Origin of the sequence: Aeromonas sp. FDAARGOS 1406 (assembly GCF_019048565.1) — a bacterium.
Taxonomy (GTDB): domain Bacteria; phylum Pseudomonadota; class Gammaproteobacteria; order Enterobacterales; family Aeromonadaceae; genus Aeromonas; species Aeromonas caviae.
This window is the reverse complement of record NZ_CP077378.1, coordinates 4,148,139-4,205,809: the sequence shown is the minus strand read 5'-3', so window position 1 is coordinate 4,205,809 and position 57,671 is coordinate 4,148,139. Positions and strand designations below refer to the sequence as shown.

Here is a 57,671-nt window from a genome sequence, read left to right as displayed (position 1 = left end):
GGCCCATCTCTACGGCATTCGCATCAAGGGCGGCAGCCTGATGAAGGCCGATCTGAGCGAAGCGAACCTCCACTGCGCTACCCTCGACGACGTCAACCTGCTCGGCATCCGCTGGAAGAACACCCGCCTCGACAACCTGGAGACGGGCAAGCGGCTGATGCAGGACAGAAAGGGGCGCCGCGAGCGGGACCCGGCGCAGGCCCGCGTCTGGTTCAAGGAGGCGGAGGAGACCTACCGGGATCTGCGCAAGGCCTCGGAGGCCCAGGGCATCTTCACCATGTCCGGTCGCTACATCCAGCAGGAGCTCACCATGCGCCGCCTGCAGATGCCGTTCTGGTCCTACCGCCGCTTCGCCTCCTGGATAGTGGATCTCTTCTGCGGCTACGGCGAGGCCCCCATGCGGGTGGTAATCTTCTCCCTGCTGCTCATTGTCATCTGCAGCATCTTTTACTTCTTCTGCGGCCTCAACTTCGCGGGCACCCACCTCATCTATCGCACGGACGCCCCCCTGGAGCAGAACGCCATCTTCCTGATGGAGTGCCTCTACTACAGCGTGGTGACCTTCACCACGCTGGGGTATGGGGACTTCACCCCGGTGGGGTTGTCGCGGATCTTTGCAGCCTTCGAAGCCTTTACCGGCAGCTTCACGCTGGCACTGTTCGTGGTGGTGTTTGTCAAGAAGATGACCCGCTAGAAACCTGTCCACGATCTTGCTGGGAGGCCACTTCCAAGGCTCATGTGCTGCTCGCTTATGTGTCGCCAGGCGCTCTCATGTATACATATGCACTCAGGCTTCTCTGCTGCGCGTCACCTTGCTGACAGACTCTCGCGACAGATCGTGAACAGATTCCCGAGCCGCTGCGCCAGTCACAGCCCCCGAACTTGCATCCATCGCGGATTCCTAGTCCAATAAGCGACGAACAAAAACGACATGAGCACCCCGAACATGAAGATCATCTCTTTCAATATCAATGGCCTGCGCGCCCGTCTTCATCAGTTGCAAGCCCTTATCGACAAGCACCAGCCGGACGTGATCGGCCTGCAGGAGATCAAGGTGCACGACGAAGCCTTCCCGGTCGCGGACGTGGAGGCCATGGGCTACCACGTGGTCTTCCACGGCCAGAAGGGGCACTACGGGGTCGCCATCATGAGCAAGCAGGCTCCCATCGAGGTGCAAAAGGGCTTCCCCACCGATCCGGAAGATGCCCAGCGCCGCATGATCATGGCCAGCTTCAAGCGAGAAGACGGCTCCGTCATCAAGGTGATGAACGGCTACTTCCCCCAGGGGGAGAGCCAGGATCATGAGACCAAGTTCCCGGCCAAGCAGAAGTTCTATGAGGACCTGCAGCACTACCTCGAGACCCACCACACCCCGGACGACCAGATAGCGCTGATCGGGGATATGAACATCTCCCCCACGGATCTCGACATCGGCATCGGCGAGGCGAACCGCAAGCGCTGGCTGCGGGATGGCAAGTGCTCCTTCCTGCCCATCGAGCGTGAATGGATGGAGCGGCTCAAGGGGTTCGGCCTCACCGACACCTTCCGCGCCGCCAACCCCACCGAGTGCGAGCGCTTCTCCTGGTTCGACTACCGCTCCAGGGGCTTTGACGAGAACCGGGGCCTGCGCATCGACCTCATCATGGCCTCCGACGCCCTCAAGGACAAAGTGACCGAGACCGGCATCGACTACGAGCTGCGCGGCATCGACAAGCCCTCCGATCACGCCCCCATCTGGACCTGCTTCGCCTGATCCCGGCCGTCGGGCTGCCCTGTCACTCCTGACCCTGAGCCCCCGCCACGCGGGGGCTTCTTCGTCTGCCAATCCGGCATTTCTTAATCCATATCAACTCTTTGGCAGATGGTACAGGGCGAACCTTGACCTTCTCCTATAGGTAAGGTTTACATTCATCCCATACGTCACAGGGAACCTGCACCATGTTGTCATCGAGATTGCCCACAGCGCTCATCGCCCAGCTATTGCTGGCGCTGGTGCTCGTCTGCAATCTCACCCTGTGCATCGGCTGGCATGGGGTGGCCACCGCCTTTCCGGGCGACGCATCCGGTCCCATCCTGACCCCGCCACAGCCCTCCCTGTCTCATGGGCTGCACCAGAGCGGGCCGGTACGGCACGCCGCCATGACCCCTGACCAGATCGACACCGCCTCCCTCTCCTGCCATTCGGGCACACTGAATGCGGGGACCCTGCCGGGGGATGAGTGTCAGATGCAGCCCGGCTTATCCGGCGCCGCCAGTGCGCCCCCCCTGCTCGGCATGCTGCTGTCACTGCTGTTGCTGCCCCTGCTGTTGCTCCCCTCTTCGTGGAGTATCGGCCCCCTGCTGGACAACTGGTTGCGGGATCCCTTCCTGCGCCTGCGTGGTACCCATCCCCCTTCCTGGCCCAGACGGCATCTGATGTTGTCCGTGCTGCGCCATTAGAAACCGCTTCTCCCGTTAGCCCGGGCGATGGTACCGCCATCGCCATGCCGTGCACCGGCCGCTTCGTCGGCGGTGCCCCGATTGTCGGCCAACCCCGTCCGCCGAGCGCCAGCACCGCATCCGCTCAAGGCCGGACGACGGCCCGATACGAGAGAAGAAGTACCATGTCATCATCCAAGACATTTGCGCCCCGTGGCGCCCTGCCCTCCCGCACGCGCTGTGTGCAGACTCGCGCCGGAGGCTTGTCATGAACAAGACGTTGTTGATGTCAGCCCTGCTGCTCGCCCTCGGGGCCGGTGGCGGCTACTGGGCCGCCAAACAGACCACAACTGGCACTGCAGCCAAGGAGAAGACGCCCCTCTACTGGGTCAACCCCATGGATCCGCGCGACAAGCGCGACGGCCCCGCCAAGGACAACATGGGGATGGACTTCATTCCCGTCTATGAGGAGCAGAAAAGCGGCTCGCCGGGCACCGTCACCATCAGCCCCGAGATCCAGCAGAACCTGGGGGTGCGGCTCGCGAAAGTCGAGCGACTGCCCATCCACCAGCAGGTCGAGACGGTGGGCTACGTCGGCTATGACGAGGACAGGCTGGAGGCGGTCAACGCCCGCATGGCGGGCTGGATCCGCACCCTCGCCATCAAGAGCGAGGGGCAGCAGGTGAGCAAGGGGAGCCTCATCTACGAGCTCTATGCCCCTGACTTAGTCAACGCCCAGCACGAGTACCTGCTCGCCCTCAACACCACCAACCCGCTGCTGCTGCGCGCCGCCGAGGGCAAGCTGAAATCCCTGCAGGTGCCGGCGGATCAGATAGCGGCCCTCAAGCGCACCCGTCAGGTGCAGGAGACGGTGCGCATCTATGCCCCGAGCAGCGGCTATGTCTCCGAGCTGAAGGTGCGCGAGGGCCAGTATGTGGAACCCGCCGCGGCGCTCTTTAACATCAGCACCCTCAAGCAGGTGTGGGTGAGTGCCGAGGTGTTCGAGCGTCAGGCCGCCCAGCTGAAGGTGGGCGATCCGGTCACCATGACCCTGGACTACGCCCCGGGCCGCCAGTGGCAGGGGCGGGTGGATTACCTCTACCCCACCCTGGATGCCGCTACCCGCACCCTCAAGGTACGGCTGCGCGTCGCCAACCCGGACGAGTTCCTCAAACCCAATATGTTCGCCAAGGTGACGATTCAGACAGGCAAGGGAGAGCCGCAACTGGTGGTGCCGAGCGAAGCAGTGATCCGCACCGGCAGCCAAGACAGGCTGGTGCTGGCGCTGGGGGATGGCAGCTTCAAGTCGGTGGCCGTCACCCTGGGCCCCCAGTTTGGCGACAAGGTGGCCATCAAGGCGGGGGTCGAAGCGGGGGACAGCATCGTCAGCTCGGCCCAGTTCCTGCTCGACTCGGAGTCGGCCATCGACTCGGACTTCCAGCGCATGACGGCGGTGCGCCCCGCCCAGATCTGGACCCAGGGGGAGGTGCAAGGCATCGATCTCGCCGGGCGTACCCTGATGGTCGCCCACCAGCCCATCCCCGAGTGGCAGTGGCCCGCCATGGAGATGGAGTTCACCGTGGCCGAGGGGGTCGACATGAGCAAGCTGACCGAGGGACAGACCCTGCACCTGCAGGTGATGCAGGAGGGGGATGAATATCGCATCACCACCATCCATCAGGAACAAGCGCCAGTAACCGGCGACGCCACCAAGCCAGCAACGGATGAGATGGAGCAAATGGAAGGCATGGACCATGGCCAGCATCAGATGGCGATGCCCGAGATGGAGAAGAAGTCATGATCCCTGCCATCATTCGCTGCCTGACAGGCAACCGCTCTCCGCTCTCTGCACCCAATGAGCAAGGAGCCCAACCATGATCCCCTCGATTATTCGCTGGTCCGTGGGCAACCGCTTCCTGGTGCTGCTATTGACCCTCATGCTCACCGCCTGGGGGCTCTGGTCGGTCAAACAGACCCCGGTGGACGCCCTGCCGGATCTCTCCGACGTCCAGGTGATCATCAAGACCTCCTACCCCGGCCAGGCGCCGCAGGTGGTGGAGGATCAGGTGACCTACCCGCTCACCACCGCCATGCTGGCGGTGCCGGGCGCCACCACGGTGCGCGGCTACTCCTTCTTCGGCGACTCCTTCGTCTATGTGCTGTTTGACGACGACACCGACCTCTACTGGGCCCGTGCCCGGGTGCTGGAGTACCTGAGCCAGGTGGCCCCCAACCTGCCCGCCTCCGCCCGCCCCCAGCTCGGCCCCGATGCCACCGGGGTGGGCTGGGTCTACCAGTACGCCCTGGTGGACAGGACCGGCAAGCATGACCTCAGCGAGCTCACCTCCCTGCAGAACTGGCTGCTCAAGTTCGAGCTGCAGACGGTGGACGGCGTCTCCGAGGTCGCCACCGTGGGCGGCATGGTGCGCCAGTATCAGGTGCGGGTCGACCCGGACAAGCTGCGCGCCTACGGCATCCCGCTCTCCCTCATCGAGACCGCCATCAAGCAGGGTAACCAGGAGACCGGCGCCTCCGTCATCGAGATGGCGGAAGCGGAGTACATGGTGCGCTCCAATGGCTATCTGAAAAGCGTGGAGGATCTGAAGCAGATCCCGCTCGGTACCAATGTGCGCGGCGCCCCCCTGCTGCTGGGGGATGTGGCGGATGTCGTCACCGGCCCCCAGAGCCGGCGCGGTCTGGCCGAGCTCAACGGTGAAGGGGAAGTGGTGGGCGGCATTATCGTCATGCGCTATGGCGAGAATGCCCAGCACACCATAGACGGGGTCAAGGCGCGGCTCGCCCAGCTGAAAAGCAGCCTGCCGGAGGGGGTGGAGGTGGTCACCGTCTACGACCGATCCGACCTTATCCAGCGCGCCATCGACAACCTCTCCGGCAAGCTGGTGGAAGAGTTCGCCGTGGTGGTGCTGGTCTGCCTCGCCTTCCTGTTCCACCTGCGCTCGTCGCTGGTGGTGGTCATCTCCCTCCCTATTGCGATTTTGACCGCCTTTATCGTCATGCACCTGCAGGGGATCAACGCCAACATCATGTCGCTGGGGGGCATCGCCATCGCCATCGGCGCCATGGTGGACGGTGCCATCGTGATGATCGAGAACGTCCACAAACACATGGAGCGGGAGGCGCTCACCGACAAGAACCGCTGGCGCATCATCACCGAGGCGAGCATAGAGGTCGGGCCCGCCATCTTCTTCTCCCTGCTCATCATCACCATCAGCTTCCTGCCGGTGTTCGCGCTGGAGGCGCAGGAGGGGCGGATGTTCCACCCCCTCGCCTACACCAAGACCTACGCCATGGCCGCCGCGGCCGGGCTCGCCATCACGCTGGTGCCGGTGATCATGGGCTACTTCATCCGTGGCAAGGTGCTGGCCGAGCAGGCCAACCCGCTGAACCGCTGGCTGAGCCAGGGCTATGTGCCACTGCTGAAAGCCGTACTGGCCCGTCCGAAAACCACCTTGGCCATCGCCGCCGTGGTCACGGTGGCGGGCTTCTGGCCACTCCAGCATCTGGGCTCCGAGTTCATACCGCCGCTCGACGAGGGGGACATCATGTACATGCCCACCACGGCGACAAACATCTCGGTGGGCAAGGCGCGGGAGATTTTGCAGCAGACCGACAAGCTCATTCGCACCGTGCCCGAGGTGCAGAACGTGTTCGGCAAGGCGGGGCGCGCCGACTCGGCCACCGACCCTGCGGATCTCGTGATGATGGAGACCAGCATCCAGCTCAAGCCCAAGGATCAGTGGCGCCCCGGCATGACCCCGGAGAAGCTCAAGGAGGAGCTCGACTCCCTCATCCGCTTCCCCGGTCTCACCAACGCCTGGGTCCCCCCCATCAAGACCCGCATCGACATGCTGGCCACCGGCATCAAGACCCCGGTCGGCATCAAGATAGCGGGGCCGGATCTCAAGGTGATCCAGCAGCTCGGCCAGCAGCTTGAGCAGATCGTCGGAAAGGTGGAGGGCGCCTCATCGGTCTACGCCGAGCGGGTGGCGGGTGGCCGCTATGTCAAGGTGGACATCGACCGGCTGAAGGCGGCCCGCTACGGCCTCAATATCGCCGACGTGCAGGCGGTGCTCGCCACCGCGGTGGGCGGCATGGAGGTGGGCCAGACCATAGAGGGGCGCGAACGTTACCCCATCAACCTGCGCTACCCCCAGAGCTACCGCGATTCGGTGGCCAGCCTCGAGCTGCTGCCCCTGGTGACCCCCAAGGGGGAACGCATCGCCCTGGCGGACGTGGCGCGGGTCTACATCAGCGACGAGGCGCCCATGCTGCGCAGTGAAAACGCGCGCCTCAACGGCTGGGTCTACGTGGACATTCGCGGCCGCGACATCGGCTCCTTTGTGGCAGAGGCCAAGTCCGAGGTGGGTAGGCAGCTGGTGCTGCCGGCGGGCTACGCCCTCACCTGGTCCGGTCAGTACGAATACATGGAGCGGGCCAAGGCACGCCTCGCCTACGTGGTGCCGCTCACCATCGCCATTATCGTGCTGCTGCTCTATCTGGCGTTTCGCCGCTTCCAGGAGGTGCTGCTCATTCTCACCACCTTGCCGCTGGCGGTGGTGGGCGGGATCTGGACCCTCTGGCTGCTGGACTTCAACCTGTCAGTCGCCGTAGGGGTAGGTTTTATCGCCCTGGCGGGGGTGGCGGTGGAGACCGGCGTCTTGATGCTGGTCTACCTCAACCACGCCTGGGATGACCTGGTGGCGAGCGGCAAGCCGGACAAGGCGGGCCTGCACCGGGCGGTGATCCACGGCGCCGCCCTGCGCCTGCGCCCCAAGATGATGACGGTGGTCACCATCATCGCCGGCCTGTTGCCCATCATGTGGAGCCACGGTACCGGCTCCGAGGTGATGCAGCGCATCGCCGCCCCCATGATCGGCGGCATGGTGAGCGCGCTGGTGCTGACCCTCTTGGTGCTGCCCGCCGCCTACTACCTGTGGCGCAGCCGGCACCTGGGCACGACCGAGCACCACCACGCCGGCTAACCCGGTGGCAGCGCCCTTTTTGAAAACCAAGAATCTGAATCAACGACGAGGAAACACCATGAACTACAAGACGCTGACCCTGACCCTGCTGCTTGGCCTTGCCACCCACACCGGCCTGCAGGCCGAGGAGATGATGAACCATGCCGGCCACGACATGGGCCAGATGAGCCAGATGGAAGGCATGAACGAGATGGGCGAGATGGCGATGACCCAGGGGGTCATCAGCCGCATCGACGCGGCCAACGGCAAGGTCGGCATCAAGCACGAGGCGATCGACAACCTCAAGATGCCCCCCATGACCATGGTCTTTCGGGTGGCTGATCCAGCCCTGCTCAAGGATCTGAAGGTGGGGGATGCGGTGCGCTTTCACGCCGAGAACCCGGCCGGCAAGCTCACCGTGACCGCTATCCAGAAACGGTAACCACTGCCTTGAGCCATAAAAACGGCGGGATTATCCCGCCGTTTTTATTTATGACATCACAAGATGTGGCTCTTTCAGCCACGAATATGCGCGATAAAGGCGTCGATCTGCTCACGACCGCAGGCCGGGTTCATGAAGACCGCCTTCTCCCCGGCGATATAGGAGTACTTGCCGCGCTCGTCGTATTCCGAGTGCGCCACCGCCTCCACCCAGTTGGTGTAGAGCCCTACCTTGCCGCGTCCCTTGAACAGGCTGCGGTGGTAGTCGGTGTTGCGCTGCAGGCGCGCCTTGTAGGCGGGGTCGCTGGAGCGGGCCAGCTCGAAGGCGAACTCCGCCTCGGGGTCCTGCACCCACTCGGGGTTGTAGATCTTGAAGCCGACACTGGGCCCCTGGTTCTCCTGGGCCACCAGCTTGACGTTGCCGAGCTGGCTTAACCGGAAGCGGAAGTAGTTGGCGTTTTGCAGGCAGTGGGCAAGCACGGTGCGATACCCCTCCACCCCCAGGTAGTTGAGGGCCGCATAGGCACCGAACAGGCCGCTCGCCCCGCGGGAGCACTCTATGGTGGATTGCAGGTGGGTCTGACCCTGGATGTCCCGCTCGAAGTAGGAGAAGTTCTCCGGGTCATTCTCCATCGCCTTGAGATCGTCCTGCTCCTTGATCATCACCAGGCTGGAGGTGTAGGGCACATAACCCCACTTCTGGAAGTCCACGGTGAACGAATCGGCATATCTGAGCTCGGCGAAGCGGCTCACGTTGCGCTCGATCCCCGCGAGGGTGGCGCTGTTGATGGCGAGCGGGTTGGCGGCAAAGTCGTAATCCAGGAAGAAGATCATCGACCAGCCGATGGCGGCGTCGACGTGGATGTGGGGCCTGACCGCCACCTCGAAGCGCTCGCACAGCCTGTCCCGCAGCTCGACCACGGGTTTGACCCTATCCACCCCGAAGGTGTCGGTGGTGCCCATGGTGAGCATGATGGTGGGCACCACGTGTTTGAGGGCAAAGCAGGCGGTCAGGGTGCGCTCGAGATCCGCCAGATCGATGTCGTTGTTCTCGCCCACCTGGATGCGGATGGTCTTGTTCTCGATGTCCACCCCGAGCAGGGAGAGGTTGGTGATGTTGGAGTAGTGACCGCCCTGGGAGTTGATGATGCGGTAATCCTGATAGTGACCGAGCCCCTTGTGCTTGGCCTCTGGCAGGCTCTTGCGAATGCCGAGCAGGTAGCCGTAGAGGTTACAGAAGGTCCCCCCCTGGGTGAAGATGCCGGTGGCACGGACCGGATCGTAACCCGCCAGCAGGGCTATCTGGCGCACCACCTTCTTCTCGAGCTCCTCGGCCACCCCGGCGTACTCGGAGTAGACCAGGTTGGGATTGGCCAGAATGCCCATCTGGGCGCCATAGATGGCGGGATCCGCCGACATGGTGATGACGTTCTCGACGCTGGAGGGGTTCTCCCAATCCTTTGACAGGGCGCCGGCAAACAGCAGCTCCGTCATGGGCTCCCCCGGGGTACGCATCTGCGCGGGCACCGGCATGGTCTCGCAGAGATCCGCGAGACGGGCGCGGCCATCTGGCCAGGCATTGAGGCGCGCGTCCGGCGCCAGTCCGCGGGCGCGAAACTCGTTGAGGGTGGCAAAGCCGGGCTCGCGAAACACCGGCCAGAGGTCGGGGTTGCGTGAGAAAAAGTGGGCTTTGACGGTGGCAAAACGGCGGGCGAATTCGGGGGAGACGGCGTTGACGCCCTCATCTTTCAGATAGACCAAGTGATTCATTTTTATACCATTGATACTGCTGAGGTGCGGTTTTTATACTCCAGTGACACCTCTATCAACAGAGACAATAACTAATGGTCTGCCCTACTTTTTGTCATGTTGGCGCCCTGATGGGCGCCGCGCCCCCTCTCCCCTCTTTTCCCCTGTTCATCTTGTGATCCTGGTCATGGGCAAGGTCAGCGCAGGGCGGTCAGCAGCCATGCCGAAAACCCTTCCAGCTCGGAGTTGGCCGAAAACGTCGCCCGCCACTGACGCAGCAACTCGTCGATGGCGTCGGGACGATAGGCCACCCCGGGCAGGCGTGCGGCCAGGTCATCCAGGGGCGCAGGGTCCAGGATGTCACTGAAGATCTGTGCCCGTCCTATCACCCCCTTCTCCACGTCGAAATGAAGCTCGACCCCGCCCCAGGGGAAGCGCTCCTCCAGCAGGTGGCTGAAGGCGGGAGCATGGCCGAAGTTCCACTCCCAGCTGCGTTGGCGGGCGAAGGTCTCGGCAAAGCCCGGCAGATCGGGCATCTGCTCAGGGGAGATGTGCTCGGGCTGCACCACCTCACCGTGATGGGCAAAGAAGGCGTCGCACAGGGCCTGCACCACCTGCTCATGACCCAGGCCAGGCAACAGCTCGCCAAGGTTCGCCACCCGGCTTCTCACCGAGCTGATACCCTTGGCCGCCAGCTTCTTGGGGTCGGGATTGAGGTAGTGGGCGAGGCGGCCGAGGTCAGCGTCCAGCAGCAGGGTACCGTGGTGAAAGCCGCGATCATGGGTCTCCCGGTAGGCCGAACCCGACACCTTGCGATCCCCGTCCGGGGTCGCCACCAGCAGGTCGTTGCGCCCGGAGGCAAAAGCACTCACACCGAGCCTGGCGAGGGCATCAATGACGATGGTGGTGGAGACGCTCTTGTCATAGCCGGGCTTGCCCGCCATGAAAGTGAAACAGCTGTTGCCAAGGTCGTGGAACACGGCGCCGCCCCCGCTGCTGCGCCGGGCCAGGGTCACCCCGTCCTCTTCCATGCGGCGGGTGTTGCACTCCTTCCAGGGGTTCTGGGCCCGGCCTATCACCACCGTATTGTCGTTGCGCCACAGGAACAGCACCCGCTGGGCCGGGTCCATCTGGCGAAAGATGCACTCCTCCACCGCGAGGTTGAACAGGGGATCGTGGGAGTCGGAGAGTAGCAGGCGCAAGGAAGACATGACAGGACCTTCTCGGGAAACAGGAAACGGATGACTACCATACCACCCTGAACGAAGGAAGGCGTCCCCCGACCGCCACAGGTCGACACCCGATACGGACAAGAGCATCAACTTCTGATACGACAGGAGAAGATAAGAGGGAATTGCCGAAAACACGCAGTTTATCATTAACAGGTGAGAAGATAGGCGGCAGCCATCCCTCCTGGAATGACACCTAATGCCCTTTTCACCGGGCCGGTGACGAGTCAACAAGGTTTCAAAATGAGCCGTGACGCCCATTGACGTGATGAATGACACAAAAATGACTTTTAATGCCTCCCGCGCCCCATCTTATTGGGGCTTGCTCCCCTTGCGAATAACAGGAAATTGTTTGACTCTAGCCAGAAGAGCACCTCCCGAGAGAACAGCGGTATGACGGAGTCCGATGCATCTCGCCAGCCTGTACGCTGGCTTCTGCCCTTCTGGGTGATGATTGCCACCCTGACCACGGCTCCCCTCAGGGCGGATGAGCGCGTCATCCTGCAACTTCCCTGGCAGCACCAGTTCCAGTTTGCCGGTTACTACGCCGCCATCGCCAAGGGGTTCTACCAGGAGGTCGGCCTGCAGGTCACCCTGCGGGAGGCGGGGCCGGGCACCGACGTCATCAATGAAGTCACCACGGGTCGTGCCCAGTTCGGCATCCGCGGCAGCGATCTGCTGCTGGCCCGGGCAGCAGGCCGCCCTGTGGTGGTGCTCGCCGCCATGTTGCAGCACTCCCCCCTGATGCTCATCACCCTGGAGCGGCCGGATATCCAGACTCCGGGCGATCTGGCCAACAAGCGGCTGATGCTCGAACCCGGCTCCAACGAGCTGCTCACCTACCTGCATCGCTACACCCGCAGCCGGCAGTGGGATACCCTGCCCTACGAGCGGGGGGTACAGGCACTGCTGAGGGGCCAGGCGGACGCCATCAGCGCCTACAGCACAACCGAGCCCTTCACCCTGCAGCAACAGGGCATTCCCTACCGGGTGTTCAGTCCCCGCGACGTCGGGTACGACTTCTACGGAGACAACCTCTTCACCTCGGAAAATGAAGTCTTCAACCAGCAGGAGCGGGTCCAGCGCTTCTTGCAGGCCAGCCTCAAGGGGTGGCGCTATGCCATGGATCATCCCGAGGAGATGATCAACCTGATCCTGGAGCACTACCCCAGCGGGGCCGGGCGCGAGGCGCTCGCCTTCGAGGCCCGTGAAACCCGGGCCCTGATGCAGCCCGACATCATCGAGCCCGGCTACATGCAGCAGGATCGCTGGCAGCAGATCGCCCGCACCTACCAGGAGGCCGGGATGATCAAGGCGGTGCCCAACCTCACCCCCTTCCTCTACAACAGTACCCAGGCGAGCCTTCGCCAGCAGCGCCAACTGCTCGACAGGAGCGTGGCCATCGCCATGCTGATCTCCTTCTCCCTGCTCGGCGTCTTCCTGCACCTCTATCTGCGTCTGCGGGAAGAGGCCAGTGACCGACAGCGGCTCACCCGGGAACTGGCCCAGCGCGAGCAGCACTACCGTTTCGTGGCGGAGAACAGCGGCGACGTGATCTGGACCATGGACACCGACAGCCTGCGTTTTCGTTACATCAGCCCCGCCATCGCGTCCCTGAGCGGCTATGAGCCCGCCGAACTCTTTGCCCTCTCCCTGCGCCAGCTGCTCCCCGATGAGTCCTGGAAACAGCTTCGCGACGGCATCACCGCCTCCCTCGAGGCCTGGCAACGGGGGGATCATGGGCAGACCCGGTGCGTCATCCACTCCCAGCTGCGCCACAAGCAGGGTCATCTGGTGGCCATCGAGACGGTCACTACCTTGCATGGCAGCGCCAGCACAAGACCCGATGCCATTTTGGGGGTGACCCGGGATGTCACCGAACGTTCGGCCCGGGAGGAGATGATGCGCCGCCTCGCCTTCTATGACCCCCTCACCGGCCTGGCCAACCGCCGCCTGCTGCAACAGCGGCTCAAGGAGACCCTGGAGCAGGCTCCCCAGCAGCCCCTGGCCCTGGTCTTCATCGATCTCGACCACTTCAAGCCCATCAATGACACCTTCGGCCACGAAACCGGCGACCTGCTGCTCAAGCTGGTGGCCGAGCGCATGGGGGAGTGCGTCAGGGAAGAAGATCTGGTGGCACGCCTTGGGGGGGACGAATTCGTCATCATGCTGCCCGATACGGATGCCTCGGCCCTCGCGGTCGCCGACAAGCTGCACCACTGCCTGCATCACCCCTTCCAGCTTGAGCAGCAGGCGCTGCGCATCTCCGGCAGCATAGGGGTCGCCCTCTATCCGGATCACGGCACCGACCCCAAGACCCTGATGCACCACGCCGATCAGGCCATGTATCAAGCCAAGCACCATGGCCGGGGCAGGGTCTGCCTGTTTTCCACCGGGCAGGATCCCCTCCCCGGCACCCTGCAATGGCAGCCCGCCCACGCATGCGGCCACCCCCGCATCGATGCGGACCACCGCCAGCTCTACCTGCTGGCCAACCGCTTGCTCGAGCACATGCAGGATCCCGGCATCCATCCGGATGCCTTGCTGGCAGACATGGCGCAGATATTCGAGATGGCGCGCCAGCACTTCCTCCTCGAAGAGCAAGTCCTCGCGCAATATGGCTATGAGGAGCTGGCGGCCCATCGCCAGGAGCACCAGCATCTGCTGAAAAAAGCCGGTCAGCTGATGGCGGCCGCACAGGCGGGCACCCTTGGCAACGACGCCCTGCTCAACTTCATCATCCAGGAGCTGGTCGTGGGTCACATGAGCCAGGCGGATCGCCGTTATTTCCCCCTGATGAAAACCTGCGATGCCCGCGAGGCGGTGTGATGCCAGAAAACAGGGGGCACGTGCCCCCTGTGTTTACCTCTGACTTCGGCGAACGAGCAGGCTGTAGTAGAGCAGCGGGATCACCATCAGGGTGAGCAAGGTGGAGACCAGGATCCCGAAAATCAGGCTGATGGCCAGCCCGTTGAAGATGGGGTCATCCAGGATGAAAAGCGCCCCTATCATGGCCGCCAGCGCCGTCAGCATGATGGGTTTGGCTCGCACCTGCGCCGCCTCGATCACCGCCTGCTCGAACGCCATGCCACTCGCCCGCTGCTGCTCGATGAAATCCACCAGCAGGATGCTGTTGCGCACGATGATCCCGGCCAGGGCGATCATCCCGATCATCGAGGTGGCGGTGAACTGGGCCCCCAGCAGGGCGTGACCCGGCATCACCCCGATGAGGGTGAGCGGAATGGGGGCCATGATGATGAGCGGCACCAGATAGGAGCGGAACTGGGCCACCACCAGCAGGTAGATGAGGATCATCCCCACCCCGTAGGCCAGCCCCATGTCGCGGAAGGTCTCGTAGGTTATCTTCCACTCCCCGTCCCACAACAGCGCCACCTCCCCCAGCTTGTCGGGCTGATGCACGTAATACTGTGGCAGCGAGATGTCGGCACCGGCGGCAAACATGCCGTAGAGCGGGCTGTCGGCATGGCCGCCCATGTCAGCCACCACCATCACCATGGGCTGCATGTTCTTGTGCATGAGGTAGCTGGGGGCGACCTCGTCACGACGGCTCACCAGCTCGGAGACCCGCACCAGCTGGCCGCTCTGGCTGCGCACCTTGAGAGCCAGGATGCCGGTCAGATCCCGCTTGTCACCGGGGGCGAGCTCGATGCGGATCGGCACCGGATACTTGGCGCCTTGCCCTTGCAGCCAGCTGGCATCCTGATAACCCACGCCCCCGTTGAGGGTCGCCACCAGATCCCCGAGAACGACCCCGAGCAGGGCCGCCTGGGCGCGATCCACCACCAGCCGCCACTTGGGCTGGGGGTCGGCCAGATAGATGTCCACGTCCACCAGATCCGCCGTGGCCACAAAGCGGGCCTCTACGACGCGGGCAGCGGCTTCACGGGCGGCCTGCGTCGGGCCATACACTTCCGCGACAATGGGCGACCAGACAGGCGGTCCCGGGGGCACCTCCACCACCTTGAGGTTGCCCCCTGCCGCACTGGCGATGGCCTGCAAGGGCGCACGCACCGACCGGGCAATCTCGTGACTGCTGCGATCCCGTTCATGCTTGTCCACCAGATTGACCTGGATGTCCCCCACGTTGGCGCCGCTGCGGATGAAGTAGTGGCGCACCAGCCCGTTGAAGTTGATGGGGGCGGCGGTGCCGGCGTAGATCTGGTAATCCTTCACCTCGGGCACCCTGGCGAGCTCCCGACCCACCGCCAGCAGGGTGCGCTCGGTCTGCTCCAGGGTCGCCCCCTCCGGCATGTCGAGCACCAGCTGGAATTCCGACTTGTTGTCAAAGGGGAGCATCTTGAGCACCACCCACTGCACCACGGGCATGGCGGCCGCCCCCGCCACCAGCAGCAGAATGACCAGCCAAAGCTTGTGTCTCGCTCTTTTGGCACCCGTCCCCATCAGAAAGGGGGTCATCAGCCGGTGAAAGAGCCCGGCCTTGGCCTCCCCGTGGGCGACATGCCCCTCGCGCTTGAGCAGGTGATTGGCCAACCAGGGGGAGAAGATGAAGGCCACCAGCAGGGAGATAAGCATCCCCATGCTGGCATTGATGGGGATGGGGCTCATGTAGGGGCCCATCAGGCCGCTGACGAAGGCCATGGGCAGCAGGGCCGCGATGACGGTCAGGGTCGCCAGAATGGTCGGCCCCCCCACCTCGTCCACCGCGCCCGGAATGAGATCCTTGAGGGACCCCTTGCCCAAACCGCGATGACGGTGGATGTTCTCCACCACGACGATGGCGTCATCCACCAGGATGCCGATGGAGAAGATAAGGGCAAAGAGGGACACCCGGTTGAGGGTAAAGCCCCAAGCCCAGCTGGCAAAGAGGGTCAGCGCCAGGGTGATGACGATGGCAACCCCCACCACCAGCGCCTCGCGCCAACCCATGCTCACCAGCACCAGCAGCACCACCGCCGTGGTGGCAAAAATGAGCTTGCCGATGAGGGTGTTGGATTTGGTCTCGGCGGTGACGCCGTAGTCACGGGTCACCGTCACCTCGACGCCAGCCGGGATGAGTCGATTCTTGAGGCTCTCGACCCGTTCTTCCACCCGCTTGGCCACCTCCACCGCGTTCTGCCCCGGCTGCTTGCCGATGGCCAGGGTCACCGCCGGGTAGCTGGCTTGCCCCTGCCCCATCCAGCTGCGCTGGACCGGGGTCTCTTCCCCAAGCGCCACCCGGGCCACCTCACCGAGATAGACGGGCTTGTCGCCCTGCAACCCCACCACCAGCTCCCGGGCCTCCTGCTCGCTTTGCAGGAACTGCCCCACCTGCACCTTGATTTCCCGGTTATCCTGCACCACGGCCTGCTCGCTGCCCACCCGGTTGGCGGCCGCAAGTCGCTGGCTCAGCTCGCCCCAGCTGATGCCATGGGCGCTGAGGGCCGCCGGGTCCGGCATCACCCGCAGCACGGCGCGCTGGCCCCCCAGGCTGTAGATGTCCCGGGTACCGGGAATGCGCTTGAGTTCGGTCTCCAGCTCGTGGGCGGCCCGGGTCAGATCGGGGGCCCCCAGCTGCTTGCTCCAGAGGGTCAGACTGACGATGGGAACATCATCGATCCCCCGGGGTTTTACCAGTGGCTGACCGACTCCGATCCCCTGTGGCAACCAGTCGCGGTTGGAGTCGAGCTGGTTGTTGAGATCCACGATGGCCTGCTCCCGGCTCACGCCCACCTTGAACACCACCACCAGCAGGGCACCATCGGGTTGGGATAAGGAGTAGAGGGTATCTATCCCCTTTATCTGGGAGACCACCTGCTCGGCAGGGGTGGTGACGAGGGATTCCACCTCTGCCGGGCTGGCACCCGGGAAGGGAATGTAGACGTCTGCGAAGGTGACATCGATCTGGGGCTCCTCCTCCTTGGGGGTCACCAGCACGGCAAAGAGGCCGAGCAAGAGCCCCACCAGCGCCAGCAACGGGGTGATGGCCGAGCCCTGAAACAGGGCCGCCAGCCGACCCGCCGGCCCCAGGCGGCCATGGCTGCCATTCAGATCGCTACTCATGGGGCACCTCCTGTTGACGGGTCCAGGCATCGTGGGCCAGGGTGTCACCGCCCTTGAGACCCGCCAGGACCTCGCACAGCCCAGCCTCGCAGTGGCCGACCCGCACCGGGGTCAGGGCCCATCCCTCCCCCTCTTTGAGGTAGACGCCGTTGAACTCCCCCTGCCGCAGCAGGGCGGGCTCCGGCACTTGCAACACCTGACGCTCACCCTGTTTGAGCTGCACCTTGAGCCACATGCCGGGCAGCACCCCTGCCGTGTTCGGCGGCAGATCGAGGCGCAGCCGGAAACTGTGGCTCTGGCTGTCGGCGTAGTTGAAGCGGGTCAGCTTGACGGGAGTCACGGCCTTGCCACCGGGCAGCAGCACCTGCACATCCGACGGCTGGCCGGCGAGAGCCAGCGCGGACTGGGGCAGCTCCAGCTCCACCCTCAGCTCGCCAAGGGAGAAACCGGATAGCAGCGGCGTACCGGGGGCCACCGTCTCCCCCAGCTCCACCAGCCGCCTGGTCACCACCCCGGCGTAGGGGGCGAGGATACGGGTATAGCCGTAGGCTTCCCGGGCCTGGATGAGGGCGGCCTCGGCGGCATTGACCTCGGCGCGGGCGGCCCGACCCGTTGCCTGGGCGTTGTCGAGCTGGGCCCGGGTGATCACCCCCTTGGCGATGAGGGCCTGATAACGGGTGAGCTGGCGCTCGGCCTCCACCTGCTGGGCCTGGGCCCTGGCCACCCGCGCCTCGGCGCCGGTCACGGCGGCAGACTGCTCCTTGCCGCTTATCTCGAGCAGGGGCTGCCCGGCCTGTACCTCGTCGTTCACATCCACCAGCATGCGGGAGACGCGGCCACTGGTCTGGGCCGCGACCGTCCCCTGATGAATGGCGCTCACGGTACCGCTCAGGGTGAGCCAGTCGGTGACGCGCTGCGGGGTCAGCGTCAGCGGCCCCTTGACCTCCTCGGCCGCCACCAGGGTGGATGTCATGACCAGCAGGGTGGTCACCAGCAACCGGATTGTGTTCATCATGATTCTCCTTCCCTGGCTCATTGGCACCTTGAAAACTCAGGCAATACGGTGCTGGCGAGCCTTCTCCAGCACCCTGTTCCAGACCTTGTCCACCAGCAGGATCCCGGCCGCCATGGCCCCGATGAACAACATTATCATGGGCTGCCCGCTGGAAATGAGACTCAGAGCAGGCCCAGGACAGATGCCCACCAGGCCCCAACCGATCCCGAACAGTGCGGCCCCGCCAATCAGGTGGCGATCCAGTACGGGAGCGGGAACCCGGGCCATGGGTTCCCCCAGCAGGCTCAGACGACGGGGCTTCACCAGCAGGAAGTAGCCCGGCATGAAGACAGCCAGGGCCCCCCCCATCACGAAGGCCAGGCTGGGATCCCAGGCACCGGCCAGATCGAGAAACCCGGTGACCCGCGCCGGATCCATCATCCCGGAGAGGGCCATTCCCAGCCCGAACAACAGACCCGCAAACACACTCGTCAGCAATTTCATGGCAATCAACCCGTCAAAACATGTGGTGAGTAAAGAACACGGTCACCACGCCCATCCCCATAAAGGTGAGCGTCGCCACCACGGAGCGCGTCGACAGCCGCCCCATGCCGCAGATGCCGTGACCGCTGGTGCAGCCATTGCCAAGGCGGGTGCCGATGCCCACCAGCAGGCCGGCCAGCAGCACCACGGGCCAGCCGGGCAAGGCATCAAAAGCGGGCATGGTGGCCCAACCCAGGGTCAGCGCCAGCCAGGCCCCCAGTCCCAATCCCAGCAGAAACAGCACCCGCCAGGGGGTCTTGTACTGCATTGCACCGGCCAGAATGCCGCTGATCCCGGCCACCCGGCCGTTGAACAACATCAGGATCAGGGCCGAGAGCCCCGCCAGCATGCCGCCCCCCAACGAGAGCAGCCATTGGCTTTCCATCATCGAATTTCCTCATCTGAGTGACAAAAATGGGTTTGCAGCGCCGCCAGCACATCGGCCGCCGCCTCGCTCACCAGGGAGTAGTAGATCTGCTGGGAGACTTTGCGCGAGCGGACAAGGCCCTGGCGCTTCAATACCGACAGTTGCTGGGAGAAGGCCGACTGCCCGAGCTGGCTGTGGGCCAGCAGCTCCCCGACCCCCTTCTCCCCTTCCACCAGCTGGCAGAGCACCATCAGGCGTTCGGGATGAGCCAGCGCCTTGAGCAGGCCGGCGGCGGCTGTCGCATGTCGGTTCATCTCGTCGAAGTGGCTCATAAGATTAAATTAGCAATTGCTGATATTTGTCCCATTGTATAAAACAACTCTAAATTAGCAATCACTAAACAAAAGGAGACGAGAAATGACCGTCGATAACGGAGTCAGAGTGGTCGCAGGTGGCATGTTGCTGCTGTCGCTGCTGCTCACGGCCTGGGTCCACCCGGGCTTTGTCTGGTTGAGCGTCTTTGTCGGGGTCAACCTGATCCAGAGCGCGTTCACCGGGGTCTGTCCCGCCGCCGCCGTGCTCAGGCGAATGGGGCTCAAATAGGCAGGCGGACATATTGGCTCACAGGAGCCGTGTAATAGAGCGGAGGCTCATTATGGCAACCATCATCATCATCGGGGCAGGGTTGGGGGGCATGTCGGCCGCCTACGAGCTCAAGGCCGAACTCGGCAAGCAGCACGACGTCATCCTGGTGAACGACAAACCCGACTTTGAATTCAACCCTTCGAACCCGTGGATTGCGGTCCGGTGGCGAGAGCGCAAGGATATCTCCCTCCCCATAGAGCCTCATGTGAAGAAGAAGGGGATCCGCTTCATCCACGCCGCCCTGACCGGGTTGCAACCCCTCGAACAGCAGATCCGCCTCTCCGATGGCCAGCACCTGCACTACGACTTTCTGGTGCTCTGCACCGGCCCCGCACTCGCCTTTGAAGAGGTGCAGGGAGCAGGCCCGACGGCGGGCGGCACCGCCAACGTCTGCACCCTCTCCCACGCAGAGGAGTGCCTGCACAGTGTCAACGGGCTGCTCGACGAACCGGGTCCGGTGATCGTCGGTGCCATGCCCGGCGCCTCCTGCTTCGGCCCGGCCTACGAATACGCCTTCATCCTCGATCGTCACCTGCGCGACAAGAAGGTGAGAAAGGACGTGCCCATGACCTTCGTCACCAGCGAACCCTACATCGGTCACCTCGGCCTCAACGGCGTGGGGGATTCCAAGGGCATGCTGGAGAGCGAGCTGCGCATGCGCGACATGCAATGGATCTGCAATGCCCGCACCGTGGCAGCCAGGGATGGGGTGATGACGGTGGAGGAGCTGGATGAAGATGGCAACGTCAAGCGCACCCACAGCCTCCCCTACAAGCATGCCATGATGCTGCCCGCCTTCGCCGGCATCAGCCCCCTGCGGGGCCTCGAGGGGCTGGTCAATCCCCGCGGGTTCGTCATCGTCGACGAACACCAGCGCAACCCTGTCTTCCCGCAGATTTACGCCGCCGGGGTCTGCATCGCCATCCCGCCCCAGCACAAGACGCCGGTACCGACCGGGGTGCCCAAGACCGGCTACATGATCGAGGCCATGGTGCGTACCTTAAGCCACAACATCAAGGCGGAGCTGGACGGCCAGCCCCCGGTCACCCGGGCGGTGTGGAATGCCATCTGTCTGGCGGACATGGGGGACACAGGGGCCGCCTTCGTGGCCATGCCGCAGATCCCGCCGCGCAACGTCGCCTGGTTCAAGAAAGGGAAGTGGGTCCACCTGGCCAAGATAGCGTTCGAGAAGTATTTCCTGCACAAGATGCAAGTGGGCGACACCGAACCCATCTATGAAAAACTGATGCTCAAATACCTGGGCATCGACAAGACCCGGTAACCCCCCAAGGGCCCGACGGTGAAGGGAAGAGGGCTCCCTTCACCGGTGCTTTCATCTCTTTTTTATTATGTTTCAATATGTTGCTATCAAGGGCTCGGGGTTTACCCAGGCCGCCGTATCGGCTACCATGTCGCCTCTTTATCACTAGCGGAGACCATCGGTGGGCAACTCATCAAGTGACAGACGCACGCCGACCCTCGTCGTCGGCACCTTGGTCGCGAGCTAGCCGCAGGTTATTCTCTGCCGCGACTCGCCACCCTGCGAGAAGTGGATCCCTCTTTTCCCCGCTTTTCACACTTGACGTCAGGTGACACGGACTCATCCCCCGACACCTTGCCTGCATAGTTTCTGCTTCCCAAAAGGAGGCTGCTATGCGCTTGATTTCAAACAACCCTGTCGCTGACAAATCCCCTTCCCTGCTGAGCAGACTGGGACGGGGCCTGCGACCACTCTGGCAACGTGGCAGACGGCGTCAGCACCTCTATCGGCTGCACATCCGCTGCGAAGACAGAGCCGACATGGAGCAGGTGCTGGCGGCGGTGAGCCACACCCTGCAACCGGCCGGACTCAGTCCCCTGCAGTCCATGAAGCCCGGGCGCGGTGAAGGCCGCGTGCTGGTGCTGAGCCTCTACTGCACGCCGCCTCAGCGCCGCTATCTGGTGCAGTTCATCCACCAGGTCGGGGCTGTCCACCCGGTACGCTGGGAACTGCGCCCCCGCGCCGGGGACGACACCACCAGGCATTGACCCTCGGACGAGGCGAAGTCCTTCCCGGGCAACCGTGAAGGGCCTGTACCCTGTTCTGCGCCATCCCGCCCCGTCAGGAGGCGGGTCGCGCCCTTGCATTCACCACGATGTCGACCTTGCCCCCCGTCTCTCACGCAACCCGGGGGTGAAGGCTGGTCGGCATCCCCAGAAGGAGACCCTTCATGAGAATGTGGCAACAACTCGATTTTCTCGCCCTGCTCGACACCCTGGCCAGCCTGCTGCTCGCCTTCGTGCTGGGCAGCCTGGTCGGCCTGGAGCGCCAGTACCGCCAGCGCACCGCCGGCCTTCGCACCAACGTGCTGGTCGCCGTGGGGGCGGCCCTGTTCGTCAACCTGGCCCAGCGCATCTATGACCTGCATGGCGGCAGTTACGGGGTCGTCCACGTGGTGGCCTACATCGTCTCCGGCATCGGTTTTCTCGGCGCCGGCGTCATCATGCGGGAATCCGGCAACATCCGGGGCATCAACACAGCGGCCACCCTGTGGGGCGTGGCCGCGGTCGGGGCCGCCTGCGGCGCCGGGTTCGCTCTGGAGGCCATCCTCGGCGCCCTCTTCGTGCTGGCCGCCAACACCCTGCTGCGCCCCCTGGTCAACCAGATAAACCGTGACCCGGTGGACAACATGGACACCGAAGTGACCTATCACGTGACCGCTCTCATCGGCCGCGCTCACCAGAAGGAGGTACTGCCCTGGCTCGAGCAGATGCTGGAACAGGCCCACTACCCCCTGAGCGAGCTCGACATCACCCCATTCGGCGATCAGGATCTCGAGATCTCGGCGGCGCTGCTCGCCACCGCCATCGATGGCACCAAGCTCGATGCCCTGATGAACACGCTCGGGGAGCACCCTCACATCAAGCAGATCTTCTGGCGGGCCAGCATCACCGATTGACGCCCTCATACCAGACGCAGCACAAAAAGCCCCGCCGGATCCGGCGGGGCTTTTTCACAGGAAAGGGAAGCCGTGTGCCTAGCGGCGGCTGCGCCAGCGCACCCTGGGGTTGATGACCTGGGCGGTCTGGGCTGGGGGATTGCCCGCGATGAGTTGCTGCATCATCTCGAAGGCGGCCCGGGCCAGGGCCGGGCAATCCTGGGCCACGGAATCGATGCGCATGGGGATGCAGTCGAGCAGATCGTGATCGTCGAAGGTACACAGGCGCATGCCGGTCTCCATCAGTCCCGCCTCGTTGAGGTAGCGCAGCACCCCCTCCAGCAGGGTGAAAGAGGCGGTAAAAAGCCCCTTCGGCGGTGCCCCGAGTTCGTCCACCAGCTCAGACATCAGCTGATAGCCCGAGCTCGGCTGGTAGTCACGGTGGCGGACCCGGTCTGAAGTGGCCTCCAGCCCGGCCCGGTGCAATCCGAGCTCGTAACCCGCCAGCCGGTGGCGGCTGGGGGAGAGATCCAGCAGACCGCCGAAGTAGTAGATCTCCTCCCCGCAATCCTCGGCCATATCCTGCACCAGCTCGGCGGTAGCCTTGCAGGCGTCCGAGATCACCATGGGCAGGCGCGACTCACCGATGTGGCGGTCGAGCTGCACCACCGGCAAGCGGTCGTGGATGCGGGCATAGATGTCGTCACTGTGGCCGCTGGAGGCGACGATGAGGCCGTCCACCTGGCGGCTGATGAGGTTGTCCACCACCCGCTGCTCCAGGGTGGGATCATCCTCGGAGCAGGCGATGAGCAGCTGGATCCCCGCCTCCCGACAGCGGGCCTCCAGGGCACGGGCGATGCTGGCAAAGCCGAAGTTGGTGAGGTCGGGGATCACCAGCCCCCAGGTGTAGCTGCGCACCTCCCGCAGGGAGCGGGCATGGATGCTCGGCTGATAGTGGCACTCGTCCGCCACCGCCTGGATCCGCTTGCGGGTGTCGTCGGCGATGCGGTACTCCGCACTCTTGCCGTTGAGCACCAGGCTGGCGGTGGCCTTGGAGACCCCTGCGAGCGTGGCTATTTGGGCAATCGTGATCCGTTTCTTCTTCTCCACCTGACCTCCCGGCAAACTGATACCGGGCTATTGTACTAGGCAGGCTGCCAGCAGCCAGTGATCGAGGCAAATTTTGCTGCCATCACCACCGCAACGTGCGGAAAGTACTGGGTTTTCACCGGGGAAGTAGCGGGTCGACAAGCTCTGGCGCCCGCCATCGACGAAGCACTCCAGGCTGGAGCGGTCACACAAGACGGTGATCTTGCCCCCAAGCCAGGGGGCGCTTCGCGCCTCCCACTCCCCGCTCTGCCAGTTCTGGCGCCGCAGGACAAGACGCCCCGGCTGCCACACCAGCTCGACCACGGCGCCAAACCAAAGGCTCCCCTCGCCGGTCAGGGCCAGATCCAGCCAGGCCGAGTCGATGGCCAGGCGTGGCAGCTCGCCCGGCGCCCCCTCGAAGCGGGTCTGCTCCCCTTTCAGGGCGCCCAGCTCTGCCACCGGCCGCTGGCAGAGCCACTCATCCTGCCAGAACAGCTCCCGCGGGCAGCTCATCTGGTGGATCCAGCCGTGCTCGAGAGTGGGCTGGCTCATCTCGTTCTCCTCCGGCAAGCCCAGCCAGCCAAACAGCAGGCGCCGCCCCTGGCTGTCCTGAGTGGTCTGCGGCGCATAGAACTCGAAGCCCCGGTCCAGCTCATGGAAGGCCCCGTGCTCGAACCGCTCGCCGTCGAAATCACCCGCCAGCCAGCCGCACTGGTAGAGGTTGCGATAATCCTCTCCCTGCGGGGCAATCCCCTGCGGGCAGCTGATCAGCACATGGCGATCTCCCAGGGGGAAGAGGTCCGGGCACTCCCACATATAGCCAAACTCCCCGAGACCGCCGCGCCCGCTGCCGGCGATGGGGCCCATCAGCGTCCAGGCATTCAGGGTGTCACCGTGATAGAGCAGCACCTCACCCCGATCGTCCAGGGTGCGGGCCCCCAGCACCATCAGCCACTGCCGACCGTCGTGCCACACCTTGGGGTCGCGCACATGGCCGCTGTAGCCTGCGGGCAGGTCCAGCACGGGTCCCAGCTTCTCGAAGCCCCCCTCACCGTCGGCACGGGCCAGACACTGGTAGGCGGTGCGGCTGCCGTCCGGGTATTTGACGTTGCCGGTATAGATGAGGGTCAGACGCCCCTGCTCGTCGCTCACCGCCGAGCCCGAATAGCAGCCGTGGCTCTCATAGGCCTCGGTGGGCAGCAGCGCCACCGGCTCGTGCTGCCAGTGCAGCAGATCGGTGGAGGTGACATGCCCCCAGCCCTTGTTGCGGTGCTCGCAACCGAGCGGGTTCCACTGGTAGAAAAGATGGTAGCGCCCGTCGTGCTCGATGAAGCCGTTGGGATCGTTGAGCAGCCCCACCGGGGCTGCCAGATGCCAGCGGGGCCGATGGGGATCGGCCGCCGCCTTGAGCTGTCCGGCCAGCAGGGACCGGACAACCTGGTTCAGGAGATGGCTTTCCTTCATCACTCCACCTTGTACTTGAGCAGGTAGGAGGCGACGAAAGCGGCGCCAAAGGCGATCACCAGACCGATGACGTAGTGGATGAGACTCATGGGCTGGACGATGGCCATGCCCGGGATGCCGGTCAGGCCCACCGCCGTCATGCCGACCTTGGCCGCCACCACGTAGGCGCCGCCGCAGGCCCCGCCGAACAGACCGGCCAGGAAGGGCTTGATGTAGCGCAGGTTGACCCCGAAGATGGCCGCCTCCGTGATGCCGAGCAGGCAGGACATGGCCGCCGGCACGGTAATGGCCTTGATCTTCACGTCACGGGTCTTGAAGTAGACCGCGAGACAAGCCCCGCCCTGCGCCACGTTGGCCATGGCCCAGATGGGGAGCAGGAAGTTGACGCCGATGGCCGGGTTGGCCAGCAGGCCCGCCTCGATGGCGTGGAAGCTGTGGTGGATGCCGGTGATGACGATGAGCGAATAGGTGCCGCCAAACACCAGACCCGCCAGCCAGCCTGCCTGCTCATAGAGGGCGCTCAGACCGAACGAGATGCCATCCCCCAGCACCCGCCCGGCGGGGCCGATGAAGAGCAGCGCCACGAAGCCGGTGATGATGACGGTCAAAAACGGGGTGAGGATGAGATCCAGGGCGTCAGGGATGCGCTTGCGCAGCTGCTTCTCCAGGTGGGACATGAACCAGACCGCCAGGAGCACCGGGAAGACGGTGCCCTGGTAGCCGATCATGGCGACATCCAGGCCGAAGAAATCCATGGTCTTGAAGCCACCGGCCACGCCCCAGGCGTTGGTCAGAGCTGGGTGGGTGAGAATGCCGCCGAGCGTCGCCCCCAGATAGGGGTTGCCGCCGAATTCGCGCGCCGCCGTAAAACCGATGAGGATCGGCAGGATGATGAAGGCTGCCGAGCTGAACATGTCGAGCATGACGAACAGGGCGCTGTCGGCGTTGACCCAGCCGTAGGTGCGCACCATGCCGAGCAGCCCCATCAGCAGGCCGGAGGCGACGATGGCCGGAATGATGGGCACAAAGATGTTGGAGAGGGTCCGCGCCAGACGCTGGGCCACGTTGAGCTTGGCCGTCGCCATGTCGGTCAGCTCCGCCTTGCTGGCGGTGCCGGTCCCGGTCAGGGTGACGAACTCCGCATAGACCTTGTTGACCAGGCCGGTGCCGAAAATGACCTGGATCTGGCCGGCGTTGCTGAAGCACCCCTTGACCCCCTCCAGCTTGTCGATGGCGGCCTTGTTCACCTTGCTGTCGTCCGCCAGCACCAGCCGCAGCCGGGTGGCGCAGTGGGCGGCGCTGACGATGTTCTCCTTGCCCCCGAGCAGGGGCACCAGATCCTGGGCTATCGCACTGATATTCATATTCTTCCTCTTATGACCCGCCACGCTGGCGGGCCCTTGTCACATGAGAGTAGGGGCTGTCGAGCCGGGCTTCTAGCCGCAGATCAACAGCCGTCTGCGCCTGATCGCAAAAATTCATCCAGCCGGGTGCGGGTGGGCAGTGCCGTCATCGCTCCCTTGGCGGTGGTGGCGAGCGCCCCGCAGCCGTGGGCCTGGGCCAGGATGGCGGGCAGCTCGGCCTGCGTCGGCAGCGAGGTCCGTTCGGCCAAGGCCGCCAACAGTCCGGCGACGAAGGCATCCCCCGCCCCCGTGGTATCGAGTGGCGTCACTTTGGGCCCCACCCACTCCAGCAACTCGCCACCCAGACGGGCCACCACGCCCCCCGCCCCCCGGGTCACCAGCACCAGTGCCGGGCCTGAAAGAGTGGCAAGCCCCGCCGCCAGATCGTCCAGACCGCTCAGCAGTTGCAGCTCCTCCACCGAGAGCTTGACCACGTCGGCGAGGGCCATGGCCTCGCGCACCACGGGCAGCATCTCGGCAGGGTTGCCCCACACCTCTTGCCTCAGGTTGGGGTCGAAGCAGACCCGCCCCCCGACGGCACGGATGGTCGCCATGGCTTGCAGACAACTGCTGCGCACCGGCTCGTTGGCGAGCGCAATGGAGCAGGTCAGCAGCCACTGCCCGGCCTGGAAGACCGGCAGATCGGCGTGGCTCAGGAACTGATCGGCGCTCGGGCGCACCATGAAGGTGAAGCTGCGCTCCCCCGCCTCATCGAGATCCACCAGTACCGTGCTGGTGCGATGGGCCGGATCCTGGATCAGATGGCGAATGTCGACCCCCTCCCTGGCCAGAGTCTCCCCCATGAAGCGGCCGAAGGGATCCGCGCCGACCCGGCCAATGAAGGCCGACTCCCCGCCGAGCCGGGCAACGCCCACCGCCACGTTGGCCGGTGCGCCACCCGGACACTTGAGGTAGTGCTGCTCCCCTTCCGGGATCAAGTCCACTACCGCATCCCCCATTACCCACACACGATTCGTCACCTTGTTGCTACTCCACTGCTGCACAGGATTTGCCGGGGTCAGCCCCGGATTCTGGGTCCGCATTATCAGCTAAACCGTTTTAGCTAACCAACAGATCCCGGGGCCGCCTGCCATTTTTGTGATCGGGATAACGAACTAGAACCAGGTTTCCATCTGCACGCCAAAGTTCCACTCGCCCCCGGCGGTGAAGTTGCTCTGGCCCATGGCATCGGAGCTGGCGTAGTTGTCGAGCTCGGAGGACCAGTCCATCCAGGTGGCGAACACCCGAAGCTCGGGCCGCTCGAAGAAGCCGGCGGTTTGCGCCTTGAAGGTCGGCGCGAAGGTGAGCTTGGTGAAATCGCCGCTCACCGCCTGACGACCCTTGTAGCCCTTGGGATCGAGGTCCATGTACTGCCAGGTCGCCTCGTAGACCAGCTCGACGTTCTGGCTCAGCACCTGGGCCAGGCGGCCATTGAGGGTCACCCAGCGGTACTCGTCCCCCTTCACGTAACGATCCTGGCTGTGCTCGGCCAGCAGGGCCGGGGCGACACGCCAGCGCGGGGCAAGATCGGTGGCACCAAACACGGCGACCCGCACCGCATCGGCATCCGGCAGCAGCTCGCTGTCGGAGCCCAGCCCCTTGAGCTCGGCACCCAGACCGTGGCCATACAGCACCGCCGCCTTGGAGAAACCGGGGTTGATGCCAAAGAAGCTGTCGGCGTGGTAGGCCACCAGGGTGTGGGCCCCCTTGTCGGCTGCCTCGCTGCCCGCGCCGCCGTCATTGATGCGCGCCTCGTTGTCCTTGGCGGAGAGGCCGTTCAGCATCCACTGCCAGTTGCCAACGCGGTTGTTCATGGTGAGGATGTAGCTCTCGATGTCGGAGAGACCGCTCGCGCTGATGTCGCCGTAGTCGCGCCCGTAGAGGGAGAAGTTCGCCTTCCAGCTGTCGGCCAGCTGCACGTCGTAGACGCCGCCGCCGGTGCCGGCCAGGAAGACCACGTCCGAGTCGAGCCAGTGGATGTCGAAGTTGTCCCGGTCAAAGCGCTTGCCCGCCCAGAGCACCGAGTGCTGGAAAGGACCGCTGAAGCTCGCCAGATCGCCGAGCTCGGCAAACACCTGGCGGGTGTTGAGGCTGGAATCGCTGGCGGTCCAGTCGTTGCTGGTCTCCACTCCGTCCGCCAGCATCAGCTTGTAGCGGGCCCAGCTGCCATCGTCGAAGGTCTGGGTCTTCAGCAGGTTGGCCTCCATGTAGGTGTCATCCTCGTTGCCAAGGCGACCCACGGCGCCGCCCACCGAGCCGGCCGGGGTGATGTAGGGGCCGCCGCGGCCACCATTGCCGTTGCCGTTCACCAGCAGGCCCGAGCGGGCATAGCCGTGGAACTCGAAGCCCTGGGCACCGGCAGTCTGCTTGTCCACCTTCTCGCTCTGGGCCTTGGCCACGGCGGCGGTCTCGCGGGCTTCGTTTGCCTTGCTCTGGGCCTCATCGGCCCGCGCTTCGGCAGCGGTGGCGCGCGCCTCGGCCGCATGCACCCGCGCCTCCAGCGCCGCCAGCCTGGCTTCGATACCGCCATCCGCCGCCCACAGCGGGCTGCTCATTCCCAATCCCAGCGCCACGGCCAGCGCCAACTTGCTCTTGAACATCGTCATCGTCCTCACCTGTCTTCTGTCGCCCGTCCGGGCTCTGTTGTTGTTGACGAGCCGAGGATAGCTAAACCGCTTTAGCTGACTCAATATGTCAGCTAAACCGTTTCAGCAGGAGTGTGAGCGGGATAACATTTGTACAGGGGGAATTGGCGGAAGTTGTGAGGAGGATCCCTCATCGGGATCCACTCAATAAGGGGGGATCCAGGCCAGATGGCGGGCAAAAAAAGCCGGCACATCCGTGCCGGCTTGGGTAACGCGGGTCGCGTTTATTTGGTCAGGTCGTCGAAGAAGCGTTTCACCCCTTCGAAGAAGCCTTCGGATTTCGGCTTGTGGGTCTTGGCAGCGGCGCCGCTGAAGGAGTCGTCCAGCTGGCGCAGCAGATCTTTCTGGGTCTCGGTCAGCTTGACCGGAGTCTCGATCACCACCTTGCACATCAGATCCCCCACCTGGCCGGAGCGCACGGACTTGACGCCCTTGCCCCGCAGGCGGAACAGCTTGCCGGTCTGGGTCTCCGGGGTCACCTTGAGCTTGACCCGACCATCCAGGGTCGGCACTTCAATCTCGCCGCCGAGCGCCGCCGTGGTGAAGCTGATGGGCACTTCGCAGTAGAGGTCGTTGCCGTCACGGACGAAGATCTCGTGCTCGCGCACGTGAACCTGTACGTACAGATCCCCCGCCGATGCGCCGGTTTCCCCCGCTTCCCCTTCGCCGGAGAGACGGATGCGATCCCCGGTATCGACCCCGGCCGGGATCTTGACCGACAGGGTCTTGGTCTTCTGGTAGCGCCCTTCCCCATGGCACTTGCGGCACGGATCCTTGATGATCTTGCCGCGACCGTGACAGTGGGGGCAGGGCTGCTGTACCGCGAAGAAGCCCTGGCGCATCTGCACCTGGCCGGAGCCGTGGCAGGTGGGGCAGGTCTGGGCCTGGCTTCCGGTATGGGCACCGGAGCCGTTGCACACTTCGCAGTGGACCTGGGTCGGGATCTTGATCTCCTTGGAGACCCCGCGCACCGCCTCTTCCAGCGTCAGCTCCATGTTGTAGCGCAGATCGGAGCCACGGGCCGGGCCGCGACGACCGCCCCCGCGACCACCGAAGATGTCGCCAAACACGTCGCCGAAGATATCGCCGAAATCGGCACCACCGCCAAAGCCGCCGTGGCCGCCACCCTGGCTCGGATCCACCCCGGCATGACCGTACTGGTCATAACGGGCACGCAGGTTCTCGTCGGTCAGGACCTCGTAGGCTTCCTTGACCTCTTTGAACTTCTCTTCAGCCCCGGCATCACCCTGGTTGCGATCCGGGTGATACTTCATGGCCAGACGCTTGTACGCCTTCTTGATCTCGCGCTCGTCGGCACCTTTCGACACCCCGAGCACTTCGTAGAAATCGCGCTTCGACATACTCATCCTGTTGCTATATCAGCAGTTACGCAGACGGGCGTTGGTTACCCAACGCCCGTAAATTCATTGACGAATCTGCTCACACTCTTACTACGAAGCCGTGATCAAGGCTCATGTGCAGCTCGCTTGTTTGTAACCAAGAGTGCTCATGTATTCACATAGACTCCGGTTCTTGCGCTGCTCTTTACCTTGCTGACGGCCTCTCGCGATAGACCGTGAACAGATTCTGAGCCGATGGGCGAAGCGGACTTCGCCCATCCGGGTCGGGCTTACTTCTTGTCGTCTTTCACTTCTTCGAACTCGGCGTCGACCACGTCGTCGTCAGCCTTGGCAGAAGAGGAGGACTGACCGGCGTCAGCACCGGCGGCGCCTTGCGCCTGAGCCTGCTGCTGAGCAATTTCCATCAGCTTCTGGGACGCTTCCAGCAGCGCTTGCTGCTTGGCTTCGATGGCAGCCTTGTCGTCACCCTTGATGGCGGATTCCAGCTCGCTCAGGGCAGTCTCGATCTTGGTCTTCTCGTCGGCAGGCAGAGCTTCACCGGCTTCGGTGACCTGCTTGCGCACGGAGTGGACCAGACCGTCAGCCTGGTTGCGGGCCTGCACCAGCTCTTCGAACTTCTTGTCCTCGGCCGCGTTGGCTTCGGCTTCGCGTACCATGCGTTCGATCTCGTCATCAGACAGACCGGAAGAGGCCTGGATGGTGATCTTCTGCTCCTTGTTGGTCTCCTTGTCTTTCGCGGAGACGTGCAGGATGCCGTTGGCGTCGATGTCGAAGGTCACTTCGATCTGCGGCAGACCGCGCGGTGCCGGACGGATGCCTTCCAGGTTGAACTGGCCCAGGGACTTGTTGTCGCTGGCGCGCTTGCGCTCACCCTGCAGCACGTGAATGGTCACGGCAGACTGGTTGTCTTCGGCGGTGGAGAACACCTGGGACTTCTTGGTCGGAATGGTGGTGTTCTTCTCGATGAGCGCGGTCATCACGCTGCCCATGGTTTCGATCCCCAGGGAGAGCGGAGTTACGTCCAGCAGCAATACGTCGGTCTTGTCACCGGACAGTACGGCACCCTGGATGGCAGCACCCATGGCCACGGCTTCGTCCGGGTTGACGTCTTTGCGCGGCTCTTTGCCGAAGAAGTCGGCCACGGTCTTCTGAACCAGCGGCATACGGGTCTGACCGCCCACCAGGATGACGTCGTCGATCTCGCCAACCGCCAGACCGGAGTCTTTCAGGGCGACACGAACCGGCTCCAGGGAGTCTTTCACCATGTCTTCCACCAGGGATTCCAGCTTGGCGCGGGTCACCTTGATGTTCATGTGCTTCGGACCGGTGGCATCTGCTGTGATGTACGGCAGGTTCACGTCGGTCTGCTGGGCAGAAGAGAGCTCGATCTTGGCTTTTTCGGCGGCATCTTTCAGACGCTGCAAGGCCAGCTGGTCGTTGCGCAGATCGATGCCCTGCTCGCGCTTGAACTCGTCAACCAGGTAGTTGATGACGCGGTTGTCGAAGTCTTCACCACCCAGGTGGGTGTTACCGTTGGTCGCCAGCACTTCGAAGGTGGTTTCCCCTTCGACTTCGTCGATCTCGATGATGGAGATATCGAAGGTACCGCCCCCTAAGTCATATACGGCAACCTTGCGCTCGCCCTTGACCTTGTTGACGCCGTAGGCGAAAGCAGCTGCAGTCGGTTCGTTGATGATGCGTTTTACATCCAGACCGGCGATACGACCGGCATCCTTGGTGGCCTGACGCTGAGCGTCGTTGAAGTAGGCCGGTACGGTGATGACGGCTTCGGTCACCGGCTCGCCCAGGTAGTCCTCGGCGGTCTTCTTCATCTTTTTCAGCACTTCGGCAGAGATCTGCGGCGGTGCCATTTTCTTGCCTTTCACTTCAACCCAGGCGTCACCGTTGTCGGCCTTGGCGATGGCGTACGGCATGATTTTCAGGTCACGTTGTACTTCGTCATCTTCGAAACGACGGCCGATCAGACGCTTGATGGCGAACAGCGTGTTCTTCGGGTTGGTGATGGCTTGGCGCTTGGCCGGCTGACCAACCAGGATTTCGCCGTCATCGGCATAGGCAATGATGGACGGAGTAGTACGGTCGCCTTCCGCGTTCTCGATCACGCGAGCATGGTCGCCATCCAGAATAGCGACGCAGGAGTTGGTAGTACCCAGGTCAATACCGATGATTTTACCCATTTGACGAATCTCCAAATACTTTGAATAAACTGGCGAGGGGCTCGCCTTGATACGTTAACGGCTAGGTGGGGCCTGCCACTGTGGCTTTCAAGCTCCCGGCATCAAATTTTTTGTGCCGCCGTGGCCTTGCAACCTATATGGGGTCTCAAGTCGGCGCTTCAAGTCCGGCCCTGAAAAAACCTGCATACAGGCCACCTGACAGCCAAATGACGCCAGACACGTCTTTTGGCGCCACATCCAACAAAAAGCCCGCCAAGCGGCGGGCTTGGTGAGAACAGCGCGATCAGTCAGCGGACTTGGAGACCATCACCATGGCCGGGCGGATGACGCGGCCGTTGAGCTCGTAGCCCTTCTGCATCACGGCGATCACGGTGTTCGGCGCCACGTCGGCACTGGGCACCATGCTCATGGCCTGGTGGGCATTGGGGTCGAACGGCTGGTTGGTCGGGTCCAGCGCCACCAGGCCAAACTTGGCCACGCCGCTCTGCATGGATTTCAGGGTCAGCTCGACCCCTTCAATCATCGGCTTGAGGGTGTCGTTCTCCTTGTCCGCCAGCTCGATGGCGCGCTCCAGGTTGTCCAGCACCGGCAAGAGCTCTGCGGCGAACTTCTCCAGTGCAAACTTGTGGGCTTTCTCCACGTCCTGAGCGGCACGGCGACGCAGGTTCTCCATCTCGGCGACGGCGCGAATGGCGCGCTCGCGCTCTTCCAGGGAGGCCTGCTGGGCCGTCTCCAGCTGGGCCTCCAGCTCGGCGATACGGGCCTGCTCGGCTGTCACTTCACTGTCTACATCGGTCGGCTCGACTGGCTGGGCTTCCACTTGCTCCATCGCTTCAACCTTTTGTTCTTCGTGGCTCATGACATCTCCAATATTCAGGGGTTGCGTGTGAGGGTGGCTGGCGTTCAGACAAGCGACACGCGCCAGCAGACCCTGTGTTGGCGCTATTATGGGGACACAGCCCCGGCTTTCAAGGGGAAAAGGGCAGATCGGGCACAATGGCGCCCATCCGCGTGCCAGGCAGTCCCTTTTCGGGGCCGATTGCACCAACCACCACGGAGGCAGACAAATCCCCGGCAAAGCGCGGTATACTCCCCCCAAGACTCTCCCAGACCCGATAACCTATGGATTCTCCGTTCAAAACCGTTGCCCTCATCGGCAAGCCCCATCACGAGGGGGCCAACCAGACCCTGACCGGCCTGTACCAGTACCTGACCAGCCGCGGCTTTCGTGTGCTGCTGGAGAGCCGGGTGGCCCATACCCTGGGGCTGCTCGGGGAGAACGTGATGGATCTGGTGCAGCTCGGCGAGCAGGCGGATCTCGCCATCGTCGTCGGCGGTGACGGCAACATGCTGGGGGCCGCCCGGGTGCTGTCACGGTTCGATGTGGCGGTGATCGGGGTGAACCGGGGCAACCTCGGCTTCCTGACCGATCTCTCGCCCCAGGATTATCTGCTGCCCCTGGAGCAGGTGCTCTCGGGTCACTTCAAGAGCGAGCATCGCTTCCTGCTGGAGGCCGCCGTCTATCGCCACGGGGAGCGCAAGTCGAGCAACCTCGCGGTCAACGAGGCGGTGCTTCACCCGGGCAAGATCGCCCACATGATCGAATTCGAGGTCTACATCGACGGCAGCTTCATGTACAGCCAGCGCTCGGACGGCATCATAGTGGCGACACCCACCGGCTCCACCGCCTACTCCCTGTCGGCAGGGGGCGCCATCCTCACCCCCAAACTCAACGCCATCACGCTGGTGCCCATGTTCCCGCACACCCTGAGCAGCCGCCCCATCGTGCTGGATGCGGACAGCGAAGTGCGGCTGCTGGTCTCGCCAGACAACCAGGACGACGCCATGCAGGTGAGCTGCGACGGCCAGGTCACCCTGGCGGTCCACCCGGGGGACGAGATCCTCATCAAGAAGAGCAGCCACAAGCTTCATCTGGTGCATCCGCTGGATTACAGCTACTTCCACGTGCTGCGCAACAAGCTCGGTTGGGGCAGCAAACTCTTCTAGCCAGGCACCATCGGTGGCGAGGGTCTACCCCTCGCTGCTTTCGACCAGCCGAGGCAGTGCCGGCTCGAATGCCAGATGCACCCCGTTTCGCCCCGCTTCCTTCACCCGGTACATGGCAGCATCGGCTTTGGTCAGCATCAGTGCCAGGTCAGCCTCGGCACTGGCGCACACAACCCCAATGCTCACCGTGACCCCCTCGCACGGCAGGCAGGCCCCCTGCCGGGAGCCCGTCTCTATCTGGCGGCGGATCCGGTCACAGATGTCGCGGGCCATCTGGCCGCTCACGCCCCCCATGATGATGGCGAACTCCTCGCCACCGATGCGCCCCACCAGATCATCCTTGCGTACCTCGGCCACCAGCACCCCGGCCACATAGCGAATGACCTCATCCCCGCAGCCGTGACCAAACTGGTCGTTGACCCGCTTGAAGTGATCGATGTCCAGGACCACCACGCAGCGCGTCTGGCCAGGCGTAGCCCCCTCTCCCTGCCTGAAGAGACCGCGCCGATTAAGCACCCCGGTGAGGGGATCCCGCTCCGAGAGCGCCAGCAATGCCTCCTCCGTCTCCACATAGGCCACCAGAGGCAGCAGCAACACCGAGCCGATGGTCAGCACCATGTGCATGAAGAAGATGAGATCGAGCCAGCCTCCGTCTCCCATCCGCCCTTCGGCTCCCAGCAAGAGCAGCCCCCCCCTGACTCAGCAGGATGGTGAAATGCAGCAGGTAAATGAGCGCCACCACATGGAGCACCCGCTTCTGTTGCCGGCCGAGAGAGACGATGAAGCAGGCGCACCACAGGTACAACATCGACTCCATCAGAGCCAGCACAATGCGCACGGGGGCGAGGCTGGACAGTCCCAGATAGAGCAGCAGCAACACCGCCACGCCTCCCCCCACGGCACGGGGATGCCATGCGCGCTCGTAAAGCGCACAAAAACCGGCGAGCAACAGCAGGATGCTCATGAGCGAGACCAGGCCGCCGACCCGGATGCCCAGCGCCGGATACCCTCCCAATACCCCCAGACTGAGCAGCAGGATGGAGAGGGAGAAGAGAAAAGCGGAGAGGGACCAGTACAGAAAGTTGCCTCGACCCGGCTTCAGGGAGTGGATGAACAGCATGATCAGCCCCGACATCAGGTTGATTGCCAGGGAGATCAGCAGCAGGGTCGGGGTATGGATCATCGTGACGCATCCTTGCGAAGAGGTCTGTACACAGCCCAGGCTCAACCAGGACTGTTTCGAGTGTGTCTCAGCCAGCCACTCACCACAAGAGAGCCCCTCGAGGTGGCTTCTCGCATCGCCTCAGCCCATGCCAGGTACGCAGGTTGATTTTGCAGGCCATCTGATCGGCGTCACACTCATGCCGCGGCCTTGACATCCTTGCCCTCCCCTGTTTCGCAAAAATCCTCCCTGCCCACTTTACTGTATATAAGACCAGTATATACTGGATGCATACACAGTAATGTTGGCCCATACAGGATGAGACCATGCTGACCCAGCTGACCGTCAACAACTTCGCCATCGTCAAGTTTCTCGAGCTCGATCTGCAACCAGGGATGACCTGCATCACCGGGGAGACCGGCGCGGGCAAATCCATCGCCATCGATGCTCTGGGGCTGTGCCTGGGGGAGCGCGCCGAAGCCAGCATGGTGCGCCCGGGCAGCGACAAGACCGAGGTGAGTGCCCGCTTCCTGCTGGAGGGTAATCCTGCCGCCCGGGCCTGGCTCGCCACCAACGAGCTCGAAAATGACGGTGAGTGCATCGTCCGGCGGGTACTGTCCGCCGAGGGGCGCTCTCGAAGCTATATCAACGGGGTTCCCGTCCCCCTCGCCCAGCTCAGGAACCTGGGTCAACTGCTGGTCAACGTCCACGGTCAGCACGCTCACCAGATGCTGCTCAAACCCGATTACCAGCTCGCCCTGCTGGACGGCTACGCCGGTCATCATCTGCTCCTCGACGATGTGCGCCGCCACTACCAGCAGTGGCGCCAGTTGCAAAACGAGCTCAACCGGCTCAAGGCCGAGCAGCAGCAGCGGGAAGCCCGCCGTCAACTCATCGAATACCAGGTGCAGGAGCTGGACGAATTTGCCCTTCAGCCGGGAGAGTTTGAAGAGATTGAAGAGGAGCATCAGCGGCTCGCCAATGGCACCGAGCTGATGCAGGAGTGCGGGTATTGCCTCGATCTGCTTTATGACAATGAAGAGACCACCATCGCCGGTCTGCTGCAGACGGCGGTGGACAGGGCCGAGACCCTGGTCGGCATGGACAGCCGGCTTGGCAACGTGCTCGGCATGCTCAACGAAGCCCTGATCGGCGTACAGGAGAGCCACAGCGAGCTGCGCAGCTATCTCGACCGGCTGGAACTGGATCCAGAGCGCTTCAACGAGCTGGAGAGCCGCCTCTCCAAGGCCATCAACCTGGCACGCAAGCACCATGTCAAACCGGCGGAGCTGGCCCACTACCATCAGGAGCTGGCCGCCGATCTGGCCCGCCTCAACTCCGACGAGGAACGCCTCGAGGGGATGGAGGACGAGCTGGCCTCGGCCCGCCAGGCCTTCGTGCAGGCCGCCGAGGCCCTGAGCCAGAGCCGCCAGCGCTATGCCGAGGAGCTGGGCGCAAAGGTAAGCGCCAGCATGCACGAACTGGCGATGCCAGATGGCCGCTTCGCCATCGAGGTGCGACCCGATGCCCAGAGCAGCCTCTCGCCCCTTGGCATCGATCGGGTGGAGTTCATGGTCACCACCAACCCGGGTCAGCCCATCCAACCCCTTGGCAAGGTGGCTTCCGGCGGCGAGCTGTCGCGTATCAGCCTCGCCATCGTGGTGATCAGTGCACGCAAGATCTCCACCCCGACCCTTATCTTCGACGAAGTGGATGTGGGGATCAGCGGCCCGACCGCCGCCGTGGTGGGCCGCCTGTTGCGCCAGCTCGGCGAATCCACCCAGGTGATGGTGGTCACCCACCTGCCCCAGGTGGCAGGCAAGGGTCACCAGCACATGGTGGTGAGCAAACACACCGACGGCAAGACAACGGAAACCCAGATGCAGGCGCTCACCCCGGGTGCCCGGCTCAACGAACTGGCCCGCCTGCTGGGGGGCGATCAGATCACCGACAACACCCTGGCCAACGCCCGTGAGTTGCTCGCAAGCTGACCACGGGGCGGGAGGGATGCCCTCCCGTCCATGTCGGCCCTTTCAGATTGACCGTGCCATCATCGCGCTGGCCAGTTGAAACCTCTTGCCGACGGCGCCGGCCTGGTTGGCCCATGCCGTGAGCCACAAGAAAGAGGGGGAGCCCGGGCTAATCCGCGGCACGTGTCTTGATGCTCAGTCTGAACCTGCCAGCCTGGTCATCACCCAGTCGGGTTTTCATCGCCATGGTCAGGACGCCACTCATCTTCGTTGCACTCATTCACATTTCGAACGGACACATCCCTTCATTTTCCATTCAACTCAGTCTGTTATGATGATGTAAACGGACTCGGTACCTTCAGTTGCCATCGACAAAAGGTGACGCTTGATGCAAACACACCGGGTTCGTTTGAGCTGACATTTCGCGGGAAAGGGGGATGGGAGCGCGCTTCCGCCGTCTGACCCGCACCTGCCAAGGAGAACTGCTTATGAGCCCGACCAATATTGTGCTGTTGCTGGAAGGCAAGGATTACGAGCAGGAGACACTGGCCAAGGCGAGCCGTCTGGCACAAGGGCTGGGCGCCAACCTGACCTTGTTGCACCTGACCCACAGCAGCAAGACCCGTCGCAATAGTCTGTCCCTGTCACAAGAGGAGCGCAGCGCCCAGGGCACCCTGGATGCCAAGGCGATCATCAGTGAACTCATCACCCAGCTGTCTCATCCGGTGGATTACCAGTGCCTGGTGGTGGATGACGTGGTGCCGGATCTCCAGCGCTGGCTGACCGCTCACCCCGCCGACCTCTTGCTGGTCGGCAGCCGTCATCACTGGATGGAGGGCTCGCTGGCCCGTCTGCTCCTCTACAAACTGCCCCTCGATATCCAGATCTGCCACGAGCCTCACGCCGCCTTGCTCAAAGCCGTCGGTTGACACCACAAGACCCGCTCCCTGAGCGGGTCTTCTTGTTTCTGACGCCCCGCCGTCATCCTCCCCCAGCTTGACCTCCTCCACTGCGTCACCGCCAGAACCACACGATTTCTTACACATTGCTCGCTTCTTTTTGAGGGCCATTTGCTGCACGATATGGCCCTTGCACGCCTTCGCTCGTTTCGTTCAGGTGATAAATGAAAGCTCTTCGAAAACCCGGCAAGCTCGCCCTGCTCGCCCTTGTGCTGATCCCTCTCGTCACCTGGCTGGCCTGGCCAGGCAACACACCGGACCCGGTACTGACCGCAACGGTTACCCGACAGGATGTGGAGCAGACGGTGCTCGCCAGTGGCGTACTGCAGGCCATCGAGCAGGTGGATGTGGGGGCTCAGGTCTCGGGTCAGGTCACCTATCTCGCGGTGGAAGCGGGTCAACAGGTCAAACAAGGAGAGCTGCTGGCGGAGATCGATCCCCTGATCGCCCAGAACAACCTCAAGACCGCCGAGGCGGAGCTGGCCAGCCGCCGCGCCCAGCTCAAGATCAAGCAGGCACAGCTCAAACAGAACGAGCTTGCCTGGCGCCGCCAGCAGCAGATGTTTCGGCAGGAAGCGAGCTCTCGTGCGGATCTGGAGAGCGCCGAAGCCCAGCTTGCCGTCACCCGGGCCGAGCTGCAAAGCGCCCAGGCCGACATCGACAACGCCATCATCAAGGTGGAGCGCGCCAAGACAGAGCTCGGCTACAACCGCATTCAGGCCCCCATGGATGGTACCGTCGTCTCCATCGTCACCCGGCAGGGGCAGACCCTGGCCGCCAGCCAGACGGTACCGACCCTGCTCAAGCTCGCCAATCTCGACACCATGACGGTCAAGGCCCAGATCTCCGAAGCGGACGTCACCCGTGTCAAGGCGGGCATGCCGGTCTATTTCACCCTGATAGGGGATCCGGATACTCGCTACCACGGTACCCTTCGCACGGTCGAGCTGGCACCCACCAACATCAATGAGCAGACGGCCAGCACCACGGCCACCAGCAATGCGGCCATCTACTACTATGCCCTGTTCGATGTGCCCAACCCCGGCCATCAGTTGAGGGTCGCCATGACGACCCAGGTCACCATCGTGCTCGGCGAGCGCAAGCAGGTACTGGCCATTCCCCAGACCGCCCTCGGCAAGAAGACTGGCGACAACGAGTACGAGGTCAGCCTGCTCAAGGAGGGGGATCAGAGAGAGACCCGCCGCATCAAGACCGGCATGAAGGATGACATCAAGATTGAGGTGGTGAGCGGCCTGACCGAGCATGAGAAGGTGATCCTGGAGCAAGGCAAGCCGGCCCTGCACGATGAAGGGGAGATGGAGCCGTGAGCGAGCCCCTGATCCGTCTCAAGGGCATCGAGCGGCGCTACCAGAGCGGAGAGCACGAAGTGACCGTGCTGCACCCGCTGGATCTCGCCATCGATGCCGGGGAGATGGTGGCCATCGTCGGCGCCTCCGGCTCCGGCAAATCAACCCTGATGAACCTGCTGGGCTGCCTCGATCGCCCGAGCGGCGGCCAGTATCTGTTTCGCGGCCAAGACACCGCGACCCTGGATGCCCTCTCCCTGGCACGGCTGCGCTGCCACCACTTCGGCTTCATCTTCCAGCGCTATCACCTGCTGCCCCATCTGGATGCGGCCGCCAACGTGGAGATCCCCGCCATCTATGCCGGCACTGCCCGCCTTGATCGCCAGGCCCGTGCCCGCACCTTGCTGACCCGCCTGGGACTGCAGGATCGCAGCCACCACAGACCCGGCCAGCTCTCCGGCGGTCAGCAGCAGCGGGTCAGTATTGCCCGGGCGCTCGCCAACGGCGGCGAGGTGATCCTGGCGGACGAACCCACCGGCGCTCTCGACAGCCAGAGCGGCAAGGAGGTGATGACCATCCTCAAGGAGCTGCACGCCCAGGGCCACACCATCATTCTGGTGACCCACGACATGGCGGTGGCAAGCCATGCGGATCGCATCATCACCCTGCGTGACGGGCGGGTAGTGGAGGACAGCGGCCATCGGGCGACCGATGACAACGCAGCCTCACCCTCCCTATCCGGGACGCCGGCCCACCCGCAGCCAGGTGACGGCAGCCAGCTGGCCCCTCCCTCTGTCGGGCAAGATGCACAGAGCACAGGCGCCGCCGTCCGCACCGCAAGCCGGGGCTGGGATCGCTACCGGGAGGCGGGGCGCATGGCCCTGCACGCCATGCTGGCCCATCGCATGCGCACCTTCCTCACCATGCTCGGCATCATCATCGGCATCGCCGCCGTGGTCAGCGTGGTGGCGCTCGGTCAGGGGGCGCGCGCCAAGGTGATCGACGACATCAACGCCATGGGCACCAACACCATCGACATCTTCCCCGGCAAGGACTGGGGAGACGAGAAGGCCGCCAGCATCCAGACCCTGAACGAGCGGGATCTCGACGCGCTGCTCGGCCAGCCCTATCTGGAGGGGGCCAGCCCCCAGATAGCGACGTCGGGCCAGCTTCGCTATCGCAACAAGACCAGCAGCGGCAGCGTGATCGGGGTCGGCAACGACTTTTTCCGGGTCAAGGGGATGACGCTCACCCAGGGGCGCCTGCTCGATGAGCGGGACATTCGAAACCGGACGGCAGTCGCCGTGGTGGATGGCAAGACCATAGAGAGCCTGCTTGGCAAGGTGGATCCGGTCGGCCAGGTGGTGCTGGTCGGCACCCTGCCGGTGCGCATCGTGGGGGTGGTCACCCAGGAGACCGGCTTTGGACGCAGCAGCCAGTCGGTCAATGTCTGGCTCCCCTACAGCGCCGTAATGAGCCGTCTCCTCTCCCAGCAGCACTTCACCCAGATCACCATCCGGGTCAAGGACGGCGTCCAGCCCGCCCTGGCCGAGCAGGCGGCAGTCGCCCTGCTGACCCAGCGCCACGGCGTGAAGGACTTCTTCACCTTCAGCAGCGACAGCATCGTCAAATCGGTGGAGAAGACCACCGCCACCCTGACACTGCTGGTCTCCGCCATCGCGGTGATCTCCCTCATCGTCGGCGGCGTCGGAGTGATGAACATCATGCTGGTCTCGGTGGTGGAGCGCACCCGGGAGATAGGGATCCGCATCGCCGTCGGCGCCCGCCAGTCCGACATACTGCAACAGTTCCTCATCGAGGCGGTGATGGTCAGCCTGCTGGGGGGGCTGCTCGGTATCGGCCTCGCCCTGCTCATCGGCGCTCTCTTCTCCCTGCTCGTGGAAAGCTTCCAGATGCGCTTCTCGCTCTTCTCCATCCTGATGGCCTTCGGGTGCTCCTCCCTCATCGGGATCCTGTTTGGTTACCTGCCCGCCCGCAATGCGGCCAGGCTCGATCCGGTGGAGGCACTGGCGAGGGAATGACGATGCACAACCTATCAAGGCTCGGGCTAAGCCTGATGCTCACCGCCAGCCTCGGTGCCTGCAGCCAGCAGAGCACCTATCACAGACCCGATCTCGACGTGGCGCCAGCATGGCAGCAGGAGAGCCGGGGTCTCACCGTGCAGCAGGCAGGCCCCTGGTGGCAGGGATTCCAGGATCCTGCGCTCGATCGCCTGGTCGAGGCGGTGCTGGCCGCCAACCCGGACATGCGGGTGGCCGGGCTCAAGCTCAAGAACGCCCTGCTCGGCGCCGATCTGGCTGACACCAACCTCACCCCCTCGGTCAGCGCCAATCTCGGGGCCAGCGGCACCAAGAACATGAAAGATGGCAGCGCCAGCAGCAACCTGGGCCCCTCCCTCAACCTCAGCTACGAGGTGGATCTCTGGGGCAGACTGGCCGCGGCAAGGGATCAGGCGAGCTGGGAGGCACAAGCCAGCGAACAGGACCTGGCCGCCACCCGGTTGCTGCTCATCGGCAAGACCCTGGAGCAATACTGGCAACTGGCCTACCTCGGCTCGGCCATTACCCTTAGCACCCAGCAACTGGCGAATCTGGAGCGCATTGAACGCCTGACCCGCGCCAAATACGAGGCGGGCGCCGTGACCCGACTCGATCTGGTACAGGCCAGCCAGCAGAAGGCAGGCAAGCAGGCGGAGCTCGCCACCCTCACCCAGCAGCGGGCACAGGCGGGCAATGCTCTTCGCCTGCTGCTGGGCCGCAGCAGCGGGCCGCTCGCTGACGCTCCCGACGCCCTGATCATGGGCCCGATCCCGTCCCTGGCGGCCGGCATTCCCGCCGATGTGCTGGCCCGGCGGCCCGATGTGCGCGCCGCCGAACTCAGGCTGCGCAAGACCCTTGCGAGGGGAGACGAGATCCGCACCGGCTTTTATCCCACCCTGAGCCTGACCGGCGGTGCCAGCACCACCTCGGATACCCTGACCCAAGTGCTGCAAAATCCGGTCGGCACCCTGGGCGCCACGCTGGCGCTCCCTTTCCTCGAGTACAACAAGACCCGGCTCTCCATCGCCAGCGCCGACATCGACTACCAGATTGCCGAAACCGAGTTTCGCAAGCAGCTCTATACCGCGCTGCTGGAAGTGGAGGATGGCCTGGCAGCCCGTCAGCAAGGGGATCAGCGGCTGCGCTATCTGGAGCAGCAGAGGGCCTATGCCCGGGAGGCCGAGAGGCTGGCAGGCGCCCGTTTCCTGGCCGGTGCCACCGGGGTACAACCCTGGCTGGATGAGCAGAACCGCCTGTGGGATGCCGAGCTCGCCCTGCTGGCACAGCAGCAGACCCAGCTCAACAACATGGCAGGCATCTATCGGGCGCTGGGGGGAAGCGATCGAACCTGACCCAGGCAGAGAGTGTGGTATCGCGATGGACATCCAGAGGAGGTCAATCGCGACCCATTCTGTCCACAAACCAATTGATAATAATTTTCATTTCATCAAGAATGGGCGCCATCATCAGCCAGGAGTATGCCCATGTCTCAACCCGCCCCGGCCAATCGCCCCCGCCTGCTCACCGTCAAGCATGTTCAGGATGTGAGCCCGCACCTGCGCCGAATCTGCCTGACCAGCCCCGAGCTTGTGGACTACCCCTTCAGCTGTGGCGGTGCTCATGTCAAGATCATGCTGCCCCGACCGGGTCAGCGCGAGATAGTGTTGCCCACCCCCACCGACAAGGGGCCTCGCTGGCTCGATCCCGCCCAGAAACCCGTCATTCGCACCTTCACCATACGTGCGTTTCGTCGGGAGGCGCTGGAGCTCGACATCGACTTCGCCCTGCACGGCGAGGCCGGCCCCGCCAGTCGTTTCGCCCTGCACGCCAAACCGGGTGACAGGCTCGCCATCTCGGGCCCAGGCGGCCCCGACCCCATGCTGCAAATGGCCGAGCACTATTACATGGCGGGGGATCTCACCGCCCTGCCCGCCATCAGCGCCATGGTGGAAGTGATGCCAGCCCATGCCCTCGGCCATATCGCCCTGCTGGTCCCCCATCAGGACGACGTGCAGGATCTGTCGCTGCCGGCCGGCGTCGACCTGCGCTGGTTCGTGGGCAATCCGGAGCAAGCCGCGACCCTGGTGGCGCATTTCACCGCCCAGCCTATGGTCGCTGAGGGGAGCTATTTCTGGTTTGGCGGGGAAGAGAGCCTGGTCGTGCCGCTGCGCCGCCACGTCAGACGCACCCTGGATGCCGAGCGCCAGCGGGTCTACGCAGTCCCCTACTGGCGCAGCGGCAAGGATGAAGACGCCTATCACCAGGACAGGCACGCCGTGATGGACAGCTGAGCTCCCTCTTTATCTTGTGACTGGCGGGCTTCTTCCCTCGGGGAGCGGCCTGCTTTTGCTGCGGTTCCCCCGCCATCGTTCCCTCTCCCCCCATCTTCGCCTGGCTGTTTCATTGCGCTTGCATTTGAGACAAACACCAAGATAATGACAATCATTCTCAACAACTACGATGAGCCGTGAACCTGTCTGCTCCCAACGGGATGGCGCATACGGGCTCCCCATCGCACACATGCACAGCAAGGTAACTCCAGATGGCAGTTTTGAATTCGGTCATGCGCGCCTTCGCCATAGAGGCGCTCCCCACCCCTGCCGAGCTGCTGGCGCAGCACCCCTGTCCGGCCGACATGGCCCGGCACATCGACAACCAGCGCCATCAGGCACGCCGGATCCTGGCAGGTGAAGACGATCGCCTGCTGGTCGTGATTGGCCCCTGCTCCATCCATGATCCCGTCGCGGCCCTGGACTATGCCGGACGGCTGGCACGATTCGCCACCGCCTATGAAGACAGCCTTCAGATAGTCATGCGCGCCTATTTTGAAAAGCCGCGCACCACGGTGGGCTGGAAGGGGCTGGTCTTCGATCCGTACCTGGACGACAGCAACGACATCAATCGGGGATTGCATCTGGCACGCCAGGTGCTGCTCGACATCAATGGGCTGGGGCTCGCCACCGCCACCGAATTCCTCGACACCACCAGCTTTCTCTATCTCGCCGATCTCGTCAGCTGGGGCGCCATCGGGGCACGCACCACGGAGTCTCAGGTCCACCGGCAATTGGCCTCCGCACTGCCCTGCCCCGTGGGATTCAAGAACGGTACGGACGGCAATATCCGGGTCGCCATCGATGCCATCCAGGCCAGTACCGCCTCCCATCTCTTCACCGCCCCCGGCAGCCAGGGCGGCATGGTGGTGATCAAGAGCGAAGGCAATCCCGACGGCCATATCATTCTGCGTGGCGGCACCCTGCCCAACTACCACCAGAGCGATGTGGCGGAGGCAGCAGACCGCCTCACCCGTCAGGGACTCCCCCCTCGCCTGATGGTGGATTGCAGCCATGGCAACAGCCAGAAGCTGCACACGAACCAGCTGAAGGTCGCCAAAGAGCTCTGTCGCCAGCTGAGCGAAGGGAGCCAAGCCATCGCCGCCGTCATGGTCGAGAGCTTCTTGCTGGGGGGAAACCAGAAACCGGCTCCTCTGGGTGAGCTGCAATACGGTCTGTCAGTGACCGATGCCTGCCTCTGCTGGGAAGAGAGTGAACACCTGCTTGCCATACTGGCAGAGGCGGTCCAGGCCCGTCGCCGCACCCGGAGAAAATACGCACACACCGTTCAGTCTGAACTCGGACAACCCGTCATCTAGCATTCGGTTTATTTGTTTGCCACCAATCCGTGTCTGCCTCATCCGCACGTTGTCCGGCATCGTGCGGATATATCGCAGAAGAGCGGTGTCAAACAGACCATAAATAGGGGGGATAAATTAATAGGCGGTGGGCGTCATGCATCAGCAAGAAAAAGTGACGGGCCGCTCAGGCGTACAGATGAGTATCCACCGCCGCTATTTCATTCTGTCACAGCAGGTATCCATGTTCGTTTCTCACAAGGAACGAAGAAAAACGGGCTGTATGAGTCCTCAATGCGTATAAGTGGCGAGGTGGCGTGGAAGATGATGCGCCACCTTTATTGGACACATGATGGTTATGGCTATTCCAGACGAGGCTCTCCAATTAACCGGAGTAACCTGTGCAATTGGGTTTTACTGCGACATCATCTGAACTCTGAAAATAATAATGCCGCCCTGCAGGCGGCATTATCGAGAATCGGATCCGGCGATCAGATCAGGAAATCGTTCAGATCCTTGCCCAGCGCAACTTGCTCGGCGATGGCCTTGGGCATACGACCCTGACCGGTCCAGGTCTTCTCCTGACCGTCTTCCTGGTACTTGTACTTCGCAGGACGGGGAGCACGCTTGCTCTTGGTGGTGCCCGCCGCAGCCGGAGCCGCCACGCTGCCGATCAGCTCACGGGGATCGATACCAGCCTGTTGCAGCATTTCGGTGAATTCATTCAGTTTGCGCTGACGATCTTCCTGTTCGGCGCGTTCCTGTTCAACGGACTCGGCACGCTCGTTATATACCAGGTCAAACTTTTCTTTCGCTTCTTGCAGTTGCTCAAACGGCAGTTCACGAATGGCAGCGCGCAAGCTGCGAATGTTCAGCAGAACCTTCAGAAACTCGTTCATTACTTCCTCACAGAATTATTTTTGTATGTCACAGGGATAACACGATTTGAGAATAGCATGCCCATTGGATAACAACATAATGTTTTTATACCATCCGGCAGCGCTCTGACACCATATGGACATTATTCACCGTGGTTAATTCCCTGCCTGATACTTATTGGGAATACTCTCACAGACTTTATTTTCTATTTTCCCCGGTTAATCTCAGGCTCACCTCATCCGTTGCACACGGTGTTATCTCTTACCCGCGTCGCTCTGCGCCAGGTCATTTAGCAGCAGTGCCGGCCCTTATTGTACAAATAGTGCGCTCATGGCCATGACCTTCGCAGACAATAAACCAGGCCCCGTTTCAGGATGCCCCTTGCGCCTGATCCTGTATCCAGCGGATGAATGCCTGGATCTTGGGACACTGGCGATGAGGGAGGGTCGCCAGGTAATAACGCGGCTCGCAGCGCACCGCCATATCCGGGAAGGGCATCACCAGCGCTCCGCTCGCCAGCGCCTGGCTTGCCAGTTGCCTGCGCCCCATGGCGACACCGGCGTGGTGGGTGGCGGCAAGGATCGCCAGATCCGCCCGATCAAATCCCATGTGCGACGCGCAAGCCTCCAGGGAGAGATGCCAGTGACTCCCCCAGGTGCGCCACTCGTCGCTGTCGGTGTCCTGGCCCCAGGCCTGCCTGTCATGGAGCAGGCGGCACTGCTGCAGATTCCTCACCTCCCCCATCAGACCGTGGTCGCTGGCGTATTGAGAGCTGCACACCGGCACCATGTATTCATCCATCAGGGGGTGGATGGCCACGCCCGTCGGGGTTCTGGCATCGAAGTTGAGGGTCAGATCGATGCCGTAGCCGTGCAGGTTTATATGCTCGTTGCCCGTCAGCAGGTTGAGCTCGATGTGAGGATGCAGACGGGAAAAATCGGCGAGCCTTGGCACCAGCCAGCACTGGGCGATGGAGGGGCGCGAGTGCAGTGTCAGGGATCCCGACAGCGCCTGCTCCCTGATCTCCAGCACCTCCTGATTGATGAACTCCAGGGAGGAGGTGAGGGCCCAGAAAATGCGCTGCCCCTCCGTGGTCAAGGCCACCTTGCGGTGAAAGCGCTGAAACAGCAAAAACCCGAGCGCCTCTTCCAGGGCCGAGATGCGGTGGCTCACCGCGCTTGGGCTCAAGGAGAGCTCGTCGGCGGCGAGCGCAAAGGAGCCGTGGCGGGCCGCCGCCTCGAAGGTGTGGAGCCTGGCGAGCTGATGGCTGCTGAGCAGCTTGCTCCTCACCCCCGGGTGCTCATCGCGTTGCATGGTTGGGCCTCCCTCTCTTTTATCTGGCGGATGATACCAGAAGGGCGAGGTTTGCATTCACCAGGAAGACTCAACTCACCCGTATGCGAAGACACAGCAGGGTAGATGGCCATTTGCATCAACTGGGCTCATCCAAGCGACGCGTTTTATCATTTGTCACGGAAACGCTGCTGCCATTCAATGGGATAATTCCGTCACCACCCCGAGAGGCTTTCATGACACACACCGACATTGCCGGGCTCATCGCCCGCTTCCCCCTGCTCGAACCGCTGATCGCCCTCACCCCTGTGACCTGGTTCAATCCGGGGGCCACCTCCCTCGCGGAAGGATTGCCCCATGTGGGGCTCACCCGGCAAGATGTAGCCGCCGCCTCCGCCCGGCTCGCCCGCTTCGCCCCCTACCTGTGCGAGGCCTTCCCCGAGACCCGCGCCAGCCACGGCATCATCGAGTCCGGGATCGCCGCCATCCCGACCCTGCAGGGGACCCTCAATGGGCGCTACGGCGTCAAACTCACCGGCAGGTTGCTGCTCAAACAAGACAGCCATCTGCCCATCTCCGGCTCCATCAAGGCGCGCGGCGGCATCCACGAGGTGCTGGCCCATGCCGAACACCTGGCCATCCAGGCTGGGCTGCTGCGCGAGACGGATGACTATCGCACGCTGTTCTCGGACGACTTCCGCCACTTCTTCAGCCAGTACAGCATCGCGGTGGGGTCGACCGGCAACCTCGGCCTCTCCATCGGCATCATGAGTGCCCGCCTCGGCTTTCGCGTCACCGTCCACATGTCCGCCGATGCGCGGGAGTGGAAGAAGCAAAAATTGCGCGAACATGGCGCCATCGTCGTGGAATATGCCGACGATTACGGGGTGGCGGTGGAGCAGGGACGCAAGGAGGCCGAACGCGATCCCGCCTGCTTCTTTATCGATGACGAGCACTCTCGCACCCTGTTCCTCGGCTATGCGGTGGCGGGCGAGCGGGTGAAAAAGCAGTTCGACGAGATGGGCATCAGGGTGGACGCCGACCATCCGCTCTTCGTCTACCTGCCTTGCGGCGTCGGCGGTGGCCCGGGCGGGGTGGCCTTTGGTCTCAAGCTGGCGTTCGGGGACAACGTGCACTGCTTCTTCGCCGAGCCCACCCACTCCCCCTGCATGCTGCTCGGGGTCCACACCGGGTTGCACGATGCCATTGCGGTGCAAGACCTTGGCATCGACAACCTCACCGCCGCCGACGGCCTCGCGGTGGGACGCGCCTCCGGTTTTGTCGGCCGCGCCATGGAGCGGCTGCTTGCGGGCTTCTACACCCTGAGGGATCAGGAGATGTACGACCTGCTGGGGCTCCTGGCCCGGGATGAAGAGATCCGGCTCGAGCCCTCGGCACTGGCGGGCATGGCAGGCCCCTGGCGAGTGGCCGCCAACCTTGAGTGGCAGAGTGGGCAGGGACTGGATGCAGCCAAGATGGCCGGTGCCACCCACCTGGTGTGGGCCACCGGCGGCGGCATGGTGCCCGCCGAGGAGATGGAAAAATACCTGGCCTGCGCCCGGATCTGATCTTTTTTTCGCCCCCGTGACCCGCCGACCTGGCGGGTTTTTCTGCTGCGAGATCAGCAAGATGGCACGTCAGCCCTCGCCACCATGACACAGACGGCCAGACTGCTGGACAGCCTGATTTGTCATCCAGCCCCACTGACTGGTTATTTTGTGATACGATAGAGACCTTTTTTTGACATCTGCGCCCCGTTGTCCCCTTTTTCCGGTGAGATAACCACCGGATCCGGCGACCAACACCTGCCGGGCGCAGCACAACATGTGCCCAGTTCGAATCGCTCCTGCGCGACCTTGACGCCAGGAGCACTCCCCTCTGGGCACCTTAGATAAGGAGATCGGGCGATGAAACAATATCAAAGCTGGTTGGGACAATATCTGATGAGCCGCCGTGACGGAGACCACGCCATGGCATCCGAGCTCGCCAGCTCCATCTGCGAATTCTGGCAGGCCCGTGGAGATGAGGCCGAGACCAGCAAATGGCAGCAGATCTACGAGCAGCACGTGGAAAAAACCACCTGACGACCTGCTCTCCTCCATAAAAAAACCGGCGCTCATGGCGCCGGTTTTGCATTTCAACGACCCGGATCACATCTGGTCGATCATGTCCTGGGCGAACTGGGAGCAGGAACGCAGGGTGGCACCTTCCATCAGTCGCTCGAAGTCATAGGTGACGGTCTTGTTGGCAATCGCCGCTTCCATCCCCTTGACGATGAGGTCGGCCGCCTCGGTCCAACCCAGGTGGCGCAGCATCATCTCGGCGGAGAGGATGAGGGAACCCGGGTTGACCTTGTCCTGACCGGCGTACTTGGGCGCGGTGCCGTGGGTAGCCTCGAACAGGGCCACACCGTCGCCGATGTTGGCGCCCGGGGCGATGCCGATGCCGCCGACCTGGGCCGCCAGCGCGTCGGAGATGTAGTCGCCGTTGAGGTTCATACAGGCGATGACGTCATACTCGGCCGGGCGCAGCAGGATCTGTTGCAGGAAGGCATCGGCGATGACGTCCTTGACCACGATGGTCTTGCCGGTTTTCGGGTTCTTGAAGGAGCACCAGGGGCCGCCGTCGATGAGCTGGGCATCGTACTCTTTCTGGGCCAGGGCATAGCCCCAATCCTTGAAGGCACCCTCGGTGAACTTCATGATGTTGCCCTTGTGCACCAGGGTCACGGAGTCGCGATCGTTGTCGATGGCGTACTCGATGGCGGCACGGACCAGACGCTCGGTACCGGCCTTGGACATGGGCTTGATGCCGATGCCGCAGGACTCGGGGAAGCGAATTTTCTTCACGCCCATCTCGTTTTGCAGGAAAGCGATCACCTTCTTGGCTTCATCGCTGTCCGCCTTCCACTCGATGCCGGCGTAGATGTCTTCGGCGTTCTCGCGGAAGATCACCATGTCGGTCAGCTCGGGGTGCTTGACCGGGCTCGGGGTCCCTTCGTAGTAACGGACCGGGCGCAGGCAGACGTAGAGATCCAGCTCCTGGCGCAGGGCCACGTTGAGGGAGCGAATACCGCCGCCGACCGGGGTGGTCAGCGGGCCCTTGATGGCCACGCAGTATTCACGAATGAAATCCAGGGTTTCGGCCGGCAGCCAGGCACCTTCGCCATAGACATGAGTCGACTTCTCGCCGGTATAGATCTCCATCCAGGCGATCTTGCGCTCGCCTTTGTAGGCTTTCTCGACCGCAGCATTCACCACATTCAACATGGCCGGGGTCACGTCCACACCGATACCATCCCCTTCGATAAACGGAATGATGGGATTGTGGGGAACCTGCAGCTTGCCGCTGGCATCGACTGTGATTTTCTGGCCCTGGGTCGGGATAACTACTTTGCTTTCCATCGGCATCTCCTAACTTCCGTTTGTTATCAATCTGATCGTTGCGCGCGGCCATCTTAAGCCCATCCATTTGCATAATCAAATAGCGGGCATGCATGTCAGACCATAGTCGGGGAGTGGATCACAGTGCGCCTGAGGATCCCCTCCTCCCTCGCCGCCCTCAGGTCCTGACGAGGCGCAGGCCCCGTCCATCCGGGCCTCTTCATCTAGTGATGACAGCGTCTCCCTGCCCTCGCCGCCCCGAAGGCGCCACTCCCCCAAATCCCGTTCGCCTTTACATCGTCGTAACCCCTTTGGCGAGGCAAGGCGCGCCGGGGGACAGGCTGCCGGATCCGGACTAGGCTCTTTGCCAGTGATCGGGGCGCCCGGGGCGTGGCCGGTCATGAAGAGAGCACGACAACAAGGAGAACACCATGTTTATCGTCACCAACCGGATGGTCAACGAGCAGGGCAAGACCCCCAGCGAGATCTTTGGCGAAAAACCCGCAGAGGGCCCCAACGAACTGCGCCTCGCCGAGGCCCGGCGTCAGGGCAAGCAGTGGCAGCTGGACCTGCTGCCGGATCAGATCACCGCCGAGATGGCCGCCAGCGTCGGCCTTGACCCCGACCTCCCCCACCCGGCCAGCGCCTATGTGGCGCGCAAGCTGCTGGAGCGCTGCGCCGGGACCGGCAGCACGGCCAAACAGAAGCTCAAGACCGGCAAACACCTGCTGCTGTTCGTACACGGCTTCAACAACGATCTTGACGATGTGCTGGAGCGAGCCGCGGGGCTCGAGGCCCGGTACGGCGTCGAGGTGCTCTGCTTCAGCTGGCCCGCCAATGGCGGCGGCGCCCGGGGCGTGCTGAGCTACAAGAGCGACAAGCGCGATGCCCTGGCCTCGGCCGGGGCCCTTGACCGGGTGCTGGAGAAGATGAAGGGGCTGCTCGACGAGTTCAACGGCCAGTATGTGACGCAGCTGGAAGAGAAGGCCCAGAAGAAGTTCGCAGACAACGGCGAGGCCTGGGATCGCTACTTTGCCAAGGAGGTAAACAAGCGATGCCCCTTCACCATCAACCTGCTGCTGCACAGCATGGGCAACTACCTGTTCAAGCACCTGCTGGGCAGCACCACCTACCACGCCAACCAGCTGCTGTTCGACAACATCATCATGGCCGCCGCCGACACCAACAACGAGCTTCACGCCCAGTGGGTCGATCGCATCCAGTGTCGCAACCGCCTCTACATCACCATCAATGAGCGCGATGGTGCCCTGATGGCATCGCGCATGAAGATGGGGGAGCAGCAAAAGGCGAGGCTCGGCCACTACACCCGGCGGCTGGATGCCAGAACGGCCACCTACGTGGACGTGACCAATCAGCCCCATGTGGGGGACTCTCACGCCTACTTCGAAGGGGATGCCCTCGCCAACAAGAAGGTGCTGCGCTTCTTCCACACCGTCTTCAACGGCGGCACCGGCGAGAGCGCGGAGCTGTTCGATGCGGCCCCTCTATCGCCTCTAGCCACTGCGCAAAAAAACCACCGCCCCGAACAGGGCGGTGGTTTTTCATTATGCGCTCACTTGGTGGCCACAAGGCCGCCAGGGGCTAGTGTTCTGCCGCTTCCGGCTGGGGCGCTTCGCTGCGCTCCCGTTGCAGTTCATCGACCCTGGCCTGCCATCTGTCCTGGGCCTGTTTTTGCCCCTGGGACTCGAATTCCTGGCGCATGGTGTCGATTTTTTGGTCAAGTTTTTCCATCAGGATGTCTCCTTACATCTCGGGTTACACACTGGCTGACGGCACTGTTTGGCCAACCTGCTCACCCGATTGGACACCAGGTTTTCCCCAATTGTCCAACAAAATAAACGATTGATTATGCAAAAACCAATCTAGAAAATGGGTTAAAGCTCCTTATGAAACCCCATAAGCCACCCTGAAAACGCCTGATAAAAGCACTGTTTTTGCCATTGATATCAATACCTTGATATTTATAACTTGCTCAATGACTCCCTTGAGATCGGCATGACGAGGATATGCACATTTTTTTTCACAAAAACTCCCCGCTCTCCGGGCTTTGCGACCGGAAAGGCCCCCTTGTCCATCCAAAAATGCGATAGGTTATGACGCAACCCATCTCTTTAATGGATAGATAATCCCCAACCCCGGCCCTGCGGCTTGCCAGCCCGACCACCAGCAGGTTCGCTTGTTACCCATCCGGGCATATCCCGCCCCACTCCCGCCCCGATAAAATGGGGCCGCACCGCGCCTGCTGAGCGGGTTGTTGCCGCCCTCATCCCCTCTCGTCGGAGTCATGACATGGATCTCTTCTGGTGGTTTGCCCTGCCCGTCGCCGCAGGCACCTTCTATGGGTGCTATTTCTGGAACCAGCGCCATGCCCAGCCCGACTGGCTGCGTCTGCCTACCCGCGCCGACTACCTGCACCAGCATCCCGAATGCGCCATCGACGATGAACTGGGGGCGCGCTGCTGCGCCTGCGGCTCCGACAAGGTGCTGGGCCACCCCCAGACCGGCTGGCCTGATCATCGCTTTCGCCACACCTGCCTCGCCTGCGGCAAGGCGCTCTTTCGCACCGAAGAGCCCCCGATATAAGCATCCACATTCGCCCTTTTTGTATGGCGATGTATGGCGATGGCAGATACTGACACCCGCAAAGCTGCAAAGAGCACATGCTCGGGACAGGGGGATGGCGCAGGCGTCCTGACAGGGAGAGCGCCGACCAGGTCAGAATGGGTTGTCGTTTGTGACCCTCTTTCGTACTATTGCCCGCCACTGCGAACCCCCTTTTCCGGCCCGGGCGTCACGCACGGCGCGGGCCCACAAACGGATAGCGATCCCATGACATCTCTGACCCACTGCTCGGTGCTGGCGATGACGCTGGTTGCACTGCCCGCCCTCGCCTCCGGTGACGGTGACGGGTGCGGCTTCTGGCTCACCGACTGCCCTCTCCCCACCTATCCGCTCTATCTCAACGAGAACGACACCCGGGGCAACCTGCTGATGCTGCTGGGGGATGCCCAGCATCACCCCCTCCCCTTCACCCTGCCGGCGGATCCGCTGAACGAGCGCAGCCAGCCGCTGTTCTACCTCACCCGCCTCCCCCAGCCGGAGGAGGTAGAGGACCCGGCGCTGCGCGAGCAGCTCGGCAGCCGGCTGGCCGCCTACGACCCGTCCCTCCCCCCGCTGCTTGAGCACTACGCGGGCCACGATTCCCTCTACGGCCACGCCATCTCCAACTCCCTCTCCTCGGTCAGCGCGTTTCTGGACGCCCTCGAGCAGAGCGGGGTGCCCGCCCCGGAGCGCACGTCGCTGCTGCGAAGCCGTCTGCTGATCCTGGGGCAGCAAGAGAGCCCCGCCCCCGTGACCGAAATGAGCGGTGCTGCCCTTGAGTGGCAGGGGTATCTGCAGGCCGCCCGGCACTTCTACGAGAGCCGCTTCGAGGAGGCCCGCGCAGGCTTTGCCGCCTTGCAGCAGGCCAAGGCCCCCTGGGTGGCCGAGAGCGCGACCTACATGGTGATGCGCACGGAGATCAACCTCGCGATGAAGGAGGCGAAGGACGAATACGGCGATCAGGACGTGACCAGGAGCGACAAGGAGGCCCTTCGCCGCGCCATGGCCCAGGGTCAGGCCTATCTGGCGGCCTACCCGCAAGGGCGCTACGCCAGCTCGACCAGAGGACTGTTCAGACGCATCCAGTGGATGTCCGGTGATCTCGGCGCCCTGCGGGATGCCTATGACGAGGCCATGGCAACCCGCCAGCCCTTGCCGGCGCTGGAGGCCCTGGTCAACGAGATCGATCTCACCCTGCTCAGTGGCGATGCCTATCGCCATCAGGCGGCCTATCAGGACTCGGCCCAGCCGGCGCTGCTGTTCGTCAATGCCCTGCGGGGTCTCAGACCGACCTATGAGCGGCCGCGGGACTGGCAAGATGCCCAGCTGGACGACGCCATCACGCAACTGCAAAAAACCGGTCACCAGGCGCAGGCGGCCTATCTCAAGGCCTATGCCCTCTTTTTGGACAAGCAGTTCGAGCAGGTGCTGGCCCTGCCCTCCCCGGGGCAGGAGGACGCCACCCTGGCATTCAGCCACCAGATGCTGCGCATCTGGGCCTGGCAGGGCATGAAGGCCTTCGACAAGGCCGAGCAGGCCCTGATGGCACTGGTGGCCTCCCCCCTGGGTCAGGCCCAGCAGGCGTTCGTGGAGAACGTGCTGGCGGATCACTGGGTGCGCACCGGCAACACGGCCGCCATCTTCCAGCCGGGCAGCCCCATCACCCAGCTGCGCATCCGCGCGGCCGTGCTCAAGCAGGAGGCCGACCCCGCTCTGTTGCGCCAGCAAGCCAGTCAGGGCCCGAGCGCGGCGGAGCGGCAGATTGCGCTCCATACCCTGCTGGTGCGGGATCTCATCGCCAGCGACCCGGCCACCTTCTTGCAGGATGTGGCCCTCATCCCCGCCGATTACAAGGAGGCGACCCCTCCCGCCGACGCGCCCTGGGAGCCCGTGCCCAACGGGGATGTGCGCCTCTCGGCGTTCCAGTGGCACGGAGAGGGGACGCCCCAGGGCTACCACTGCCGGGATCTGACCCAGACCCTTGGCACCCTGGTGCAGCGCCCCGACGATGGTCATGCCCTCAACTGCTTCGGGGAGTATCTGCGCAGCCGGGATCCCCATATCGACCTGTGGCAGGATCGCGAGATGATCTGGGGGCTGGCGCAAGACGAGCGCCCCACGTTCCCGAGTCGCCTCGCCCTCTATCAGGCCGTGATGGCCAACCCCAAAGCGGAGCCCGAAGACAAGAGCTATGCCCTCTATCGCGCCATCCAGTGCTATGCCCCCTCCGGCTACAACAGCTGCGACAGCCAGGAGATCCCCAAACGCACCCGGCAGGCCTGGTTCAACACCCTCAAGCAGCGCTATGGCAACTCGGTGTGGGCCAGATCCCTCAAATACTACTGGTGAGCCATGAGCAGACCCCCTGAACGCGCCCTGCTGGCGCTGCTGCTGACGACCCTGGCCACCCCCCTTGAGGCCAGTGTCGATGCCAGCGCCTATGACGCCTTCTGGCTCTGGTCCGCCACCCGCCACCAGCCGGTACTGGAACAGGCCAGCACCCTCTATCTGCATCAGGGGGAGATCCTGGACAGGCCCGGCGGCTCCCGCTTCGTCAAGCTGGGGCGGGTTCCCTCCCCCCTCAAGGCCGGGCAGGTCTGGCTGGTGGTGCGTGTCAACGCCCTCCCCCTCTCCCCCGCCCACGAGCAGGTGCTGGTGCGCCTCTACGAGGGGTGGCGCGCGGCCGGGGCCAGGGTGGCGGGCATCCAGATCGACTTCGATGCGGCGACCCGCCAGCTCGATCGCTATGGCAACGCCCTGCAACAACTGCGGCGCGCCCTGCCTCCCGGGTGCAAGCTCAGCGTGACGGGGCTGCTCGACTGGGCGAAAACGGGGGACGTGGCAGAGCTCAATCGCCTGCCCGTGGACGAGCTGGTGATCCAGACCTATCAGGGCACGCGCACGGTGCCGGGCTATCAGGCCTATCTGCCCGCCATGGCGCACCTGACCATCCCGTTCAAGGTAGGGCTGGTGCAGGATGGGGAGTGGGATCCCGCCTGGCAGACAACACTGGCCGCCTCCCCCCATTACCGTGGCGAGGTGGTCTTCCTGCTCAACCGCCCGGCGCCGATCCCGGGGACCAGTCCCCCTGTTCCCCGGCATGACGCCCACTGAGACGCGGGTGAACCCCATCGGGACACAGGGGCAAGGGCGTGCCCACGGCAAGCAGCCGTGGCAGACCCTGATCCGGCTGGTGGCATCCACACCGGGCGAGATGCCGTGCGAGAGGAACGCCGTCCGGGCCACCACATCGGTCAAGCCCGCCATCGTGCTGCGCGGCGCGCGCCGTCACAAACAGGGAGAGAAACAAGGATGACGTTTGTCGAGATGAACCCCGCCCACCTGCCGCTGGCCCTGCTGCTGGAGGCCGATCCCGCCGCGTCGCGCATCGCCGCCTACCTGCCCGGGGCCTGGGGCTTTGCCGCCCTGGCGGACAACGAGGTCGTGGGGGCCTGCGTGGCGGGCCTGGTGGGGGAGCAAACCGCCGAGATCTTCAACATCGCCGTTGCCCCCAACCGCCAGCAGCAGGGCATCGGCTCCGGCCTGCTGCGCTTCGTGCTGGAGAACCTGGCCGGGAAGGGGATAGGCCACGTCGAGCTCGGTACCGGCAGCTTCGGCCACCAGCTCACCTATTACCAGCGCCACGGCTTTCGCGTCCATGCCGTCGTGAAGGATCACTTCCTCATCCACTATCCCGAGCCCCTGATGGAGCACGGCATCCAGCACAAGGACATGCTGCGCCTCTCCCTCGCACTGGCGCCGGACACCGCCTCCCCCTGACCCGAGAGGGAAGCCCCGCCCTCCCCCTGACGGCCGCCCCCTGTGGTACACTCCGCCATCCCCTGTTTTTGGTATGCATGCGATGAAATCAGCCCGCCCCCGTCTCTCCCTCTCCGCCCGCCCTGACGCAGGCCGCACGGCCAGCGGGCCTACC

Annotated in this window: 47 protein-coding genes and 1 pseudogene (2 of these 48 cut by a window edge); 28 read left to right on the top strand and 20 right to left on the bottom strand. The window is 63.5% G+C overall.

Annotated features, from left to right (window positions below; genetic code table 11):
- The 6 genes from I6L36_RS19815 to I6L36_RS19790 form a co-directional block, all read left to right on the top strand.
- On the top strand, positions 1–694 hold the 3' portion of the coding sequence (locus tag I6L36_RS19815) for an ion channel (protein WP_216986828.1). Its footprint begins 269 nt before the window's first position; 694 of the gene's 963 nt are visible here — the last part of the coding sequence; the start codon falls outside the window, past its left edge; its stop codon occupies positions 692–694.
- A 252-nt stretch (positions 695–946) separates the two neighbouring features.
- The gene (gene xthA, locus I6L36_RS19810; RefSeq protein WP_010673667.1) at positions 947–1,753 is read left to right on the top strand and encodes an exodeoxyribonuclease III; all 807 of its coding nucleotides are present in this window, start codon (positions 947–949) and stop codon (positions 1,751–1,753) included.
- A 185-nt stretch (positions 1,754–1,938) separates the two neighbouring features.
- A complete protein-coding gene (locus I6L36_RS19805; protein WP_216986827.1) occupies positions 1,939–2,439 on the top strand; it encodes a hypothetical protein in 501 nt (166 codons plus the stop codon).
- A 247-nt stretch (positions 2,440–2,686) separates the two neighbouring features.
- Entirely contained in the window at positions 2,687–4,219 is a 1,533-nt protein-coding gene (locus I6L36_RS19800; RefSeq protein WP_216986826.1) for an efflux RND transporter periplasmic adaptor subunit, read from the top strand.
- Between the two features lie 73 nt (positions 4,220–4,292).
- Positions 4,293–7,421 carry an efflux RND transporter permease subunit gene (locus I6L36_RS19795; protein WP_216986825.1) on the top strand — a complete coding sequence of 1,043 codons (3,129 nt, stop codon included), beginning with the start codon at positions 4,293–4,295 and terminating at the stop codon, positions 7,419–7,421.
- Between the two features lie 58 nt (positions 7,422–7,479).
- Positions 7,480–7,842, top strand: a complete 363-nt coding sequence (locus I6L36_RS19790; RefSeq protein ID WP_216986824.1) for a copper-binding protein — start codon at positions 7,480–7,482, stop codon at positions 7,840–7,842.
- A gap of 74 nt (positions 7,843–7,916) precedes the next feature.
- On the opposite strand, the gene I6L36_RS19785 is transcribed toward I6L36_RS19790, so the two are convergent.
- The gene (locus tag I6L36_RS19785) at positions 7,917–9,611 is read right to left on the bottom strand and encodes a pyridoxal-dependent decarboxylase (protein WP_216986823.1); all 1,695 of its coding nucleotides are present in this window, start codon (positions 9,609–9,611) and stop codon (positions 7,917–7,919) included.
- 176 nt (positions 9,612–9,787) lie between these two features.
- Positions 9,788–10,801, bottom strand: coding sequence for a lipoate--protein ligase (locus I6L36_RS19780; protein ID WP_216986822.1), 1,014 nt, complete (start codon positions 10,799–10,801; stop codon positions 9,788–9,790).
- A gap of 468 nt (positions 10,802–11,269) precedes the next feature.
- On the opposite strand from I6L36_RS19780, the gene I6L36_RS19775 reads away from it, so the two are divergent.
- Positions 11,270–13,648, top strand: a complete 2,379-nt coding sequence (locus I6L36_RS19775; RefSeq protein WP_254203477.1) for a diguanylate cyclase — start codon at positions 11,270–11,272, stop codon at positions 13,646–13,648.
- A gap of 33 nt (positions 13,649–13,681) precedes the next feature.
- On the opposite strand, the gene I6L36_RS19770 is transcribed toward I6L36_RS19775, so the two are convergent.
- From I6L36_RS19770 to I6L36_RS19750, 5 genes are read right to left on the bottom strand one after another with little or no spacing between them, the layout of a single operon-like run.
- Positions 13,682–16,840 carry an efflux RND transporter permease subunit gene (locus I6L36_RS19770; protein WP_216986820.1) on the bottom strand — a complete coding sequence of 1,053 codons (3,159 nt, stop codon included), beginning with the start codon at positions 16,838–16,840 and terminating at the stop codon, positions 13,682–13,684.
- Positions 16,833–17,852 carry an efflux RND transporter periplasmic adaptor subunit gene (locus tag I6L36_RS19765; protein ID WP_216987148.1) on the bottom strand — a complete coding sequence of 340 codons (1,020 nt, stop codon included), beginning with the start codon at positions 17,850–17,852 and terminating at the stop codon, positions 16,833–16,835. Before I6L36_RS19765 ends, I6L36_RS19770 begins: the two co-directional genes overlap by 8 nt.
- Before the next feature lie 39 nt (positions 17,853–17,891).
- Entirely contained in the window at positions 17,892–18,338 is a 447-nt protein-coding gene (locus I6L36_RS19760; protein ID WP_182957726.1) for a YeeE/YedE family protein, read from the bottom strand.
- Between the two features lie 13 nt (positions 18,339–18,351).
- Entirely contained in the window at positions 18,352–18,765 is a 414-nt protein-coding gene (locus tag I6L36_RS19755; protein ID WP_042014235.1) for a YeeE/YedE family protein, read from the bottom strand.
- The gene (locus tag I6L36_RS19750) at positions 18,762–19,076 is read right to left on the bottom strand and encodes a metalloregulator ArsR/SmtB family transcription factor (protein ID WP_041214807.1); all 315 of its coding nucleotides are present in this window, start codon (positions 19,074–19,076) and stop codon (positions 18,762–18,764) included. The genes I6L36_RS19755 and I6L36_RS19750 overlap by 4 nt, the downstream gene beginning before the upstream one ends.
- A gap of 85 nt (positions 19,077–19,161) precedes the next feature.
- Here I6L36_RS19750 and I6L36_RS19745 point away from each other — a divergent pair, with 85 nt between their 5' ends.
- The 4 genes from I6L36_RS19745 (at position 19,162) to I6L36_RS19730 (ending at position 22,328) form a co-directional block, all read left to right on the top strand.
- The gene (locus I6L36_RS19745; RefSeq protein ID WP_041213243.1) at positions 19,162–19,347 is read left to right on the top strand and encodes a DUF2892 domain-containing protein; all 186 of its coding nucleotides are present in this window, start codon (positions 19,162–19,164) and stop codon (positions 19,345–19,347) included.
- 52 nt (positions 19,348–19,399) lie between these two features.
- Positions 19,400–20,671 (top strand): NAD(P)/FAD-dependent oxidoreductase, encoded by a 1,272-nt coding sequence (locus I6L36_RS19740; protein WP_216986819.1) that lies wholly within the window; start codon positions 19,400–19,402, stop codon positions 20,669–20,671.
- Between the two features lie 371 nt (positions 20,672–21,042).
- Positions 21,043–21,417 (top strand): hypothetical protein, encoded by a 375-nt coding sequence (locus I6L36_RS19735; protein ID WP_216986818.1) that lies wholly within the window; start codon positions 21,043–21,045, stop codon positions 21,415–21,417.
- A 182-nt stretch (positions 21,418–21,599) separates the two neighbouring features.
- Positions 21,600–22,328: an MgtC/SapB family protein gene (locus I6L36_RS19730; RefSeq protein WP_041213246.1), complete on the top strand. Its 729-nt coding sequence runs from the start codon at positions 21,600–21,602 to the stop codon at positions 22,326–22,328.
- Between the two features lie 78 nt (positions 22,329–22,406).
- On the opposite strand, the gene I6L36_RS19725 is transcribed toward I6L36_RS19730, so the two are convergent.
- The 8 genes from I6L36_RS19725 to grpE all read right to left on the bottom strand — a co-directional run bounded on the left by I6L36_RS19725 (position 22,407) and on the right by grpE (position 33,326).
- A complete protein-coding gene (locus I6L36_RS19725; RefSeq protein WP_104451701.1) occupies positions 22,407–23,417 on the bottom strand; it encodes a substrate-binding domain-containing protein in 1,011 nt (336 codons plus the stop codon).
- A 27-nt stretch (positions 23,418–23,444) separates the two neighbouring features.
- Positions 23,445–24,860 carry a sucrose-6-phosphate hydrolase gene (locus I6L36_RS19720; RefSeq protein WP_216986817.1) on the bottom strand — a complete coding sequence of 472 codons (1,416 nt, stop codon included), beginning with the start codon at positions 24,858–24,860 and terminating at the stop codon, positions 23,445–23,447.
- Entirely contained in the window at positions 24,860–26,224 is a 1,365-nt protein-coding gene (locus I6L36_RS19715) for a sucrose-specific PTS transporter subunit IIBC (protein WP_041213249.1), read from the bottom strand. The genes I6L36_RS19720 and I6L36_RS19715 overlap by 1 nt, the downstream gene beginning before the upstream one ends.
- An 83-nt stretch (positions 26,225–26,307) precedes the next feature.
- Positions 26,308–27,267, bottom strand: a complete 960-nt coding sequence (locus tag I6L36_RS19710) for an aminoimidazole riboside kinase (protein ID WP_216986816.1) — start codon at positions 27,265–27,267, stop codon at positions 26,308–26,310.
- Between the two features lie 111 nt (positions 27,268–27,378).
- A complete protein-coding gene (locus tag I6L36_RS19705) occupies positions 27,379–28,869 on the bottom strand; it encodes a carbohydrate porin (protein ID WP_216986815.1) in 1,491 nt (496 codons plus the stop codon).
- Between the two features lie 263 nt (positions 28,870–29,132).
- A complete protein-coding gene (gene dnaJ, locus I6L36_RS19700; protein WP_039039235.1) occupies positions 29,133–30,269 on the bottom strand; it encodes a molecular chaperone DnaJ in 1,137 nt (378 codons plus the stop codon).
- 269 nt (positions 30,270–30,538) lie between these two features.
- Positions 30,539–32,467: a molecular chaperone DnaK gene (gene dnaK, locus I6L36_RS19695; RefSeq protein ID WP_010673646.1), complete on the bottom strand. Its 1,929-nt coding sequence runs from the start codon at positions 32,465–32,467 to the stop codon at positions 30,539–30,541.
- A gap of 283 nt (positions 32,468–32,750) precedes the next feature.
- Positions 32,751–33,326, bottom strand: a complete 576-nt coding sequence (gene grpE / locus I6L36_RS19690; RefSeq protein ID WP_216986814.1) for a nucleotide exchange factor GrpE — start codon at positions 33,324–33,326, stop codon at positions 32,751–32,753.
- A gap of 263 nt (positions 33,327–33,589) precedes the next feature.
- On the opposite strand from grpE, the gene nadK reads away from it, so the two are divergent.
- Positions 33,590–34,474 (top strand): NAD(+) kinase, encoded by an 885-nt coding sequence (gene nadK / locus I6L36_RS19685; protein WP_010673644.1) that lies wholly within the window; start codon positions 33,590–33,592, stop codon positions 34,472–34,474.
- A 24-nt stretch (positions 34,475–34,498) separates the two neighbouring features.
- Here nadK and I6L36_RS22065 read toward each other — a convergent pair whose 3' ends face one another.
- Positions 34,499–35,026, bottom strand: coding sequence for a GGDEF domain-containing protein (locus I6L36_RS22065; RefSeq protein WP_254203448.1), 528 nt, complete (start codon positions 35,024–35,026; stop codon positions 34,499–34,501).
- Entirely contained in the window at positions 34,983–35,657 is a 675-nt protein-coding gene (locus I6L36_RS22060; protein WP_254203447.1) for a hypothetical protein, read from the bottom strand. Before I6L36_RS22060 ends, I6L36_RS22065 begins: the two co-directional genes overlap by 44 nt.
- A gap of 305 nt (positions 35,658–35,962) precedes the next feature.
- Here I6L36_RS22060 and recN point away from each other — a divergent pair, with 305 nt between their 5' ends.
- From recN to I6L36_RS19645, 7 genes are all read left to right on the top strand, one after another.
- A complete protein-coding gene (recN, locus tag I6L36_RS19675) occupies positions 35,963–37,627 on the top strand; it encodes a DNA repair protein RecN (RefSeq protein ID WP_041213253.1) in 1,665 nt (554 codons plus the stop codon).
- Positions 37,628–38,094: 467 nt separating this feature from the next.
- Positions 38,095–38,535: a universal stress protein gene (locus tag I6L36_RS19670; protein WP_049636816.1), complete on the top strand. Its 441-nt coding sequence runs from the start codon at positions 38,095–38,097 to the stop codon at positions 38,533–38,535.
- 194 nt (positions 38,536–38,729) lie between these two features.
- Positions 38,730–39,893 carry an efflux RND transporter periplasmic adaptor subunit gene (locus tag I6L36_RS19665; RefSeq protein WP_216986813.1) on the top strand — a complete coding sequence of 388 codons (1,164 nt, stop codon included), beginning with the start codon at positions 38,730–38,732 and terminating at the stop codon, positions 39,891–39,893.
- Entirely contained in the window at positions 39,890–41,914 is a 2,025-nt protein-coding gene (locus I6L36_RS19660) for a MacB family efflux pump subunit (protein ID WP_041213255.1), read from the top strand. The genes I6L36_RS19665 and I6L36_RS19660 overlap by 4 nt, the downstream gene beginning before the upstream one ends.
- Complete coding sequence (locus tag I6L36_RS19655; protein WP_113069945.1) at positions 41,911–43,284, top strand: efflux transporter outer membrane subunit; 1,374 nt, start codon at positions 41,911–41,913, stop codon at positions 43,282–43,284. Before I6L36_RS19660 ends, I6L36_RS19655 begins: the two co-directional genes overlap by 4 nt.
- A gap of 132 nt (positions 43,285–43,416) precedes the next feature.
- Complete coding sequence (locus I6L36_RS19650; RefSeq protein WP_042879337.1) at positions 43,417–44,223, top strand: siderophore-interacting protein; 807 nt, start codon at positions 43,417–43,419, stop codon at positions 44,221–44,223.
- Positions 44,224–44,474: 251 nt separating this feature from the next.
- Positions 44,475–45,581 (top strand): 3-deoxy-7-phosphoheptulonate synthase, encoded by a 1,107-nt coding sequence (locus I6L36_RS19645; RefSeq protein ID WP_143237828.1) that lies wholly within the window; start codon positions 44,475–44,477, stop codon positions 45,579–45,581.
- 470 nt (positions 45,582–46,051) lie between these two features.
- Here the strand turns inward: I6L36_RS19645 and I6L36_RS19640 are convergent, their stop codons facing one another.
- Both I6L36_RS19640 and dsdC read right to left on the bottom strand, forming a co-directional pair.
- On the bottom strand, positions 46,052–46,459 hold the full coding sequence (locus I6L36_RS19640; RefSeq protein WP_216986812.1) for an H-NS family nucleoid-associated regulatory protein: 408 nt from the start codon (positions 46,457–46,459) through the stop codon (positions 46,052–46,054).
- 349 nt (positions 46,460–46,808) lie between these two features.
- Positions 46,809–47,753, bottom strand: coding sequence for a DNA-binding transcriptional regulator DsdC (gene dsdC, locus I6L36_RS19635; RefSeq protein ID WP_201921421.1), 945 nt, complete (start codon positions 47,751–47,753; stop codon positions 46,809–46,811).
- A 215-nt stretch (positions 47,754–47,968) separates the two neighbouring features.
- Here dsdC and dsdA point away from each other — a divergent pair, with 215 nt between their 5' ends.
- A complete protein-coding gene (gene dsdA / locus I6L36_RS19630; protein WP_201921419.1) occupies positions 47,969–49,300 on the top strand; it encodes a D-serine ammonia-lyase in 1,332 nt (443 codons plus the stop codon).
- Between the two features lie 339 nt (positions 49,301–49,639).
- The gene (locus I6L36_RS19625) at positions 49,640–49,816 is read left to right on the top strand and encodes a hypothetical protein (RefSeq protein ID WP_010673631.1); all 177 of its coding nucleotides are present in this window, start codon (positions 49,640–49,642) and stop codon (positions 49,814–49,816) included.
- 66 nt (positions 49,817–49,882) lie between these two features.
- On the opposite strand, the gene icd is transcribed toward I6L36_RS19625, so the two are convergent.
- Positions 49,883–51,136, bottom strand: a complete 1,254-nt coding sequence (icd, locus tag I6L36_RS19620; RefSeq protein WP_010673630.1) for an NADP-dependent isocitrate dehydrogenase — start codon at positions 51,134–51,136, stop codon at positions 49,883–49,885.
- A gap of 410 nt (positions 51,137–51,546) precedes the next feature.
- On the opposite strand from icd, the pseudogene I6L36_RS22315 reads away from it, so the two are divergent.
- From I6L36_RS22315 to I6L36_RS19585, 7 genes and pseudogenes are all read left to right on the top strand, one after another.
- Positions 51,547–52,434: pseudogene (locus I6L36_RS22315) on the top strand (alpha/beta hydrolase); the annotation flags it as partial.
- A 991-nt stretch (positions 52,435–53,425) separates the two neighbouring features.
- On the top strand, positions 53,426–53,719 hold the full coding sequence (locus I6L36_RS19610) for a hypothetical protein (protein ID WP_042879347.1): 294 nt from the start codon (positions 53,426–53,428) through the stop codon (positions 53,717–53,719).
- A 246-nt stretch (positions 53,720–53,965) separates the two neighbouring features.
- A complete protein-coding gene (locus I6L36_RS19605; RefSeq protein ID WP_216986811.1) occupies positions 53,966–56,086 on the top strand; it encodes a hypothetical protein in 2,121 nt (706 codons plus the stop codon).
- Between the two features lie 3 nt (positions 56,087–56,089).
- On the top strand, positions 56,090–56,851 hold the full coding sequence (locus I6L36_RS19600) for a DUF3142 domain-containing protein (protein ID WP_216986810.1): 762 nt from the start codon (positions 56,090–56,092) through the stop codon (positions 56,849–56,851).
- Positions 56,838–57,053, top strand: a complete 216-nt coding sequence (locus I6L36_RS19595; RefSeq protein WP_185975464.1) for a hypothetical protein — start codon at positions 56,838–56,840, stop codon at positions 57,051–57,053. Before I6L36_RS19600 ends, I6L36_RS19595 begins: the two co-directional genes overlap by 14 nt.
- Positions 57,050–57,517, top strand: a complete 468-nt coding sequence (locus tag I6L36_RS19590; RefSeq protein WP_216986809.1) for a GNAT family N-acetyltransferase — start codon at positions 57,050–57,052, stop codon at positions 57,515–57,517. Before I6L36_RS19595 ends, I6L36_RS19590 begins: the two co-directional genes overlap by 4 nt.
- A gap of 73 nt (positions 57,518–57,590) precedes the next feature.
- Positions 57,591–57,671, top strand: the 5' end (the start) of a protein-coding gene (locus I6L36_RS19585; protein ID WP_203764613.1) for a pseudouridine synthase. It continues 837 nt past the right edge of the window; only the first 81 of its 918 coding nucleotides appear in the window; it begins with the start codon at positions 57,591–57,593; its stop codon lies off the right edge, out of view.

Excerpts from the sequence above, each read along its gene's own strand:
- I6L36_RS19755 (WP_042014235.1), bottom strand. The coding sequence starts at position 18,765 with ATGATGGAAAGCCAATGGCTGCTCTCGTTGGGGGGCGGCATGCTGGCG.
- I6L36_RS19670 (WP_049636816.1), top strand. The coding sequence starts at position 38,095 with ATGAGCCCGACCAATATTGTGCTGTTGCTGGAAGGCAAGGATTACGAG.
- I6L36_RS19640 (WP_216986812.1), bottom strand. The coding sequence starts at position 46,459 with ATGAACGAGTTTCTGAAGGTTCTGCTGAACATTCGCAGCTTGCGCGCT.
- recN (WP_041213253.1), top strand. The coding sequence starts at position 35,963 with ATGCTGACCCAGCTGACCGTCAACAACTTCGCCATCGTCAAGTTTCTC.
- I6L36_RS19705 (WP_216986815.1), bottom strand. The coding sequence starts at position 28,869 with ATGACGATGTTCAAGAGCAAGTTGGCGCTGGCCGTGGCGCTGGGATTG.
- I6L36_RS19795 (WP_216986825.1), top strand. The coding sequence starts at position 4,293 with ATGATCCCCTCGATTATTCGCTGGTCCGTGGGCAACCGCTTCCTGGTG.
- dnaJ (WP_039039235.1), bottom strand. The coding sequence starts at position 30,269 with ATGTCGAAGCGCGATTTCTACGAAGTGCTCGGGGTGTCGAAAGGTGCC.
- I6L36_RS19780 (WP_216986822.1), bottom strand. The coding sequence starts at position 10,801 with ATGTCTTCCTTGCGCCTGCTACTCTCCGACTCCCACGATCCCCTGTTC.
- I6L36_RS19745 (WP_041213243.1), top strand. The coding sequence starts at position 19,162 with ATGACCGTCGATAACGGAGTCAGAGTGGTCGCAGGTGGCATGTTGCTG.
- I6L36_RS19730 (WP_041213246.1), top strand. The coding sequence starts at position 21,600 with ATGAGAATGTGGCAACAACTCGATTTTCTCGCCCTGCTCGACACCCTG.
- I6L36_RS19610 (WP_042879347.1), top strand. The coding sequence starts at position 53,426 with ATGGATCTCTTCTGGTGGTTTGCCCTGCCCGTCGCCGCAGGCACCTTC.
- I6L36_RS19790 (WP_216986824.1), top strand. The coding sequence starts at position 7,480 with ATGAACTACAAGACGCTGACCCTGACCCTGCTGCTTGGCCTTGCCACC.
- I6L36_RS19715 (WP_041213249.1), bottom strand. The coding sequence starts at position 26,224 with ATGAATATCAGTGCGATAGCCCAGGATCTGGTGCCCCTGCTCGGGGGC.
- I6L36_RS22060 (WP_254203447.1), bottom strand. The coding sequence starts at position 35,657 with ATGATCCATACCCCGACCCTGCTGCTGATCTCCCTGGCAATCAACCTG.
- I6L36_RS19650 (WP_042879337.1), top strand. The coding sequence starts at position 43,417 with ATGTCTCAACCCGCCCCGGCCAATCGCCCCCGCCTGCTCACCGTCAAG.
- xthA (WP_010673667.1), top strand. The coding sequence starts at position 947 with ATGAAGATCATCTCTTTCAATATCAATGGCCTGCGCGCCCGTCTTCAT.
- I6L36_RS19600 (WP_216986810.1), top strand. The coding sequence starts at position 56,090 with ATGAGCAGACCCCCTGAACGCGCCCTGCTGGCGCTGCTGCTGACGACC.
- I6L36_RS19805 (WP_216986827.1), top strand. The coding sequence starts at position 1,939 with ATGTTGTCATCGAGATTGCCCACAGCGCTCATCGCCCAGCTATTGCTG.
- grpE (WP_216986814.1), bottom strand. The coding sequence starts at position 33,326 with ATGAGCCACGAAGAACAAAAGGTTGAAGCGATGGAGCAAGTGGAAGCC.
- I6L36_RS19740 (WP_216986819.1), top strand. The coding sequence starts at position 19,400 with ATGGCAACCATCATCATCATCGGGGCAGGGTTGGGGGGCATGTCGGCC.
- I6L36_RS19655 (WP_113069945.1), top strand. The coding sequence starts at position 41,911 with ATGACGATGCACAACCTATCAAGGCTCGGGCTAAGCCTGATGCTCACC.
- I6L36_RS19590 (WP_216986809.1), top strand. The coding sequence starts at position 57,050 with ATGACGTTTGTCGAGATGAACCCCGCCCACCTGCCGCTGGCCCTGCTG.
- dsdA (WP_201921419.1), top strand. The coding sequence starts at position 47,969 with ATGACACACACCGACATTGCCGGGCTCATCGCCCGCTTCCCCCTGCTC.
- I6L36_RS19760 (WP_182957726.1), bottom strand. The coding sequence starts at position 18,338 with ATGAAATTGCTGACGAGTGTGTTTGCGGGTCTGTTGTTCGGGCTGGGA.
- I6L36_RS19665 (WP_216986813.1), top strand. The coding sequence starts at position 38,730 with ATGAAAGCTCTTCGAAAACCCGGCAAGCTCGCCCTGCTCGCCCTTGTG.
- I6L36_RS19735 (WP_216986818.1), top strand. The coding sequence starts at position 21,043 with ATGCGCTTGATTTCAAACAACCCTGTCGCTGACAAATCCCCTTCCCTG.
- I6L36_RS19775 (WP_254203477.1), top strand. The coding sequence starts at position 11,270 with ATGATTGCCACCCTGACCACGGCTCCCCTCAGGGCGGATGAGCGCGTC.
- icd (WP_010673630.1), bottom strand. The coding sequence starts at position 51,136 with ATGGAAAGCAAAGTAGTTATCCCGACCCAGGGCCAGAAAATCACAGTC.
- I6L36_RS19605 (WP_216986811.1), top strand. The coding sequence starts at position 53,966 with ATGACATCTCTGACCCACTGCTCGGTGCTGGCGATGACGCTGGTTGCA.
- I6L36_RS19625 (WP_010673631.1), top strand. The coding sequence starts at position 49,640 with ATGAAACAATATCAAAGCTGGTTGGGACAATATCTGATGAGCCGCCGT.
- I6L36_RS19785 (WP_216986823.1), bottom strand. The coding sequence starts at position 9,611 with ATGAATCACTTGGTCTATCTGAAAGATGAGGGCGTCAACGCCGTCTCC.
- I6L36_RS19750 (WP_041214807.1), bottom strand. The coding sequence starts at position 19,076 with ATGAGCCACTTCGACGAGATGAACCGACATGCGACAGCCGCCGCCGGC.
- I6L36_RS19645 (WP_143237828.1), top strand. The coding sequence starts at position 44,475 with ATGGCAGTTTTGAATTCGGTCATGCGCGCCTTCGCCATAGAGGCGCTC.
- I6L36_RS19720 (WP_216986817.1), bottom strand. The coding sequence starts at position 24,860 with ATGAAGGAAAGCCATCTCCTGAACCAGGTTGTCCGGTCCCTGCTGGCC.
- dnaK (WP_010673646.1), bottom strand. The coding sequence starts at position 32,467 with ATGGGTAAAATCATCGGTATTGACCTGGGTACTACCAACTCCTGCGTC.
- I6L36_RS19800 (WP_216986826.1), top strand. The coding sequence starts at position 2,687 with ATGAACAAGACGTTGTTGATGTCAGCCCTGCTGCTCGCCCTCGGGGCC.
- I6L36_RS19595 (WP_185975464.1), top strand. The coding sequence starts at position 56,838 with ATGACGCCCACTGAGACGCGGGTGAACCCCATCGGGACACAGGGGCAA.
- dsdC (WP_201921421.1), bottom strand. The coding sequence starts at position 47,753 with ATGCAACGCGATGAGCACCCGGGGGTGAGGAGCAAGCTGCTCAGCAGC.
- nadK (WP_010673644.1), top strand. The coding sequence starts at position 33,590 with ATGGATTCTCCGTTCAAAACCGTTGCCCTCATCGGCAAGCCCCATCAC.
- I6L36_RS19770 (WP_216986820.1), bottom strand. The coding sequence starts at position 16,840 with ATGAGTAGCGATCTGAATGGCAGCCATGGCCGCCTGGGGCCGGCGGGT.
- I6L36_RS19765 (WP_216987148.1), bottom strand. The coding sequence starts at position 17,852 with ATGAACACAATCCGGTTGCTGGTGACCACCCTGCTGGTCATGACATCC.